Source organism: Roseomonas sp. CAU 1739 (genome assembly GCF_039839775.1).
In the GTDB taxonomy this organism is placed as follows: Bacteria; Pseudomonadota; Alphaproteobacteria; order Acetobacterales; family Acetobacteraceae; genus Neoroseomonas.
In genome coordinates, this window is sequence record NZ_JBDOQQ010000008.1 from 166,221 (window position 1) to 222,812 (window position 56,592).

Here is a 56,592-nt window from a genome sequence, read left to right on the forward strand (position 1 = left end):
CAACCACCGTCTTGCCGAGCCGCGCACCCAGCGCCTCGGCGAAGACCCGGCCGAACAGATCCGCCGGGCCGCCCGCGACGAAGGGGATGACCAGCCGCAGCGGCCGGTCCGGTTGCCAGGCCCGTGCCGGCCGCGCCATCGGCAGCGCCGCGGCGCTTGCCAGGATAGTTCGTCTGCGCATGGTGATCTCCTCCCCGGCGGCCGCCGTCATTGCGGAGGCCGTGTTGTCGTTGTGCTGGACGATCAGTCGGCCTCGTCGCGCAGGAACGTCCTTGCCTCCTGCGCCACCGTCGCGGCGTGTTCCCAGGTGACGCAGAAGCGTCCGTTCGGCACGACCTTGAGCGCAGCACCCGGCAGGTGCGCCATCATCGTGTCCCGGTACTGCAGGAAGTAGAAATGCTCGCCCATCAGCACGCGCACCGGGCGGCGCAGACGGTCGAGGCCGCCGGGCAGGTCGAAAGCGCGCAGCGCGTCCAGCGCCTGCCATCGGTTCCGCCCGGCTTCGATCTGCGCGCGGTTGATCCGGTCCATCCAGGATTGCGTCAGGTGCATCGGCGAATGCGCGGGATCGCGATCCAGCACGAATTCCATGGTGCGCGTCAGCGGGAAGCCGGATGGGTCGGTCGGCCGATGGTCCGACGTGACATCGCCCTTGGTCTGGTTCAGCGGCACGCCTGGCAGGTACGGGCAATTGACGAGCAGAACCCGTGACACGCGATCAGGGTGGCGGCCGGCAAGGTCGGTCGCCACCAGCGACCCAACCGCCTCGCCGATCAGATGGGCTCGGGCGATCCCGTTGGCATCCATCAGCCGCACGGCGATGTCGGCGTAGTCGCCGATGCTCGGCTGCCGCGCAACGTGGTCGGACATGCCGTGGCTCGGATAGTCCATGGCCAGCACGCGGAAATCCGGCGCCAGCGCCTCCATCAATTCCAGCATCATGGCCGAGGATTGCTGGTTGATGTGGAACAGCAGGATGGGATCGCCGCTGCCGGCGGCACGGTAGTGGATGGTGCCAAGGGCCGTCTTCAGCAGCCCGCGTTCGATCTCGATCATGTCCTGTGCCTTCTGTGCGGCAGCGTCCGGCGCGCGCCGCGGTGATGCCGCCTCGGCCGCCTGGACGTCATGGTGGGGGCCGGTGGAGGCGATGCTGTCGGCAGCGGTGCGGCGGGTCCTGATGACCACGCCATGGGCACGGCGTGCACGGCGCCGGCACGGCCGGCCGGAAACCCGGTTCGGGTCTTCATGGCGTTTTCTCCCTGCGCAGTGTTCCGCAGGCGACCCGACAGGACAAGCCTGGCGCCGCGAGGTTGGGCAGCGCGCCTGCCATGGGCGCCGCCGCATGTGCGCGACGGCAATGCAGGGGAATTGGAGGGGCCTTGCCCCTCCAAGCCACCCCACCAAAGGCCAGTGGGCCTTTGGAAACCGTCACTGGGCGCTTTGCATCGAGAGAGGAGGCGAGCGTCCACATGAAGCCTGGTGCCCGTCGTGAATGCTTCCTTCGGCGTTGACGATCACGCCCAGTACCAAGCCGAGGTCCCGAAGGCCCCAGCCCATTCACGCTGCACTTCCACGTGAATGGATAACTGTGGTTGGGGCGGTGGCGGAGGGGGCAAGGCCCCCTATTGCCGCGCCCGCTCCGCATGCTTGCCCATGGTCGCATAGGGCGCATAGGGCGGCACCGCGCCGATCGCGCGCATATCCACTTCAACCACCGCCGGCCCCTTCACCGCCAGCGCCTGCGCCACGACGTCGCCCACGCCATCCGCGCTGCTCACCTTGAAATAGGGCAGCCCCGCCAGCGCCGCGAGACCCTGCAATTCCGGCGTCAGCAGATCGTGCCCGAATTGCCGCCCATCGGCGACCGCATCCTGGATGTGGCGGATAACGCCGTAGCCGCCATCGTTCATCACCATCGTCACCAGATCGGGCTTTTCCTGCGCCACGGTGAACAGCTCGCACATGCCCAGCGAGAAGCCGCCATCGCCGCACATCGCGATGGTCTTGCGTCCTTGCGCCGCGATCGACGCGCCGATGCCGAGCGCGAGCCCCGGCCCGATCGCCGCACCCACCGGATAGACGGAATTGCACGGGTCATACAGCGGGAAGACGCGGTTGCCCCAGGTGGAATTGGCGATGGTGATGTCGCGCACCCAGACGCCGTCGCGCGGCAGGGCGGCGCGGATCGCCTCGGGGAAACCGGCATAGGGGCCGAGCGTCGCCAGGTATTCCGCCCGTGCGCGCGCCTTCATCGCGGCGAAATCCGCAGCGTAGCCGGGCTCGACGGAAGCGCGCCCGGCGAGGCGGTCGGCAATGCCCGCCATCACCAGGGCCGCATCGCCATGGACGAACAGGCTGTTGGGGTAGGTGCGCCCATTGGCGGTGGCGTCGCAATCCGCATGGATCAGCGTGGCGGGCAGCTTCATCGAGAAGTCGCCCGTCTCATGCCCGCGCAGCCGCGAGCCGACGACCAGCATTGCATCGACGCTGCCGTAGAACTCCTGCACGCGCGACGAACCGTTGCCGTGCAGACCGCCAAGGCTCATCGGATGATCCTCGGGGATGGTGCCGCGCCCGTTCCACGACGACACCGCGCCGAAGCCGAGTTCCATCAGCCGAAGCGCCTGCGTGCGCGCCTGCTTGGCACCATTGCCGAGCCACAGCATCGGCCGCTTCGCCGCCGCGAGGATCTCGGCGGCCGCGTCCAACTCGGCGGCGCTCGGCGGCAGCGGCGCGGCGATCGGCAGCACCAGCGCATCGAGCCCGGCAGGCCGCGCGATCGCCGCGCGCTGCAGGTCGATCGGGATCTCCACGGAAACCGGCCCGCGCGGCGCGGAGAGCGCCGTGGCCGCGGCGCGCACCAGCACGCCGAAGGCCTCGTTGGCGCTGCGCACGCGGAAGGCGGCCTTGCAGGCGGCGGCGAGCATCGCCGTCTGGCCCGGCACGTCGTGCACCGTGCCGACATCGCGGTCGACGTGCCTGGTCGCCGTCTGGCCGGTGATATGCAGCACGGGGGATCCGGCGAAGCGCGCCTCCACCAGGCCGGGGATGGCGTTGGCCATGCCCGGGCCAGTGCTGGTGAAGACAACGCCGAGATGCCCGCTCACCCGCGCATAGGCATCCGCCATGTGCGCCCCGCCCATCTCGCCGCGCGCCATGACGTAGCGCAGCGCATTGCGCTGGCCGATCGCGTCGAGCATCGGGATGTTGTGCACCGAGACGATGCCAAAGACAGTCGAGACGCCGATCTGCGGCAGGAAGTCGGCGACGAGATCGGCGACGGTGTACTGGCTGGCCATGTGGCGTTTCCCCTTGTGTGGGGGGAGTGTGCCACGTCGGGCCACGCTGCAAAGTCCCGGCCCGCGCGGGGGAGGGCGTCCTCCCCCGCAACGCAGCCTATCGTGCGCGCGCTTCCGCCAAGTGGTCGAAGCGGCGCGTATACGTCCCGAGCCCCATGGTCTGCGACCGCAGCTCGATGATCAGGTCGTGCAACTCGGCCTCGGGGACCAGCGCCTGCACCTCGTCCCAGCCCGGCCAATCCTCCTTCTCCGCGAAGCCGAGGATCTGCCCGCGTCGGCCGGTCAGCAGCCGCTGCGCCGCGGGCGTGCCGTCCTGGGGCACCAGGATCGTCACGTGATCCACCGGTTCCAGCATCACCGGTTCGGCCTTCGCCAGTGCTTCCTGCATCGCCATCCGCGTCGCGGTGGAGAAGGCCATGTCCGATGAATCGACCGAATGGAAGGCGCCATCCAGCAGGGCGACGGCGATGTCCACCACCGGGTTGCCGAGCGGACCACGGCGGGTTGCGTCCTCTGCCGCCTCGCCCACGGCGGGGATGAATTTGCGGGGTATGGCGCCGCCGACGATGCGGTCCTCGAATGCGAAACCCTCCCCACGGGCGCGCGGCGAAACTTCCAGCGTCACATCGGCGAACTGCCCGTGGCCGCCGGTCTGGCGCCGGTGCCGCGCATGGTGGCGGGCGGTCTGGCGGATGGTTTCGCGGAAGGCGATGCGCGGCCGGGCGGTCGTCACGCGCAGTCCATGCGCCTCCGCCAGCCTTGCGACGGCATGGCCGATATGGATGTCGCCCTGCCCGCCGAGCAGGATCTGCCCCGTCTCGGCATCCTGCAGCACGGTGATGGACGGATCCTCCTCCGCCAGCCGTTGCAGCGCGCCGGACAGGCGGACATCGTCCTTGCGGTCCTCATTCGCGATGGCCAGCGCATAGACCGGCGCGGCCGGGGCCGGGAAAGGCAAGGCTTCCGCGGTGCCGGACGCCGACAGCGTCGCCCCGGTCACCATGTTGTCGAGCCTGCCCAGGGCGACCACCTCGCCGAGGCCGGCTTCCGGCACCTTGGCGGGCTCGCCGGCCGGAAAGCGGGTGATGCCGCCGATCCGCCCGCCATTGACGGTGGCGCCATCCTTCAACGTGCCGCGCCAGATCCGCGCAAAGGATAGCCTTCCACCATGGCCCGCATGCAGCGTGCGGAACACCTGCGCGACAGGCTCGCCGTCCGCTTCAAGGCCATGGCGGGCGGCGGTGTCGACGGGGTCGGGGGCATCGTGGCGCAGCGCCTTCCACAGCCGCATCACGCCGTGGCGGCGTTCCGCGGCGCCGAACAGCACCGGATCCAGGCCGCCCGCGATGACGTCGGCATGCAGCGGGCGGTACAGGTCCTCCGGTGTGGGAATGGTCTCCTCGACCACCTTCTCGAGCAGGGCGTCGTCGTGGTCGGCCAGGGCCTCGGCCAGGGCGGCGCGGGCCTCCGCCTCCCGCGGCAGCATGCTGTCCGGGATGCGGATCAGTTCCGAGGGCTCGCCCCGGCGCCAGCGATAGGCCCGCTCGCTGACCAGGTCGACGTAGCCGGTGACCTCCCCTCCCTCGCGGATCGGCACCTGGCGCAGCACCAGCGGGCGCCGCGAATGGGCCTGCAGCGCGGCGATGGTGTCGCGCATGCGGCCGTCGCCGAGCGCATCGGCCTTGTTGATGAAAACCATCGCGGGCAGGCCGGCCTGTTCCAACGCATGGAAGGCGGGGGCAAGGGCGGCTGCGCGGGCGGGATCGGGTTCGCAGACCAGCACGGCGACGTCGGCGACTGCGAGGGCGGCGGCGACCTCCTGCCCGAATTCGACCGAGCCGGGACAGTCGAGCAGCGCCCAGACTTCGTTCATCAGCACGCAGTGGGCGAGCCGTGTCTCGGTGCCCATGGACCGGCTGCGAGCGTCCGCGCGGCGCGGTGGCGCACTCCCGGCGGCGGCCAGCAGCGCGTCGAACAGCGTGGATTTGCCGCTGCCCTGCGGACCGATCAGGGCAACGGCGCGGGGCCTGGCCCCGCCGGGCGGTCTCGACGCGGGGGCTGTTCCATTGGTCGTGGCGCTCATGGCGACGGTTTCCTTCCCTTGCCCGGCCGTGGACCGGCCGTGTGCGACGGCGGCCAGGCGGGAGGGCCGCCGCCGGACAGACTAGACCGGGCGCGACACGCAGTCGGTGAAAATCCTGACGTGACAGGGGCGAACCTGCTGGGGGCCGTGCACCGGGCCGGACACTCCGGGGCCACAGGGTGTGTCTCCGTCGCCACAGTGTTTCGGTGATGTTGGATCGGGGGCATGATCACCGCCGCGCGCCGCCGGGAGTTGTGGTTAAGTGCTGCATGAACCCCGGTAGCAGGGGGCGCCATGAGCACCGGCGGTGTCGGTGCGGGATCCGATGCGAGGAATGACGATGAGCTTCAAGAAGACGCTTCTTGCCGCGACGCTGCTGTCGCTGCCGATGGTCGCGACGGCAAACGCGCAGAGCTGGGACCCGCGGGTCCAGGGCATCTACATCGGTGCCGGCCTGGGGACCAACTTCCTCGACGACTCCGACTCCAACCGCGGCATCTCCATCTCCTTCGAGTGGGGCTGGGCCGGCGTTCTCTCGGTCGGCTACGGCTTCGGCAACGGTCTGCGCCTCGAAGTCGAGGGCAACTACCGCCAGAATGACGTCGACAGCATCTCCTCCAACTCCGGCAACCTGCCGCGCACGACCGGCACGGTCCGCAGCTACGGCCTGATGGCCAATGTGCTGTATGACTTCGTGCTCGGCCCGGTGATGCCGTATGTCGGCGTCGGCGCCGGCTACGTGTGGAACGACTACGACAGCGTCGGCTTCCAGGTCCGGAACGGCAACAACAACGCCTCGTTCAATGCCGGCGGCACCAACGGCGCCTTCGGATACCAGGCCATCCTGGGCGTCGCCTTCCCGATCGACTCCGTCCCGGGCCTGGCGCTGACCGCCGAAGGCCGCTTCATGGGCACGACCGGCGACGACATCGACGGTCGCTTCAACTCCAACGCGACGGTGAACGGCCAGACCCTCACCGCCCGCGACAACGTCAAGTTCAGCACCGACAACTACAACTGGTCGATCCTGTTCGGCGTTCGCTACAATTTCGGCCGCACCGCCGCCCCGGTGGCCCCGGTGGCCGCTGCTCCGGCGCCGGCGCGCACCTTCCTGGTGTTCTTCGACTGGAACCGCGACAACCTGACCGACCGCGCCCGCCAGATCATCGCGGAAGCGGCGCAGGCCCGTACCCGCCAGGCGGTCACCCGGATCGAGGTCAACGGCTACACCGACACCTCGGGCTCGGCCACCTACAACCAGGCCCTGTCGGTCCGCCGCGCGAACAACGTGGCTGCCGAGCTGGTCCGCCTGGGCGTGCCGCGCGGCGAGATCGTCGCCCGTGGCTTCGGCGAGACGAACCTGCTGGTTCCGACCCCGGACAACACCCGCGAGCCGCAGAACCGCCGCGTGGAAATCATCCTGCGCTGATCTTCGGATCATCGACGGATACGGGAAGGGCGCCGCAAGGCGCCCTTTCTGCGTTCAGGGTGCCGGCAGCAGAGCAAGCCCGGTGGCGCGCACGACCCCACCCAGGCGCAGCGCCGCGCCCAGGACGTGCCCCGCGGCGCGAAAGGCCTCCGCCCGCGCCAGCCCGGCGTCCAGAGCGCGCGCGATCTCTCCATCCGACAGCGTGCCGACATCGACCGTCACCAGCCGGTCGCCGAGGTCGCTATCCGGGTCCAGGTCTGACGCCGGCATTCTACGCACCGCCGGGCTATCAAAATCGACCTCATTGGCGATCAGCGTCGCCGCGGCATCGGCGGTGGCAGCATCGCGCGCCAGCACCGTCACCGCGTCGGCGATGCCGAGCGAAAAGGAACGGCCATGCCGTCCCGAGGTGGCGACACCACCGATCCCAGACCCGGCGGTGACCCGCAGCGCACCATCCAGCGCCAAATGGCGCGGATCGGCAGCCAGCCCGATGGCGAGGGATTCGCCGGGCGCGACATGGATTGCGATGTCGCCGCCATCATTCACATAGGCCTGCGCCAACGGTGCCGCGGCGCGCATGGCCGCCAGCAACGCATCGGCCACGGCACCGGCCACGGCGGCCATGGGGGTGATGAAGCTGGGCGCAAAGGGCGCGCAGGCCGCCAGCATGCGCCGCGCGACCGGATGCGCGACCTGCGGTGCCTCGGCCATCGGGCGGCGCAGCGCCGGCAACTCCGCGACCAGGCCAGGGAGAATGGTCGGGAACAGGGCAACGGCGGCGGCCGCGGCGGCCTGCACGGCCTCCGGCGCGCCCCAGGCGCGCAGTACGACATCGATGGGGCCGTGGGAGAGGTGCAGGCGGTCGCCGGTCAGGCGCTGGACGATCGGTGCGTCCATCGCGGGTCAGGCCGCGGCGTTGGGGGTTGCTCGCCCCTCGTGCCCGAAGACCGGAGGGGCGCCGCGCCATGAGCGCGAAGGTTGGAGGGGCGCTGCCCCTCCAAACCACCCCGCCAGGAGCCAACGGGCTCCTGGACCGCGGGATTTTGGCGCTTTGCATGGGGGACAGCGCGGGGCCGGAGGGGTGCCGGGGATGGCACCACGGCCCTCACACCGACCTACGGCGTTCAGTGCGAAAGTTGAGGTTTCCAAAGGCCTTAAGCCTTTGGTGGGGTGCGGTTCGGAGAGGGGCAAAGCCCCTCTCCGAGGCGCCACGACGCCCGAACTTCGCGCCAATGGGGCGCTGCCCCTCCATCCCATCCCACGAAAGACCCCAGGCCTTCGGAAACCGATACCGGGTACCGCGTGCTTCGGCCGGTCCATCGCATGCCAGCCGATGCCCCAACACCGCCAAGCCCCGCACCGCCCTCCGGCATCCGGAACCAGGTTTCCGCGGTCCAGGGGCCCGCTGGCCCCTGGAGGGGTGGTCTGGAGGGGCGGCGCCCCTCCGCTGCGTCCCGCACTCACCGCCCGAACGGCCAGGGGTTCGCCGGATGCCAGGTCTCCACCCGCAGATCCGCCCCGAGCCCGCGCAGCACCTCCTCCACCGGCACGATCTCCTCCATATGCCCGCCGAGGCGTTCGTAGAGCGCCCGCGGCAGGGTGAATTCGATCGGCGCGACGATGGCCGGCGTCGGCACGTGCCCGAAGGACAGCTTCGGCATGCGCAGCACATCCGCCATCACGGTGATCCCGCCCCCCGGCCACAGATAGACCGGTGCGCCGCCCATGGTGACGCGGGTTTGCCCGCTCGCGACGGATTGCGTCAGCAGCACGGGGTTCTGCGTCACCCCGGCCCGCAGCGACCCGCCGGCGCCGGCGAGGAACACCACGCTGCACAGGGATGGCTCGCAATTCTCCCCGATGCGGTCCACCACGATCCGCACGGCGGGCGGCATTTCCGCCGGTACCGGGGTCAGCGTGTCATCCAGCACGCAGAACAGCGCGTCCTCGCCGGTCGTGCTGGTCAGCAGCAGGCGCAGGCCGGGCCAGGCGAGCTTAGGGTCGATCTTCTCGATGATGGCGAGCGGATCGGTGATGTCGGTGCCGCCCCAGCCAAGCCCCGGCTGCGCCACCTGGAAATAACGTCCTGGCGTGGAACGACGGCCACGCACGCGGATGCCCGCCGCGCGCATGTTCAGGACCTTCCCGGCTTGGTGTTCGGTCAACACGCCGGTGATGTGGTCGTCCACTACGATCACCTCATCCACATGGCCGAGCCATTGCTGGGCGAAGATGCCCACGGTCGCGCTGCCGCAACCCACGCGCATGCGCCGTTCCGGCGTGCCGTCGACGATGGGCGCCGCGCCCGCCTGGACGATGACGCCGTGCCCGCCGTCGATCGTCATCTCGACCGGCTCGGCATCGCACAGCTTCAGCAGCGTCTCGCAGGTGACGACGCCTTCCTTCTTCGACCCGCCGGTCAAATGCCGCACGCCGCCGATCGACAGCATCTGCGATCCGTATTCCGCCGTAGTGACGTGCCCGACCTGTTCGCCATTCACCCGCACGGGGGCGGCTTCGGGCCCGAGATGGCGGTCGGTGTCGATCTTCACCTTCACGCCGCAGTAGCTGAACATCCCCTCGGTCACCACGGTCACGGTATCCACGCCATCATGCACGGACCCCACGATGAAGGGCGCGGGCTTGTAGTCGGGATAGGTGGTGCCGGCGCCGACGCCGGTGACGAAGGCGCGCGAGGGGTCGAGCATCTCGCCATCCCATTCGCCCTTGGCGAAGGCGACGACCGGGCGGTTGCCCTCGATCGCCTGGGCGAGCGTCAGCGCCGGGTCGGTGCGCACCAGCACGCCATCCTGGTTGGCATAGCGTGCGCAGGCGCCGGCCCGGCCGGGGCGGATGCGGCACAGCACCGGGCAGGCGTCGCAGCGGATGATGCCCTCGCCTTCCTGGGCGCCGAACTTGTCGCTGCGCGCGGCACGGAATGTCATGACGGGGCCTCCGGCGGAGAAATCCTCCCCACGCCGATTGTTTTACCGGACTGGCGGATGAGTGGGAGTGGCCATCGCGCATTCCGCGGTGCTGCGGCCTTACACGAGGCGAGAGCGGCTGGTGCGCGCACGGAATTGCTGGACAATGCCGCGACGGTCCGGGTCCAGGATTGAGTGCTTCCATGCGTACGATATGCCTCGTCGTGGTGCTTCTTGCCGTGTCTGCCTGCAGCGGGCGACGGCCGCCGGCCGAAGCGCTGCCGGCATCGCCGCTCGCGCGCGCGGCGATTGCCGAATGGGAAGCCTGGGGCCGCATCGTCATCATCGGCTGGCCCGATGAACCGCCTGCCGATTCCGCCGCCACGCCGGAGCGCTTCGCGCGGCTGCTCGACTATTGGGGCACGATCCCCGGCGGAGGGCGCGTGGCTACCCGCCTGCTCGGCCTGCGGTCCGGCGTGACCGCCATGGCCGATCGCATCACCGCGGAGATGCCGGGCGATGACGGCACGGACAGCCCGCGGCCCAATGCGCCGCGCCCCCCGGAAGACATCAGCCTGTACGACTATCCCGCCTGGTCGGCCGCCTTCATCTCCACCGTGGCGCGGCGCGCCGGCGTGCCGGAGAGCGACCTGCCATCCTCCTCACGGCATGCGCGCTACATCGACGCGGTGCTGCGGCGGGCGATCACCGACCCGGAGCACGCCGCCTTCAGCCCCCATGCGCCCGAGGAGCAGGCGCCGGTGCCGGGCGACCTGCTGTGTGCCGACCGTGCCTATGTTCCGCTTGACCATTGGACCAGGCGCCTCGCCGAGACGGGACGACCGCGGCCGATGCATTGCGACGTGGTGGTGCGCACGCGCCCCGGCGTGATCGAGGCGATCGGCGGCAACGTGCGGGGCACGGTGGCGCTGCGGCAGTTTCCGAGCGACGCAACCGGCCGGGTGCTGCCCGCACCCCCGGGACGGCCGAGCTTTGTCCTGTTGCTGGTGGCGCGGGAGGAGGGCGGGCGGCAGTGAGGACCGCCGTTGGTGGCGAGTGGAGGGCTTCCGCCGCGTTGGCGCTGGGATAGGCCGAAGGATGGAGGGGTTTCACCCCTCCAGACCACCCCACCAAAGGGCAGTGGCCCTTTGGAAACCATCTCCTGGTGCAGGGCATGGCGGTCAGGGTCGGTGCCCGAAATCCTTCTCGTGCCCGACGGGTCTTCCCGGTGACGGCGAACCCAGCTGCCCAGCGCCAAATCGAGATTTCCAAAGGCCTTAAGCCTTTGGTGGGGAGGGTCCGGGAGGGGCAAGGCCCCTCCCGGTTCCCCATGCCCGTCACCCACCGAACAGCTCCGGCCGGTACTCGAAATGCATCGTGTCGAAATGGTACCACTTGCCGCCCCAGATGAAGCGTTCGGCCTCGAAGGCCTCGACGATCTCGAGCGCGATGCGGTTTCGGTAGACTGCCTCGCCGCGCGACCGTGCCCAGACCCAGTAGTCCGATTGGCGGACCGCGATGTCGATCGCCGCCCCGGTGCCGTGCATGCTGGGCTGGCCGGTATCGGCCACGGCGCGGCAATTGTAGGACCCCGCCGCCGGCACGAGATACGCCTTGAGACGATCGGGCATCGCATCGAGCGTGCCGATCACCCGTTCGAGCCGCGTGGCGACGTCGTTGACGGTGGTGATCGGCAAGGCCTGCGGCCTGGTGCGCGGCATCCAGGTGACGGGGCGCAATTGCGGCGTGACCGTGCCCTGCCGGCAATCGCCATACATCTTCGCGAAGAAGCCGGCGTTGCGCAGGCGCCCTGGGCTGTGGTCGCGCGGCGGCGGCGCCAGCAGGGGGCCCGGCGCGTAGGCCTGCCGAAGCTGGTCGGCGATGCTCGCGGACCGCAGCATTTCCTCGAAAGGGCGCGCGGGCTGGGCTGCACCGATCGGCATGCGCGTGCCGTCCGTCCAGACCAGCGTATCGCCTTCGATGCGGGCGAGATGGTCCGGATAGCTGGCGACCAGGCGCGCGGCGCGCGCCGAGGACAACCCACCCCCGCCCAATTCCTCGGCGGCGTTGTCGCGCGCACCGGCGCCGCTGCATGCGGCAAGCGCGGGCATGGCGAGCAGGACCAGGCGCCTCTCAAGACCAGCCATGCGTGATCCTCCGCGCGACGGACTGACACCCCGCGGCCGCGCCAAGGACGGCATATGCGTCACGCTGCGGCCGCTGGCCCGCGCGCCCGTCAGATGGTGCGGTTCGCGCGGGCGACCACCGCTTCGAACAGCACCTGGCAGCCGGCCTCGGCTTCCTCCGGCATGATGCTCTCGGCTTCGTTGTGCGACAGGCCGTCCTTGCAGGGGGTGAAGATCATCGCCGTCGGCACCGAGCGCGCGACATAGACCGCGTCATGTCCCGCACCCGAGATGATCTCCCGCGAGGAGAAGCCGAGCCGCTGCGTCGCCTGGCGCACCAGGTCGACGCAGGACGGGTCGAAGGGCTGCGCGGGGATGCGGAACAATTCGGTCAGGTCGAGCCGGCACCCGGTCTCGGCGACCAGCCGCGCAGCCTCGGCCGGGAAGGTTTCGGCCAGGGTGGTGATCTGCGCGTCGTCGGGGTGGCGGAACTCGACGCTGAAGCGCACCTCGCCGGGCACGACGTTGCGCGAGGGCTGCGCGATCTGCAGGAAGCCGACCGTGCCGCGGCCGTCCTCACCGCGCGCGCGCATCAGTTGGTCCACCAGGGTGATCACGCGGGCGGCCGCGACCAGCGCATCCTTGCGCGCCGAGGGTGGCGTCGTGCCGGCGTGGCTGTCCTGGCCGATGATCACCGCGTCGTACCAGACCTGCGCCTGCGCGCCGGTGACGATGCCGACCTGCTTGCCCTCGCGCTCGAGGATCGGGCCCTGTTCGATATGCAGTTCGAAATAGGCATCGGCGGGGAAGGGCTTCGCCGCGTGCTCGCCCTTGTAGCCGATGGTGTCGAGCGCCTCGGAGACCGACACGCCGTCCACGTCCTTCAGGCCGTAGGTCTTGTCGAGCGAGTAGATGCCCGCCCAGGTGCCGGAACCCATCAGCGAATGGCCGAAGCGCGAGCCTTCCTCATCGGTCCAGTTCACCAGTTCGATCGGCGCGTCGGTGGCGATGTTGAGGTCGTTGAGCGAGCGCATCACCTCGAGCCCTGCGATCACGCCCAGCGCGCCGTCGAACTTGCCGCCCGTGGGTTGGCTGTCGAGATGGCTGCCGAGCAGCACCGGCAGGCGCTGCGGGTCACGCCCGGCGCGCCGGGCAAACATGTTGCCGATGGCGTCCACGCGCACGGTGAGGCCCAGCGCCTCGCACCAGCCCTTGAAACGGTCGCGGCCGGCCTTGTCGACATCGGACAGGGTCAGCCGCTTCACGCCGCCCTTGGGCGTGGCGCCGATCTCGGCCATGGCCATCAGGCTGTCCCAGAGCCGCTTGCCGTCGATGCGCTGGTTGGTGCCACTCATGATGCCGCCTCGCTCTTTGCCCACTGGCCAAGGCGCGGGATTACTGGACGGCGGCAGCGCGAACAAGTCGCGCGCGCGACCGGATGATCCCGCGACGGGGCAGTGGCGGGGGCGGAAATACTGTCGCAGGCATGGGTCCGTGCAGGGTCGGAGGATGCCATCGCGGACCGTTCCGCGGGCATGATTCCACCCTCGGCCGCTCACGAACGAATACAATATATTAACGAATGAATTCAATTTCGATCAGGTGAAGTCATAATAGAAGCGATTGCGCAATACTTAACGAATAAATCGGACGAGGGTCAGTCGGCGCGAGCGGTGATGAGTCCCGACAAGCACCCCGGCGAGGCAGGACTGTTGCCAGCCGCCAGGAATTGTTGCATGGCATGGCGGCAGCCATCACGCTGTCTGTCATATGGGTCACATTTTGCCTGCTGGAGACTCTCGCGTGCGTCGCCGGGCGCATCCCCCCAACGGCTCGTGCAGCCAGGACCACCAAGGAGATTCCCCCATGGGGTTCCCAAGCCACGCTTCCCAACCCTGTGACGGCCGCGACGCGCCCCCCCGCGTCACGACCGGCCCGCGGCGCAGGATGATCCGGACCACCGCGATGCGCGCGGCAGCCGGCTGTGCGGTGATCGGGTTGTCGGCGCTGACCATGGGCTGCGCGCAGTCGGCCGAGGGCGTTGCCCAGGCCACCGAGCCGACGCGAACCGCCGAGGTCGGCCGGGCGATCGGCGATCCCCAGGTCGGTTCCGCCTCCTACTACGCCCGCCACTTCACCGGCCGGCGGATGGCGAGCGGCGGGCGCTTCGACCCGTCCTCGGACACCATCGCCCACCGCACCCTGCCCTTCGGCACGGTCGTGCGGGTGACCAACCTGCAGAATGGCCTGACGACCACCGGCACCGTGCAGGATCGCGGCCCCTGGACCCGCGGGCGCATCGCCGACCTCAGCCCGCGCATCGCGCAGAATCTCGACATGATCCGCAGCGGCGTCGCCCGGGTCCAGATCGTGCCCGTCGAGCTGGCGGAAGCGCCGGAATAAACACCAACGGCCACGCATCGTGACCCTTGGTGGTCGGCATGTCCTGGCCCTGAGACGCCTGGCGCCAACCGCCGGTCTGCTTGGCTTCGCCGGACTACCGGCGCATCGCATTCGTGGCGTCGGCATGAGTGGGAACCTCATGCCGCCGGCATGACGCCCTCGCAGGGTGGGCGCGGGCGAATGGCCCGCGCCCGGCGGGCCGTCACCGCACCAGTGGACAGCCGCCTTCGGACAGCGGGCGAAATGCCTCGTTGCCCGGAATGGTCTGCACCACGTCCAGCAGGTCCCATTCCCCGCGCGCCTGGGATGGCTGCTTGGCGCGCATCAGATACATGTCGCGGATGACGCGGCCATCGGCGCGGATCGATCCGTTCGTCGTCATGAAATCGTTGATCGGCGTCTCGCGCATCTTCGCCATCACGGGCGCCGCGGCATCCGTGCCCGCCGCCTGCACCGCCTTGAGGTAGTGCGTGACCGCGCCCCACATGCTGGCCTGGAACATCGTCGGCGGGCGGCCATGGATGCGCGAGAACCGCTCGGAGAAGGCGCGCGTCCGATCGTTCTGGTCCCAGTAATACGCCTCGGTGAAGACCATGCCCTGCGCGGTGTCGAGCCCGATCGCCTTCACATTGGTCAGCAGGCACAGCAACGCGGCGGGCTGCATGCCGCGGCGCGTCAGGCCGAATTCGCCCATCTGCTTGACGATGTTGATGAAGTCGGTCCCGGCCGCGGCGATGCCCACGACATTCGCGCCCGACTGCGCCGCACGCACCAGATGCGACGAATAATCCGTCTCCCCGAGCGGTGCGCGGGCGGTGCCGGCCACCTCCCCGCCCAGCCCGCGGATGACGGCCGTCGCATTGGCTTCCAGCGAATGGCCGAAGGCGTAGTCGGAGGTGATGAAGAACCACTTCCGCCCACCACCGCCCATCACCGCGCCGACGGTGCCGCGCGCCAGGGCATAGTTGTCGTAGGTCCAGTGCACGCCGAAGGGCGAGCAATCCTTGCCGGTCAGGTCGGTGGTTCCGGCGGCGACGACCACATCGATCTTCTGCTTCTCCCGCGCGAGGTTCTGCACGGCGAGTGCCACCGCCGAGTTGCCCAGGCCAAAGATGGCATCGACGCGTTCCTGGTCGTACCAGCGGCGGGCGATCGACAGGCCGACATCGGGGCGGTTCTGCAGGTCGCCGAACACCACCTCGATGGGCATGCCATTCACCCGGCCACCGAAATCCTCGACCGCCATGCGGGCGGAGACGACGTCGCCCATGCCCTGCTGGTCGGCGAAGACGCCCGACATGTCATCGAGCACGCCGAGCTTCACCACGCCGTCGGAGATGCCGGACTGCGCACGGCCCGTGGCCGGGCGAATGGCCACGAGCGGCAGCGCCGTCACGCCGGCCAGGAGATGCCTGCGGTTCATGGAACGGTTCCTCACCCAATGGTTCTTGCCGCGCATCATGCCATGGGCGCAGGCCGCGGCCAGTGGGGCGTTACCCGGTCGCAAAACCGGCGGCGCGAAAGCGGGCCTGACCTTCCGGTGCAGTCAGCGCGGCCAGGAAGGCGAGCGCGCCGCCTCGGTCCGCCGCCCGGGTCGCGACCGCACCGACATAGGCGGTGACCAACTGCGCGGAATCCGGCAGCGGGCCAACCAGAACCGCGCCGGGCACGGCGATGATCTCGCTGATCTGGGAGATCGCCAGGCCGGCACGCCCATCGGCGACCGCCTGGACCGCGGTACCGCCGCCGGGGAACACCAGCGTGCGCGCCCGCATCGTCTCGGCCAGGTCCAGCCGTCCGATCAGCCGCGCCGCATGGGTGCCAGCGGTCGCCCCGGTGGACGGGTCCGAATGGGCGATCATCGGGGCGGCGAGGATCGCCGCGCGCAATGCCGCCTCGGTCGTGATGTCGGGCTTCGGCGCACCGTCGCGCACCGCCACGCCGATCAGCATGCGGCCCAGTTCCCGCACCGTCGTGCCGTCGAGCAACCCGTCCGCGGCCAGGCGCGCGACCTGGGTCGCGCTGTTGAGCATCAGGTCGATCGGCTCGCCATCGCGCAGCCGGCTTGCGGCGACCCCGGCATTGGCGTTGTCGAAGGCGATGGCGCGGCCGGTGCGGGCGGTAATGTCGCGCGCCACGTCACGGGCGGAGGCGGCGACCGCCCCGGTACCCAGCACGCGCAGTGGCGCGGAGGCTTGCGCATGGGCGATGGCGGGGCAGGCCAGGGCGGCAAGCAGCAGGCGGCGTTGCATGAGCGTCCTCCGTTTGGACGAAGCATGCACCGAACGAAGCGCCAGGTGGGGCGCGACCGTCCGGCGCCGCCCTCACCCGCCGCGATGGGCGTTGCGGCGGGTCAATCAGCGCTCGTTGGGCCAGATGCCGGGCGTGGCGAGTTCGGCCAGATGCCCATCCGGGTCGCGGAAATACAGGCTGGTGCCGCCGCGCGGCCACCGTGTCCGCCCTTCCTCCGCCACGCCGCGCTCACCGAGCCAGGCCGCCCAGGCGTCCAGATCCGCCGCGGCGATCGACAGCGCGAAATGGATCCGCCCGGCCCCGTCATGCGGCGGGATGGTGCCGCCCGGCAGGGGCATCGGCTGGTCGGAGGCGCCGCGCAGGAAGACCAGCAGCACCGACCGACCCACCGCATAGGCCGCCAGCCGCGCGTCGCCGAACATCGGCGTCAGCCCGAGCACGCTCTCGTAGAATTCCCGCGATCGCGCGAGGTCGGCGACATAGATCGCGGTTTCCAGCACGCCGGCGATCGGGGGTGCGGCCATGGGGCCATCTTGCTCCCGCAGCGCCGCTGGGGGAACCTCCGCGCGACACACCGGAGACGACCTTGCCATGGCCCATGCCCTGGGCGCGCCCGCTGCCCCCGCCATCCTGCGCAATGCCGAACTCGACGCCGATGCGGTGCGCCAGGCGCGGGTCGACCTGGCCGCCTGCTTCCGCATGGCCGCGCGGCTCGGCATGCATGAGGGCATCTGCAACCACTTTTCCTTCGTCGTGCCGGGGCGTGACGACCTGTTCCTGGTGAATCCCTATGGCTGGGCGTTCAGCGAGATCACCGCGTCGCGCCTGCTGGTCTGCGACTTCAACGGCAATGTCGTGGCGGGCGATGGCGTGCCGGAAGCCACCGCCTTCTTTATCCATGCCCGCGTGCACCTGAACAAGCCGCGTGCGAAGGCCGCCTTCCACACCCACATGCCGAATGCGACGGCGCTCGCCATGCTGGAAGGGCCGCCGCTGGTCTGGGCCGGGCAGACGGCGCTGAAATTCTATGGCCGTACCCTGATCGATGAGGACTATGCCGGCCTCGCGCTCGATGAGACGGAAGGCGACCGTATCGCCGCATCCATCGGCGATGCCGACATCGTCTTCATGAAGAACCACGGCGTGATGGTGGTAGGCGCCTCGGTCGCCGAGGCCTGGGACGATTTGTACTATCTGGAGCGCGCCGCCGAGGTGCAGCGCATGGCGATGGCGACCGGCCGCGCCCTGAAGCCGGTGCCGCCGGAGATGGCGGCCCGCACCTATGCCCAGATGCGCGAAGGCGACCGCGAAAGCGCACGGCTCCACCTGGACAGCATCAAGCGGATCCTGTCGCGCGAGGAACCGGATTTCATGCATTGACCCGGCACGCGCTGCGCTATCTTCCGGCGCTGCTCGGCATCGCCATGGCTTGGCCGGCGGCGGCCCAGGATGCCCCGGCGGCCGTCGCCGCGGGGAGCCCGCCCCCCGCCGCACCGGCGCCCGCCTCGCGCCAGGCCGATGAGCGGCCGAACGGCATCGCGGTCTTTGCCGGGCTCTATTCTTCCGACGTCTTCTCGGACATCGTCACCAGCCCGTGGGACACCAGGACGGAGAACATCTATCTCCTCACCCTGTCCTACAACCGGCGCATCACCACGGTGTTCCGCCACCTCGACATCGAGGTGGAAGCCGGCGCCGGCCGCCGCTTCGGCGACAACAACAGCTTCGAGGGCTATGCGGCGCTCGGCCTCCGCTGGACCTATTTCCCCTGGAACCGGTACCTGCGCACCAGTTTCGCGGTCTATCCGATCGGGCCGTCCTATGTGGCGGACCTCTCGCCTTCGGAAGTGGCGAAGGATGGACGCTCGGCGAACTGGCTGAACTATTTCTCGCTGGAACTGACCTTCGCGGCGCCGGAATTGCCGGAGCTCGAGGTGCTGTTCCGGCTGCATCACCGGTCCGGCGCCTTCGGGGCGATCAACGGGTCGACCAACGGCGCCGATTTCCTGAGCGTCGGAGCGCGCTACCGGTTTTGACGCCGACCCGCACGCCGCGGCCGGACGGGACCGGGCTGGCCCTTCTCCTAGTGACAACGATCGGCTGGGGCCTCAACTGGCCGGCGATGAAGCTGCTGCTGGCCGAATGGCCGGTGCTGACGACGCGCGCCTCGGCCGGCGTGGTCGGCCTGGCGGTGCTGCTCGCGGTGACGATGGCCCGGCGGGAAAGCCTGGCGGTGCCGTGGTCGCTGTGGCCGCGGCTGGTGCTGACGTCGCTGCTCAACGTCACGGCCTGGATGGGGCTCGCCTCCTTCTCGCTGCTGTGGCTGTCGGCGGCGGAGGCGACGATCGTCTGCTACACCATGCCGGTCTGGGCGGCGCTGATGGCCTGGGCGATCCTGGGCGAAAAGCCTGGGCCGGCGCGCATCGCCGGGCTGCTGCTGGCGCTGTCGGGCCTCGCGCTGCTGGTGCTCGGCCGCGGCGTCGCGGTGGGGTTGGAAAAGGCGCCGGGCGTCGCCTTCGGGCTGGGCTCGGCGATTCTGTTCTCGCTCGGCACGGTGGTCACCAAGCGCTGGCCGCTCGGCCTTCCGCCGACCTGCGCGACCGTGTGGCAGGTGGGGCTCGGCATCCTGCCGCTGGGGCTGCTGGCGGCGGCCTTTGACCATCCGGACATCGCCCGGCTGTCGATGCTGGACTGGGCCTTGCTGGCCTATGGCGGCGTCTTCGCGCTGGGGCTGTGCTACCTGTCCTGGTTCGCGGCGCTGCGGCGCCTGCCGGCCTCGCTGGCATCGCTGGGGACGTTGATCACGCCGATGGTGGGCGTGGCGAGTGCTGCGTTCTTCCTCGGCGAACCCTTCGGCTGGCGGGAGGCGACGGCGATGGGGCTGACGCTGTCGGGGGTTGGCCTGGCTTTGCGTGGATAACGGATCTCGCCGTGGCTTTTGCGGTTCGATGCGGGGCATCGGGCCGGCAGCGCGCGGTGCCACCTCAGCCGTTGCGGCCACCGCGCTGGCTCGACAGCGCTTGGCGCGACGGCAAGGCCGGCGAACCGGCTCCAACCCCGTTGCCGCGCAACGCGGTTGGAACACCCTGATGCCGGGCGCGGCGGTGCCGCGATCAGTGCTTTGCCTGGGTCATCCTGTCGACGTACGCGATGCCGATGGCCGACAGGATGAAGGCCATGTGGATGATGGTCTGCCACATCACCGATTCCGACGTGACCGTGGCATTCGGCTGGCCGATCCGGCTCGCCTCGATGAAGGTGCGCAGCAGGTGGATCGAGGAGATGCCGATGATCGCCATCGCCAGCTTCACCTTGAGGATGCCGGCATTCACATGGCTCAGCCATTCCGGCTGGTCCGGGTGGCCCTGCAGGCGCAGCCGCGACACGAAGGTCTCGTAGCCGCCGACGATGACCATCACCAGCAGGTTCGAGATCATCACCACGTCGATCAGCCCCAGCACGACCAGCATGATCTGCTGCTCGGTGAAATCGCCGGCATGGCTCACCAGGTGCCACAATTCCTTGACGAACAGGAATACGTAGACCGCCTGCGCGACGATCAGCCCGAGATAGAGCGGGAATTGCAGCCAGCGCGACCCGAAGATCAACTGGGCGATGGGGGTCAGCGGCACAGTCGCCGCAGCAGGGGTCTCACGCTGCATGAGGTCTGTCGTCTCCTGATGGGGTTCCCGGCGCCCTGCGACAGGCGGCGCGGGCGCATAGCATGGATTGCGCGCGCCGACGCAGCCCCCTCGCATCAGCCCACGGCGATGTTGTCCAGCAGGCGCACCGCGCCGAGCCGGGCCGCCGCCACCAGCCGCATCGGGCCTTCCGGGCGCCGCGCGGCCAGGGGCTTCAGCGTTTCGGCCTCGACCAAGGCCAGGTAGTCGGGCGCGAAGCCGTGGACGCGCAGCGTCTCCAGCCCCTCCTCCAGCGCGGTCGCGACCACGCCGCCCTCGGCGATCGCCGTCGCGGCCCGTGTCATCACGCGCAGCAGCACCGGCGCCGTCGCACGGTCCTGCGGCGACAGGAAGCGGTTGCGCGATGACATGGCCAGCCCGTCACCCTCCCGCACAGTCGCGACCGGCAGGATGCGGATGGGGATGTCGAGGTCGGCGGCCATACGCGTGACCACCTGCAATTGCTGCCAATCCTTCTCGCCGAAGACGGCGATCTGGGCCTCGCTTTGCAGGAAAAGCTTGCAGCAGACCGTCGCCACGCCGCGGAAATGGCCCGGGCGGGCATCGCCCTCCCACCCCGCGGACGGGCCGGCGACCTCGATCACCGTGGCGCTTCCGGGGGGGTACATCGCTTCGACCGGCGGCATCCACACGAGGTCGCAGCCCGCGCCGCGCAGCTTGGCGAGGTCGCCTTCCTCGTCGCGCGGATAGCGCGAGAGATCCTCGTTCGGACTGAACTGCAACGGATTGACGAAGATGGAGGTCGCGACCGCGTCGGTGGCCTGGCGCCCCGCGCCGACCAGCGCGAGATGCCCGTCATGCAGCGCCCCCATGGTGGGCACCAGGGCGAGACGTTTGCCGTCCGCGCGCAGGGCGGCGGTGGCGGCGCGAAGGGAAGGGAGGTCGCGGCAGATCAGCATCCGGGCGTTCTAGAGCAGATCGCGCCAGGCTGTAATCAAACCAACGGCACGAGGCGTTGACTCGTGCCGAGGCCGCGAATGCGGCCCGACGGTAGTCCGGCGTCATGCCGGAGGCGTGCCTATGGCACGACGCCAAGTAAACTGGAGGTTTGCGCCCGGCGTCTGAGGGCATGAAAATATGCATACCAACGGTCGAAGAATTCGGCCGTTGGTATCAGTCAGGCGCGTGAAGATGCCCGTGAAAACAACGGCCTGGATCGGCTGGCGCGAGCGTGGGTGCGCGAAAGCCGATCCCGCCAGATGCCGATCATCGAAATCTCATCCGCGACGGATGGACGCTTCCATCGCGCGGGGCGAGGCACCGGGGGACGGATCGAGGATGTCGTCCTCCCAGATATGCAGGATGCCGAGCGGCGGGCTCGAACGCTCCCGCAGCTTGGCATAAGCGGCGGCCTCGATGCGCGGACGGGCGGCAGCGAAGCGCGCCATCAGGTCCGTGGTCTTGAACGGCCCGCCCCCGGTAACGCCAAGCAGGGCAAGCCGGGAGATGGCGCAGCGAACCGCGATGCCATCATCCATGTTCAGTTCGAAGATCAGCCGCTGGCCGTCCCAGCGTGGCGCCTGCAGCGCTTCGGTGGCGGTCATGACGGCACCCGGCCATCGACGGCCAGCGCTGTCGCGAGTTCCGCCGGCGTGATCGTCAACGCCTGCACCAACCGCCCGGAGGCGAGGCCGTGCGGCGCGATCGTCATGCTGGTTCGCCGCCAGGCGGGAAAGGACAGGCCGGTCAGCATCTCCTCCTCCGTCTCGACCCGGTAGCGTCCCGCGGGCAGCGGGCCGGAACGGGTGGAAAGCCGGAACGGGTGTTGGAATTCCACCACCTCGGTCGTCGTGCGTGATTCCATCGTGGGTCACCGGGCCAGCCGATCGGCGCAGGCGCGGGCGACATCGGGATCGACGGTGGTGCCGCCGGGCGGGTTGGTCGTGAAGCGGCGGGCCAGGGTGTTGCGCGCGGACCAGTCCAGCCGCGCCGGATCAGGCGTGTCGACCCGTGCACGATCGGCGCAATAGACCGCCTGCTGTTCGACCACGCCATTGTGGGCGAGCGTCTGCGCCGTGCTGGTGCGCATCTGGAAGCCCATCATGCCGGAAATGATCGGCCCGGCGACAAGCCCGACGCCGAGTGCGAGGAGCAGCGGCTTCGCCTTCGTCCAGCGCGAGGAGAGATCAGCGGAGAAACGGGCAAAGGCGCTCGGTGTGACGGCGGACATTGTCGGTACTCCAGGCGGGCATGGCGTTCAGGCAAAGCCTGCATGTCCGGCGGAGGCGGGAAGAAATATCCCCGATCAATTCCACGGGCATGACCGCAACATTCAGATGGATATTATTTCCGGAAATACAATCGAGGATTCGGAAATATTTCGGTGCTGCCGCAGGCGGCGGCACGCCGATCTGGGCAACAGGCTTGCCCCTGCCGGCCGGAGGGATTAGGCGGCCTCATGTCCCTCGACCGCATGACCATCCGCCTGCAGGCCGGCCGCGACCGCCGCGTGAAGGCTGGCCACCCCTGGGCCTTTTCCAACGAGATCGCCATGACGCCGGCCGCGAAGGCGCTGCCGCCGGGCAGCGTCGTGCGGCTCGAAGGCGATGACGGGGTCAGGCATGGCGCCTTCCATTTCAACCCGCATTCGCTGATCGCCGCGCGGCGCCTGTCGGCCGACCCGGATGCCGCCTGCGATGCCGGCTGGTTCCGCGCCCGCCTGGCAGAGGCGCTGGCCCTGCGCGAGCGCCTGTTCGATGCACCGCACTATCGGCTGGTCCATGCCGAGGCCGATGGCCTGCCGGGGCTGGTGATCGACCGCTACGGCGATGTGCTGGCTTTGCAGGCGAATACGGCGGGCATGGAGGCGGCGACGCCGCTGATCGTCGAGGCGCTGGCGGAACTGATCGACCCGCGCGGCATTGTCGCCCGCAACGACAGCGCCGTGCGCGCGCTGGAAGGACTGCCCGAGGCCACCACGCTGCTGCACGGCGACGCCGCCGGCGCCGTGGTGGAGGAGAATGGCCGCCGCTTTCCCGTCGATCTGCTCGGCGGGCAGAAGACCGGCTGGTTCTTCGACCAGCGCGAACATCGCGCGCGGGTGTCGCGGCTGGCGCAGGGTGCCACCGTGCTCGACGCCTTTTGCCACACCGGCGGCTTCGGCATCGGCTGCGCGGTGGCAGGTGCTGCGCAGGTCACGCTGCTCGACCGCAGCGAACACGCGCTGGCGACGGCGCGCGAGTCCGCGGCGATGAACGGCGTCGCCGACCGCGTCACCGCGCAGCGCGGCGAGGCGATGGAGGCGCTGGAGCGCATGGTCGGCGCCGGGCAGCGCTTCGGCGTGGTCATCACCGACCCGCCGGCCTTCGCCAAGACGCGCAAGGACCAGCCGGCCGCCCTGCGCGCCTATGGCAAGCTGGCGCGGCTGGCGGCGGCGCTGACCGAGCGCGGCGGGTTCCTGTTCATCGCGTCCTGCAGCCATCACGTCAGCCCCGGCGAATTCGCCGATGCCGTCGCCTGGGGCGTGCACCGCGCACGCCGGGATGCGCGCATCCTGCACATGGGCGGCGCCGGGCCGGACCATCCGCTGCATCCGATGCTGCCGGAAAGCCAGTATCTGAAGGGCATGCTGCTGCACCTGCCGTGACGCTGCCCCACGCTCGGTTCCTGCATCCTGCGCCGTTGCCGGTGGCGCCCCGCCTGGCGCGGGGTTGGCGCGTGACGGTGTTCGAGGCCGCGGGGGCCGAGGTGCGGCTCGGGCGGCGTTCGGCCGCGGTGGATATGCTGCTGAAGGCGAGCGGCGCGCGGCAGGGCGCCTTCATCGGCGCATGGAACCCGATCAGCCGTGCGATGCCACGCGGCTGGAACGACCGTGCCCTGGCGCGACTGCGCCACTGCGCGCCGTTGCGGTTCGTCGACGGCACCGGCCATGCCGCGCGGCCGCCCTGGTGCGAGCATCACCTGCTGATGCTGGGCGATGTGCGCCGCATCGCGGTCCTGGCCTGCCGCTTCCGCCAGCACGCCATCCTGCGCGTGCGGCTGCGCGGAACGTCGCGGCTGCTGGTGTTGCGATGAAGGCGGCGGCGGTCTTCCTCGCGGCGGTGTTCACGCTGCGCGCCGCACTCGGCGTGCTGTTCCAGGCACCGGGGGCGGCCGGGCCGGTGCTGGTGCCGCAATTCGGCATGGACTGGACGCAGTTCGGCACGCTGGTCGGGCTGTTCTGGCTGCCGGGGCTGTTCCTTGCCGTGCCGATCGGGCTCGCCGCCCCGCGGCTGAGTGATCGGTGGATGGTGCTGGCCGGCTGCGCCCTGCTGGTCGCGGGCGGGGTGGTTTCGGCGGCGGCGGGTGGCGTGGCGCTGCTGTATGCCGGGCGGCTGCTGATGGGCACCGGGACGGTCATGGTCATCGTGCTGCTGACCAAGATGATGCAGGACCGCTTCAAGGGCGCGGACCTGTTCCCGGCCATGTCGATCTATGTGTTGGGCTGGCCGCTAGGCATCGCGGCGGCGCAGGCGGTGCTGCCGGGGCTGGCGGTGGGCCTCGGCTGGCAACTGCCCTTCCTGGTGGGCGCGGCGAGCATGGCGGTGGCGCTGCTGGCACTCGCCGCCGCATCGCGACCTGTGCCGGGGGCAGCGCGCCCGCCAGCAGCCGATGGCAGGCTGACGGGGCGCGAGATCCGCCTGATGTGCCTGGCCGGCGCCTGCTGGGCGATGGTGAACGGGACCTACATGATCCTGGTGACCTTCGCGCCGCCACTGCTGGTCGCGCGCGGCCTGTCGGTGGCCGAGGCCGGCTTCGCGACATCCCTGATGTCCTGGGTGAACCTGGTTGCGGTGCCGGCGGGGGCGATGCTTGCGCGGCGGCCGGCGTTGGTGCTGCCGATGGTGGTGGGCTGCGTCGCTGCCGCGGCGGGTCTGGCGGCGGTCTTGCCCTTCGCGGGGCTGGGCTGGGCGGCGGCGATCCTGGCGCTGCACGGGTTGCTGTATGCGCTGCCGATCACGGTGTTCTCCGCCCTGCCGGCGCTGGCGGTGCCGCCGGAACGCCGCGCGCAGGGGCTCGGCGTGTATTTCGTGTGGTTCTATGGCGGCTGCACCGGCTTCCCGCCGCTGGCGGGGTGGCTGGCGGACCGGACCGGCGGGGCGACGGTGCCGGTGATCTTCGCCGCCGCGCTGCTGATGGCGGCACTGGGGCTGTTCCTGGCGTTCAGGCGGGTGGTCGCGCGCGGGTAGCCGCCGTGGGCGCGCAGACGGCCCGGCGAGCCGGCGGATGCCGGAAGCCGCCTTGCCCCCGGCTGACCACACCCGCCAAAGGCCCAAGGCCTTGGAAGCCTCGACCCGGCGCCGGCCGCGAAGTTGTCGCTACAGCACGATGCGGAAGCGCAGGGCCTGGGCGGCGCCATAGGCCGCGTCCTTGCGGAAGCAACCCAGCAGCAGCCCGCCATTCGCCGTGATCACCCGCTGCGACGCGACATTCTCCGGGTCCGTCGTCAGTTCGACATGGCGCAACCCGAGCGCCCGAGCCTCCGGCAGAAGCAGCGCCAGCGCCCGCGTGGCGTGCCCCTGCCCGCGCTTGCCTGGCACCACCGCATAGCCGATGTGCCCGAGCACATGCGCGGGCAACGCGTCAGTTCCCGTCTGCCAGCGCAGATGAATCGCGCCGCAGAATTCGCCATCCCAGATCCAGCGCGTGAAGGCCGGCAGGCGCGGAACGCTGGTCCCATCCGGCAGGCTGATCGGCGCCCCGCGCGCCTGGGGATCATGCAGGCTGTCAAGGAAGGCATCCGCATCGCGCTCGATGGCCGCGAGATGCGCGCGCACCACCGCATCCCCCGCGACATTCGCCGGCGACCAGCCCCCGCGCAGCGCGGCGACGTAGCCCGCCAAGGCCGCCCGTCCCGGCCGGATCAGTGTGGTCACGGCGCCAGGACGCGCCGCGCCGTCCACCCCGCCACGCCGCAGCCCGCGATCACCAGCGCCATCGGCACCGCCGTGCCATCCTGCAACGCGCCGAGCAGCGCCCCGACGCCAGCCCCGATGCCGAATTGCAGCGTTCCCATCAGCGCGGAGGCACTGCCCGCCACCGCCCCATGCGGCCCCATGCCGAGGGCCACCGTCAGCGGCATCACCGCCCCGATCATCGCGATGTAGCAGAACAGCGCGACCAGCAGCGCGACGAAGCCGCCAACGCCCGTGGCCGACACGAACAGCAGCGCGAGCCCCGCGAGGAAGGGCACCCAGATCACCACCGGCAGCAGCCGCGCCGGCGCGATGCGCTGCGCCAGCCGCCCCACCGCCTGCCCCATCACCATGATGCCCAGCGCATTGGCGCCGAAATAGAAGCCGAAATGCTCGGCCCGCACGCCGTGCAACTCCATGAACACGAAGGGCGAGCCGCTGATATAGGCGAACATCCCGCCGATGATGAACCCGCCCGTCAGCGCAAATCCCAGGAAGCGCCGGTCCCCCAGCAGTCCCAGCCACACGCGCAGCACGCCCAGCACGCCGTCCCGCCGGCGCCGCGCCGGTTCCAGCGATTCCGGCAGGAACAGCGCGAGCACGACGAGCATCGTCGCGCCATAGAACGCAAGCAGCCAGAAAATGCCGCGCCAGCCGAAGGCCGGCAGCAGCGCGCCGCCGATCACGGGTGCCACGATCGGTGCCACGCCCATCACCAGCATCAACTGCGCCATCAGGCGCACCGCGCCGCGTTCATCCGTCACGTCGCGCACCACGGCCCGCGCGATCACCATCCCCGCGCAGCCGCCCAGCGCCTGCACCAGCCGTGCGGCGGTCAGCACCTGGATGTCGGGGGCGAGCGCGCAGACCACAGCCGCCACCGTGTACAGCCCCAGCCCGACGAACAGCGGCGCCCGCCGCCCATGTCGGTCCGACAACGGCCCATACAACACCTGCCCGACGGCCAGGCCCAGGAAGTAGATGGCAAGTGTGCCCTGCACCGCCCCGGCCGTCGCGCCCAGGGACGTCCCGATCGCCGGCAGCGCCGGCAGGTACATGTCGATGGAGAACGGCCCGATGCCGGCCAGCGCGCCGAGGATCAGGGCCAGCCTCCGATGGCTGGGCGCGCTCACGCCGCGGGTGCTGCCGCCAGGGCCTCGGCGGCCAGCGCCAGCGCCTGTTCCACCGCCGCGCGCCCTTCCACCGAAAGCGGTGCCTGCGGCGGCACCGGGTCGCCCACGGCGAAGCCCTGGATCTGCAACGCCCCCTTGATGCAGGCGGCGAGCGAATGCGCGGCGAACAATTCGTTCACGCGCCACAGTGCGCGCTGCAGCGTCATCGCCGCATCCCATTTCCCGGCGCGGCACAATTCATACAACCGCACGGATTCACGCGGGATGGCGCAGGCCGGCCCGGCCATCCAGCCCTTGCCGCCGATCATCATCACCGCCGCCGGGATATGGGCCGAGGCGGCGAAGACATCCATCCGCCCCTGGGTGCGGTTGAGGATCGACAACAGCCGCCCGGTATTGGTCGAGGCATCCTTGATCAGCCCGATGCGCGGATGCCGCGACAGCGTGTCGATCGCCGACAGCGAGAGGTCCGAGCGCTGGAAATTCGGGTTGGTGTAGAGCACCACCGGCAGGTCGGTCGCATCCGCGATGGCGGTGAAATAGGCGACGACCCCAGCCTCGGAGAGCGGGAAATAGGCTTCGAGGATGGCAAGGATGCCATTCGCGCCGATCGCGGCGTAGTCCTGCGCCTGGCGCACCGCATCGGCCGTGGTGGTCGCGGCGACGCCCGCCACCACCGGCACGCGGCCGCGCGCCTGGTCGACCACGATCTCGACGATGCGCCGCCGCTGGGCCGCATCCAGATAGGCGAATTCCCCGGTGCTGCCGAGCGGCGTCAGGCCATGCACACCCGCATCGACCAGATGATCCACCAGCCGGCGCAACTGGGCTTCCAACACGGCCCCATCCGGCGCGACGGGGGAGACAAGATAGGGGAAGACCCCGTGAAACGCGCTCATGCCGATCCTTCATCCAGTTCTCGCAGCACGGCGAGCAGGTCCTGCCGCGCGGGCTCGGGCAGCCCATGCACGGTCGCGGCGACACGACGCAAGGCGCGTCGCATGCCATGGATCTGGTCGAGCAGACCGAGAGCGACCGCGACACCTTCGTCATTCACGCCCATCGCCTCCCGCAGGTCGCGGATCAGGCAGGCGCGGGCGAGGTCGGTCTCGCTGTAGCCCGAAGGCTGCGGCGCGATCCAGCCGGCGGAGACCCACTGCCGCATCGTCGTCACCTCGATGCGCAGGCTGCGCAGCGCGTCGGCATCCTCGGCCATGTCAGCTCTCCATCCCTTCGCGCGGGTTCTGCGCGCGGCCGGCCTTCCATCCTTCGACGAAGGCTTCGAGTTCGGCATCGGGCGCGTCCGGCAGCACGATGCGCAGCGTGGCGAAAGCGTCGCCGCGCGTGCCGTCGCGCCGCTTCACGCCGCGGCCTTTCAGCCGCAGCACAGTGCCGGTGTTCGACCCCTTAGGCACCGTGACCATCACCGCGCCGGCGGGCGTCGGCACTTCGATTTTGCCGCCCAGCACCGCCTCGGTCAGCGTCACCGGCAGGTCGAGCAGGATGTCGTCGTCGCGCCGCGTGTAGTGGCGGTGCTCGCCGATGCCGATCTCCACCAGCAGGTCGCCCGCCGGCCCGCCGCCGATGCCGGGCGAGCCCTTGCCGCGCAGCCGCAGCACCTGGCCTTCGCGCGTGCCGGGCGGGATGGTCACGTCCACCGTGCTGCCATCGGGCAGCGTCACCCGCCTGGTTCCGCCATTCACCGCATCGAGGAATTCAATGTCGAGCCGTGCGTGGATGTCGCCGCCCTGCATGCGGAACTGCGCCCCACCGCGGCTACGCCGCGCGCCGCGGCCGAACAGCGCGCCGAGCAGCTCGTCCTCGTCCATCATGTCGGCGAAACCGGCATCGGAAGCGTAGGCCCCACCGGCGTGATCTCGATAATATTGCTGCTGCGGCGGGCGCTCATTGCCAGCGGCGTCGATCTCGCCGCGGTCGAAGCGCGCGCGCTTGTCGGCATCGCCGAGGATGTCGTTCGCGGCGGACACCGCCTTGAACTTCTCCTCCGCCGCCTTGTCGCCGGGGTTGAGGTCCGGGTGCAGCTTGCGGGCGAGCTTGCGGTAGGCCTTGCGGATATCCTCCGCCGAGGCATCGCGCTTCACGCCCAGGACGTCGTACGGGTCCTCGTTCACGATGCCTCCTGCGGCGCTCAGGCTTCGGCCAGCGCGGCGAGCAGCCGGATATGGCTGTCGATGCCGCGCTCGAAGCAGACGAGGTCGAATTTTTCGTTCGGGCTGTGCACCTGGTCGTCATCCAGGCCGAAGCCGACCAGCAGGCAGTCGAGGCCGATGATCTCCTTGATCTGGCCGACCACCGGCAGCGACCCGCCGCCGCCCTGCAGCACGGCGGGCTTGCCGAACTCGGCGGTCAGCGCGACCTGCGCGGCGCGGACAAAGGGGCTGTCGGCAGGGATCTGCAGGCCCTCGCCCAGGCTGAAGACCTGGATCTTCACCTGCGCGTCATCCGGCAGACGCGCGACGATGAAGTCGCGGAAGCCGGCGAGAACCTTCGTCGCGCTCTGCCCGGCGACCAGGCGGAAGGACACCTTCGCATGCGCCGTCGAGGGGATGACGGTCTTCGCCCCTTCCCCGGTGTAGCCGCCCCAGATGCCGTTCACATCGACCGTCGGGCGCGCCCACAGCCGTTCGAGCGGCGCGCGGGTGATCTCGCCGGAAGGCACCGACAGGCCGACGCCACCGAGGAAGGCACCCTCGTCGAATTGCAGCGCATCCCACTGCGCACGCTGCGCGGCCGAAAGCTCGGGCACATCGTCGTAGAAGCCGCGGATCAGGATCTCGCCGGTGTCGTCCTTCAGGTCGCCCAGGATGCGCGTGATCAGGTTGATCGGGTTCAGCGCCGACCCGCCATACAGGCCGGAATGCAGATCCTTGTTCGCCGCCGTGATGTCGAGCTGCGTGTAGAGCAGCCCGCGCACGCTGGTGACGATCGAGGGCGTATCGAGGTTCCACATGTTGCTGTCGCTGATGACGACGACATCGGCGTCGCGCAACGCATCGGCGTGGGCGTCGAGGAAGTCCGGCAGGTTCTTCGACCCCGTCTCCTCCTCCCCTTCCACCATCACGGTGACGCGGCAGGGCGGGCCACCTTGCGTGTCGTGCCAGAAGCGCAGCGCCTCCAGCCAGGTCATCACCTGGCCCTTGTCGTCCACCGCGCCGCGCGCCACCGCGCGCTGGCCGTGCGGGCCATCGACCAGCACGGGCTCGAAGGGCGGGCTGGTCCAGAGTTCCAGCGGCTCGGCAGGCTGCACGTCGTAATGGCCGTAGAACAGCAGGTGCCGCCCGCCGCCGGTCGGCCCGGGATGATGACCGAGCACGACCGGGTGCCCCGCCGTGTCCTTCAGTTCCGCGGTGAAGCCGATGGCGCGAAGCTGTTCCGCCATCCATTCGGCCGCGCGCCGGCAATCCGGCGCGTGCTGCGGCTGTGCGGAAACCGAGGGAATGCGCAGCCACTCGAACCAGCGCGCGCGTGATGCATCCCGACGCGCGGCGGCATGGGCGAGAATGGTATCGACTGTGGTCATGCGTCTTTCGCCTGGCTGCGGAGAACGTGCTTCTGGATCTTGCCGGTGGAGGTCTTCGGCAATTCGGCGAAGACGATGTGGCGCGGCACCTTGAACCCCGCCAGATGCTGCTTGCTGAAGGCGATCAGTTCCTCGGCGGTCGCGGCCGCACCGGGCTTCAGCTCGACGAAGGCGCAGGGTGTTTCGCCCCATTTCTCGTCCGGTCGCGCCACCACCGCCACCACCGAGACGGACGGGTGCTTGTACAGCGCATCCTCGACCTCGATGGAGGAGATGTTCTCCCCGCCCGAGATGATGATGTCCTTCGAGCGGTCCTTCAACTGGACATAGCCATCCGGGTATTTCACCGCGAGGTCGCCGGTGTGGAACCAGCCGCCCTTGAAGGCCGCCGCCGTCGCCGCCTCGTCCTTCAGGTAGCCCTTCATCACGACGTTGCCGCGCATCATCACCTCGCCGAGCGTCGCGCCATCAGCGGGAACCGGGATCATCGTCTCCGGGTCCATCACATCGAGGCCCTCGAGCGCCAGATACCGCACGCCCTGCCGGGCCATCAGCGCCGCCTGCTCGGGGGCCGGCCTCGCATTCCAGCCGGCATGCCATTCGTTGACCACGGCGGGGCCGTAGACCTCGGTCAGGCCATAGACGTGACAGACGGCGAAGCCCGCGGCCTTCATCGCGGCAAGCACCGCCTCGGGCGGCGGCGCGCCGGCAACGATGAACTTCACCTGGCCGGGCAGCGTGCGCTTGTCGGCCTCGGGTGTGTTCAGCAGCGTCGCCATGATGATCGGCGCGCCGCACATGTTGGTGACGCCCTCATCGGCCATCAGCCGCCACATGTCGGGCCCGCGCACGGCGCGCAGGCAGACATGCACGCCGGCCTGCGCCGTGATGGTCCAGGGGAAGCACCAGCCGTTGCAGTGGAACATCGGCAGCGTCCACAGGTAGACCGGATGCTTGCCCATCTCCGCCGACAGCACGTTGCCCACCGCCAGCAGCTGCGCGCCGCGATGGTGATACACCACTCCCTTCGGCTTGCCCGTGGTGCCCGAGGTATAGTTCAGCGTGATCGCATCCCATTCGTCATCGGGCAGCGGCCAGGCGAAGCCGGCGTCACCCGTGGCGAGCAGCGCATCATAGGTCACGCCGCCCAGCGTCTCGGCACGCGAGGCCTCGGGTGCGAGCGGGTCGTCCACCTCGATGATCAACGGCTTCACCTTCGCCTGCACCAGCGCGAGGCGCACCGCCGGGATGAATTCGCGATCCACGATCAGCGCCTTCGCCTCGCCATGGTCGAGGATATAGGCGATGGTCGCGGCATCGAGCCGCGTGTTGATCGTGTTCAGCACGGCGCCGGCCATCGGCACGCCGTAATGGCATTCCAGCATTTCCGGAATGTTCGGCAGCACCGCGGCCACCGTGTCGCCACGCCCGATGCCGCGCCTGGCCAGCGCATCGGCCAGTTTCACGCAGCGGTCGCGCAGTTCGCGATAGTTCCGCCGCACCGCGCCATGCACCACGGCCAGCGTGTCGGGAAAGACCTGCGCCGAGCGTTCCAGGAACAGCAGCGGCGTCAGCGGCTGGTGGTTCGCGGCATCACGCGACAACCCTGTCTCGTACATGGTCATGTCGGTCCCTAACGATCCTGCCAGGTGGGCCGGCGCTTCGCGAGGAAGGCGCCGATCCCCTCGACGGCGTCATGCGCCATCAGATTGTCCGCCATGACGCAGGCGGCTTCGCGATAGGCATCGGCGAGCGGCAAATCCACCTGGCGATAGAAGCCGCGCTTGCCCATCCGCACCGTCAGCGCCGAACGCGCCGCGATGCGCCCGGCAAGTTCCAGCGCCACCGTCATCAGCTGGTCGGGTGCGACGACGCGGTTCACCAGCCCGATGCGCAGCGCCTCCTCGGCGCCGACCATGTCGCCGAGCATCAGCATCTCCATCGCCACCTTGCGCGGCACGGCCCGTGCGAGCGCCACCGCCGGCGTCGAGCAGAACAGCCCGATATCCACCCCCGGCGTGCAGAAGCGCGCCTGGTCGCTGGCCACCGCGAGGTCGCAAGTGGCGACCAACTGGCAGCCCGCCGCCGTCGCCACGCCCTGCACCGCGGCCACCACCGGCTGCGGCAATGCGGTGATCGCCTGCATCACGCGCGCACAGGTTTCCATCGCCCGGTCATAGAAGCCGCGACCGTGGTCCAGGTCGGCGCGATGCGCGTTGATCTCGCGCAGATCATGGCCGGCGCTGAACACCGGTCCGGCGGCGGCAAGGACAACGCAGCGCACCGAGGCATCCTCGGCGATGGCTGCCAGGGCGTTCTCCAGCGTCTCCAGCATCTGCAAGGACAGGCTGTTGCGCGAGGCTGGCCGGTTCAGCGTCAGCACCGTGACGCCGTTGGCATGGTCATCACGCAGCAGCATCGGTGCCGCCGCGCCCGCTTCGGTTGTTGCGCTCATCATCGCCCCCTACGCCGTGCCCGGGCATTCTAGAAGGTTTTCCGACCCAGCGGTATCGGCCGCCCCCTTGCCGCCTCGGCCGGACCGGGCCAGCCTTCGGGACGCCTTGGAGGGAACGATCATGGCCTGGACCGCACACACCATCATCCAGAACGGCAAGGCGATTCCCTTCCAGGAAGCACGCATCCATCCGCTGGCCGTCGGCCTCGCCTATGGCGCCTCGGTGTTCGAGGGCATCCGCGCCTACATGAATCCGGCGACCGGGCGCCTGTCGATCTTCCGGCTGGAGGAACACCTGGTGCGGCTCGACCAGGGCATGAAGTTCATGCGCTTCGACGATCCGCCCTCGCGCGACGCGCTGCGACAGGGCGTTCTCGATTCCGTGCGCGCCAATGCGCCGGATGACGACTGCTACATCCGCCTGCAGGTGCATATCGAAAGCCTCGGCAACCAGTCCACCACCGGGACGGTCGGCTGGGTCTGCGCGGCGATCCCGCGCGAACGCTCACCCAAGCGCGAAAGCGGGTTGTCGCTCGGCGTCTCCTCCTGGACGCGCATCGCCGACAACACCATGCCGGCACGCATCAAGGCGACCGCGAACTACCACGCCGGGCGCATCGCGACATTGCAGTCCAAGGCCGATGGCTACGACGCGCCGATCCTGCTGACGCGCGACGGCAAGGTCAGCGAATCCGCCGGCGCCTGCCTGTTCATGGTGCGCGACGGCGTGGTCATCACGCCCGCACGCGACAGCGACATCCTGGAAAGCGTGACGCGCGATACGGTGCTGCAACTGGCCGCCGAGCTCGGCCTGCCGACCACCGAACGCCGTGCCGACCGCACCGAACTGTATGTGGCGGATGAGGTGTTCCTCTGCGGCACGGGCCAGGAACTGGTGCCAGCCGCGATGATCGACCGCCTGCCGGTCGGTGACGGCAAGCCCGGACCGATCACGATGCAGTTGCAGGCCGCCTATGAATCCGTGGTGCGCGGCACGACGGATGCGCATGCTGAATGGCGTACGCCGGTGTGAAACAAGACAGGTCGGGGAAGAGCACTCCCCCGAAACGGTCACCCATCGACGTTGCTTCGCAACGCCACTGGGGCCCCAAGCCCTTCCTCCTTTGGCCTGTTGGCGCCAACCGCCAAAGCCAGTCTCCAACAGACAGAAAAAGCAGGGGGTTTGGGGGGGGAGTTCTCTCCCCCAACCTTCAATAGAATGGCGCACGCCGGTCCAATGACCGACGTGCGCCAGTGGGGAGCGGACCGCCTCGGGGGTAGTTAAGGCGGTGGTTCCGCTCCGCTCGGCATCCCCGGCAGGCCGAGGGGATTAGTAAGCCTGCCGCGCGCCGTTTCCTTACGCCGCGCGCAGCGGCAGGGCGATGAAGCGGCGGGCGCCGTCGCGTTCCACCTGCAGGGCGATGGACGGACGACCCGCCTCACGCGCCGTCCTCACCGCATCGACCACATCCTGCGGATTGGCGGCGTCGCGCTCACCGGCCCGCAGCACCACGTCACCCTGGCGAAGGCCACGCTCGGCCGCCACGGAGCCCGGCTCGACCCGGGTGATCTCCACGCCACCCTCGCGGCGCGGCGCAAGGCCGATGCCGAGCGAAGGCTGCGTCGCCGCGTCGGGCTTGCCGGCCGCAACCCGATTGGCAGGGTTGTTACCGATCTCGACGCGCTGCTCCATCGCCGTGCCATCGCGCAGGACGGCCAGCGTCGCGCTGCGGCCCGGTGCGACATCCGCCACGCCGGCGGCGAGGTCACGCGGCGTGTTGATGGCGCGACCGTCGATCGCGGTGATCACGTCACCCGCCCGCAGGCCCGCCTTGGCCGCCGGGCTGTCCGGCTCCACCGCGGAGACCAGCGCGCCCTTGGCATCGGCCGCACGCATCGCGGTCGCCAGGTCCTGGTCCATCGGCTGCAGGGACACGCCCAGCCAACCGCGCTGCACCGAGCCATGGTCGCGCAGCTGCGCCACGATGTGCTGCACCATCTTCGACGGCACCGCGAAGCCGATGCCGATGTTGCCGCCGGACGGCGAGAAGATCGCCGTGTTCATGCCGACCACGTCGCCCGCCGCGTTGAACAGCGGCCCGCCGGAATTGCCCGGGTTGATCGACGCATCCGTCTGGATGAAGTCGTCATAAGGGCCCTGGCCGATCTGGCGGCCGCGCGCCGAGACGATGCCCGCCGTGACGGTGCCGCCAAGGCCGAAGGGGTTGCCCATCGCCATCACCCATTCGCCGACGCGGGTGGTGTCGCTGTTGCCATAGGCCAGCGCAGGCAGCGGCGCGCCGGCCTCGACCTTGATCAGCGCCACGTCCGTCGCGGTGTCGCGGCCGATGACGCGGGCCGGCATCTCACGCCCATCGGCGAGTTCGACCTTCACCTCGGTGTTCTCGCCCACCACATGGGCGTTGGTCACGATGTAGCCGGCGGCGTCGACGATGAAGCCGGAACCCTGGCCGCCACGGCGTTCACCCTGCTGCGGTTGCTGGGGACCCTGGCCGCCACGGCGACGCAGCATCTCCTCCAGCGGGTTGCCGCGCATGTCGGGGGCGCCTTCGGCGCGGGCCTGGGTGACGCGCTCGGTCGTCATCACGCGCACCACGGAGGGGCCGACGCGGGCGGCGACATCGGCGAAGTCCGGCCCGGCCAGGCGCGGCAGCGCCACGCCGGCGACCGGGGCGGCAGCCTGCTGGGCGATGCCCGGAATGGCGGTCAGCGCCGTGGTGCCGAGGGCGAGCGCGAGGACGCCGGCGACGATGGCGGGACGGCGGAGGTTGAAGCGAGGCATCGAAGTCTCCCTGACGAGATCGGGTGGCCAGGCCGCTATGGCTCGGCGTCCCGCACAGAAAGCGCCCCGGCGCATCCACGCCCCCTGTCGCGTCCCTTACCGATCCGTATGCTGGTCGCCGCAGGACCGCATCGTCGCGCGCCTTACCTCTCCACCCTTGATGGATGGGAGGCGGGCCGATGCCGGATGCCCTGACACGATTGCCGAGGGACGGAAGCGCAGTGAGGATCCTGGTCGTCGAGGATGATGCCGACACCGCCGCCTATGTCGCGCGCGGGCTGGAGGAGGCGGGGCATGTCGTGGACCGCGCCGCGGATGGCCAGGACGGTCTGTTCCTGGCGACCGGCGGCGGGCATGACGTGATGGTGGTGGATCGCATGCTGCCCAAGCTGGACGGGCTGTCGATGGTGCGCGCCGTGCGCGCCGCCGGGATCGCGACGCCGGTCATTTTCCTGACCGCGCGCGCCGGCCTCGGCGACCGCATCGAGGGCCTGGAGGCCGGTGGCGACGACTATCTTGCCAAGCCCTTCGCCTTCGCCGAGCTGCTCGCGCGCATCAACGCGCTGGCCCGCCGCCCGCCGCTGCAGCAGGAAATCACCGTGCTGCGCGTCGGCGACCTGGAAATGGACCTGATCCGCCGCAGCGTGACCCGCGCCGGCAAGCGGATCGACCTGCAACCGCGCGAGTTCCGCCTGCTTGAATTCCTGATGCGGCGGGAAGGCCAGGTGGTGACGCGCACCATGCTGCTGGAAGGTGTGTGGGACTTCCACTTCGACCCCAAGACCAGCGTGGTCGAAACCCATATCAGCCGGCTGCGCGGCAAGGTCGACAAGGGCTTCGGACAGGACCTGCTGCACACTGTCCGCGGCGCGGGCTACGTGGTCCGTGCCGATGCCTGACACCGCGCCGCGCTGGGCCTTCGCCCGCACCACGGCGTTCCGGGTGACGCTGCTGCACCTGCTGCTGACGCTGACCGGCACCGCGCTGGTCGGCGGCGTGGCGTGGTGGGTGACGGCGGGCTTCGCGGCGCGCCAGGCCGCCACCGAGATCGAGCGCGGCATGGGCGTGTTGCTGCAATCGGGCGCGCTGTCCGGGGCGCGCGGCGTCGCGCTGTCGATCGAGGCGCGCCTCGCCGCCGATCGCAGCGGGCAGGAATTCTACCTCCTCGCCGCGCCCGATGGGCAGCGTCTGGCCGGCAACCTGTCCGGCGTGTCGAGCGAACGCGGGTGGCGCGAGGGGACCATCCGCCAGCCCGACGGGACCAACGCACCGGTGCTGATGTACGCCCAGCCGTTGCCCGGCGGCGGCGCGCTGGTGGTCGGGCGCGACCTGACCGCGGCGCGTGAACTGGAACAGCGCCTGCTCACCAGCGCCGGCTGGGTCGGCGCGGCGGTGCTGCTGCTCGGGCTGGGCGGCGGCCTGCTGATCGGGCGGTCGGTCGCGCGGCGGGCGGCGGCGATGGACATTGCCCTGGCCGCGGTGCAGGGCGGCGACCTGGATCGCCGGCTGGCGGTGCGTGCCGGAGGGGATGAGTTCGACCGCCTGGCCAACCGCATCAACGCCACGCTCGACCGGCTGCAAGCCCTGATGGCTGCCTTGCGGGAGGTCACCGACGACATCGCCCACGACCTGCGCACGCCGCTGACCCGGCTGCGCCAACGCCTGGACGATGCCGCCCGCGCGCCGACCGCCGAAGCGATCGAGGCGGCGCAGGGCGAGGCCGATCGCCTGCTCGAGATCTTCGCCGCGCTGCTGCGCATCGCGCAGGTCGAATCCGGCACGCAACGGGCCGGCTTCACCACCGTGGACCTGTCCGCCATCGCGGAGTCCGTCGCCGAGGTCTATGCACCGGCCGCCGAGGACCGCGGCCAGGCGCTGGCGACCGAGATCGCCCCGGGTGTCACGATCACCGGCGATCCGGCGCTGCTGACGCAGATGCTGGCGAACCTTGTGGAGAACGCGGTCCGCCACGGCCGCGCCGGCGGGCGGATCGGTCTTTGCATCGCCGGCGATGGCATCACAGTGACCGATGACGGCCCCGGCATCCCGGAAGCGGAGCGCGAGAAGGTGTTCCACCGATTCCATCGGCTGGACGCGTCGCGCTCGACACTCGGCAGCGGACTCGGTCTTGCGCTCGTGCGCGCAGTGGCCGATTTGCACGGAATCGAGGTCGCGCTGGAGGATGCCGCACCCGGGCTGCGCGTGCGGCTGTCCCTGCCGCGGGCCGGGTGACGCCACGATCGACGCGGCATGGGTTGAGAGGGAGCAGGATGGGGCGACGCCCCTCCAGTTCCATCAGAACCCGGTCACGATCCCCGACGTCCCGCTCGCCCGCTCCAGATCCGCCAGCGCCACCAGATAGGCCCGCCGCGCCTCATTGGCCGCCAGCCGCGTCTGGTTCAGCGTGCGCAGCGAATCCAGCACATCCAGCAGCGAACGCCCGCCGGCCAGATAGGCGCGTTCGGTGATCGTATAGGCCTCCTCCGCCTGCCGTAGTGCCGTGCCGTTGTAGACGGCGAGCAGGCGCTGCGCCTGCTCATAGCTGGCCCAGCTCGTCGCGAAATCGGCCCGCGCCTGGGCCAGGACGGTGCCGGCATTCGCCTCGGCCTGGCGTTGCTGCGCGGCGGCCACGCCGATATTCCCCTCGACGATGCGATGGGTGAACAGCGGCACCGAGAGCGAAATGCCGATCTGCGTGCTGGCGGAGGCATCGTTCGGCAGATCCTGCTGCAGCCGCGACCGCGACACCGTGCCGCCCACGGTGATGTCGCGCCAGCGCCCGGCCTCGGCCAATTCCCGATTCGCCGTGGCTGCCGCCGTGCCGCGCGTGGCGGCAATCACGTCCGCGCGGCGCGGCACCGCATCGGCCAGTTCCGCGCGGGTAAGGCCGAGCGGCGGCGAACGGTCGATCCGTCCGCGCACCTCATAGGCAGCACCGCCACCGGCCGGCAGCGCATCGCCATCGATCAGCGCGGCCATCGCCGCCACCTGCGCGGCCAACGCCTGGCGTGCCGCGGCCACATCCGCCTCGAAGGGCGGACGGCTGGCGCGGAAGCGGATGACATCACCCTCCGGGCTCTGGCCGAGTTCCGCCTGGCGGCGCAGCAGCCCTTCGGTGCGTTCGAAGGAGGCGAGGGTTGCGCGCGCGACATCAAGGTTGGCGCGCGCCACCAACGCCCCGAAGAAGGCCTGGCGCAGGGCGAAGACCTGGCCGCGCATGGTGTCGAGTACCAGCGCCTCCGCCGCGCCGATCTGCTCCTCGGCGGTGCGCACGCGCAGGCTGCGCTTGCCGCCGAGCTCGATCACTGCGGTCAGCCCGACTGCGAGGTTGTTCGCCGGGCTATAGGCCCGCACGCCGTTGACCGTGCCGCTGTACTCGTTGAACTGGCCCGCGGTGCTGCCGACGGTGAACTGCATCGGCTGGATGGAACTGCCCACCAGGCGCTGCGCGCGCGCGGCATCGACGCCGTACCGCGCGCCGGCGACGGCGAGGTTGCGTTCGACCAGCAGGCGCTCAGCCTCGGCAAGCGTCAGGCCGGGCGCCGCCGGAGCGGTGGCGGCGGGGCGTGTCCCGTTGCGCGGCGGCGTCTGCGCCATCGCCGGCAGCGCGCAGGCGGCCATCAGGGCGATCAGGCGGATTGACGGTACGGCCATCTCAGCCCCTCCCATGCACGGCGTCGGGCGCGGCGTCGGTGATCAGCCCTTCCTCGCGCTCCTCTCGCTCGGCGGCCTTGCGGCCGAGCAGATCGGTCATCACCGGCAGCACCAGCAGCACGAAGACCGGCACCAGGCCGATGCCACCCACCACCACGATCGCCAGAGGCTTCTGCACATCCGCCCCGATGCCCGAGGCCAGCGCCATCGGCAGCAATCCGCAGAAGGAGGCGAAGCAGGTCATCATCACCGGGCGCAGGCGGTCGCGCCCCGCGCGTTCCAGCGCGGCGCGCCACGGCAGACCTTCCTCCCGCACCTGGGAGAAGTAGGAGAGGAAGATGATCGCTTCCATCACCGTGATGCCGAACAGGGCGAGGAAGCCGATCGCCGCGGGGACGGAGAAGTTCAGCCCCGACAGCCACAACGCGGAGACGCCGCCGGTGATCGACAGCGGCAGCAGGGAGAGCACCATCAACGTCTCCTTCAACCGCCCGAAGGAGATGTAGAGCAGCACCGCGATCAGCCCGAGCGCGATCGGCACCACCGTCGTCAGCCGACGGATCGCGTCCTGCAGGTTGCGGAATTCGCCGACCCATTCAAGGCGATAGCCGGGCGGCAGGGTCACGGCGCGCGCGACGCGTTCCTGCGCCTCACTCACCGCGCTGGCCGGATCGCGCCCGCGCACCGCGAAGCGCACCGGGATGTAGCGGGAGGATTCTTCGCGGTAGATGTAGGACGGGCCGGTGATCAGTTCGATCTCGGCGACGTCGCGCAGCGTGGCGCCGTCCGGCGTGCCGATCGGCATGCGACGGATAGCATCGATGCTGTCGCGGAATTCGGGGGCGAGGCGGACGATGACCGGGAAGTTGCGGTCCGCCCCGGGCTCATACAGCCGTCCGGCCTCCTGCCCGCCCACCGCCGCGGCGATCTGCGCCGTGACGTCGGACACCGAAAGGCCGTAGCGCGCCGCCCGCGCGCGATCGACGCGGATCGACAGGGTCGGCTGGCCGAGGCTCTGCAGCACCGCCAGGTCCTCGACGCCGCGCACCTGCGCGACCTCGCGGCGCACCTGCTCGGCGATGCGGGTCAGCACTGCGAGGTCGGGGCCGCTGATCTTGATCGCATTGGCGCCCTTCACGCCGGACGCCGCCTCCTGGACGTTGTCCGAGATAGTCTGGGAGAAGGAGAATTCGATGCCGAGGAATTCCCGCTGAAGGCGCCGCTGCACGGCATCAACCAGCCCGTCCCGGTCATGCGCGGTGGTCCATTGCGCCTGCGGGCGCAGCGGCACGAAGAATTCGGCATTGAAGAAGCCGGCGCTGTCGGTGCCGTCATCCGGGCGGCCATGCTGGCTGGTGACGGTGATGACCTCGGGGAATTCCATCATCACGCGGCGGATGCGGTTGACGGTCGGCTGCGCTTCCTCGAGTGAGATGGTCGCCGGCATGGTCGCGCGCAGCCAGATGCTGCCTTCCTCGAGCGTCGGCAGGAATTCGGCGCCGAGACGGGTGAAGATGCCGATCGTCGTGCAGAAGGCCAGCACGGCGAAGCCCATGGTCACCGCACGCCGGTTGATCGCCGCGGCATAGGCGCGGTGATAGGCCCAGCGCAGTCCGCGCACGAGGAAGGTGTCGCGTTCCTCGGTCTTTTCGCTGAACAGGGTGGCCGACAGCACCGGTGTAATGGTGAAGGTCGCGATCAGCGCGCCGATGATGGCGTAAGCATAGGTCTTGGACATCGGGCCGAAGATGCGACCCTCGATGCCGCCCAGCGTGAACAGCGGGATGAAGGCCGCGATGATGATCAGGGCGGAGAAGAAGATCGCCTTGTCCACCTCGCCCGCCGCGCGCAGCACGATGCGGCTCATGCCGGTGCCGCGGTCATGGGCGTAGATGCCTTCGCGGTGCCGGGCCAGGTGGATGTGTCGGAAGATGTTCTCGACCATGATGACGGTCGCATCGACCAGCAGCCCGAAGTCGAGCGCGCCGAGGGAGAGCAGGTTGGCGCTCTCGCCGCGCGCCATCATCATCAATATGGCGAAGAAGAAGGCGAAGGGGATGGTCGCCGCGATCACCAGCGCGCCCTTGAAGTCACCCAGGAACAGCCACTGGATGATCAGGATCAGTGCCACGCCTTCCAGGATGTTGTGCACCACGGTGCGCGTGGTGACCGTCACCAGCTCCTCGCGGTCATACAGGGGCACCACGCGCACGCCCGGCGGCAGCACGCCGCCGGCATTGATGCGCTCGACCTCCCGCTGCACGCCGTGGATGGTCGGCAGGGTCTGCTCGCCGCGCCGCATCAGCACCACGCCGAGCACCGCGTCGTCGTCATTCTCGTGGCCTGCGACACCCAGGCGCGGCAGGGTGCCGATCTCGACGGTCGCGACGTCCTCGAGCAGCACCGGCGCGCCGTTGTTCGACCCGAGCACGGTCTTGCGGATGTCCTCGAGGTCCCGCATCAGCCCGATGCCCTGCACCACCGCCGATTGCGGGCCGAGCCGGATGGTGCCGGCGCCGACATTGGTGCTGCCGTTGCGCACCGCCTCGATCACCCGCGACAGCGGCAGCCCATGCGCCGCCAGCCGTTCGAGATCGACCTGCACGTTGTACGCCTTGGTCGACCCGCCGAAGGTCGTCACGTCGATCACGCCGGGCACGCGCTTGAAGCGGCGATCCAGCACCCAGTCGTTCAGCGTCTTGAGTTCGGTCGTGGTCCAGCCTGGTGGGCCGACCAGGCGGTAGCGCATGATCTCGCCGATCGGCGAGCTGGGCGAAATGGAAGGCTGCGCGCCGTCCGGCAGCCCCGAGAGCTGGCCGAGCCGGTTCAGCACCTGCTGCAGCGCTTCTTCATAGGTATAGGCGAAGGTGAACTGCACCCGCACGTCCGACAGGCCGAACAGCGAGGTCGAGCGCACCGTCGTTACGTTCGGCAGGCCGGACATCGCCACCTCGACCGGGATGGTGATGTAGCGCTCGATCTCCTCGGCGCTCTGGCCCTGGTTCTGGGTGATGATCACCACGGTGGGCGGCACCGGGTCGGGATAGGCCTCGATGTTCAGGCTGCGGAAGCTGACCACCCCGACAACGAGGAACACGCCGAACAGCAGCAGGATGAGCGGCCGGCGTTCAAGGACGAAGGCGACGAGATGGCGCATGGTTCACCGGCATGCGCGCCCGCGGGACCAGGCGGGCCCGGCGGTACGCAATCTTGATTGTTCGTTGGAAGCGTTGAGGCGGTCGCACCGCCCCGGCGGTCAGTCGGCGGCGGCGGCGCGGTCGATGAACAGGGCGCCGGCGGTGACGATGCGCGCGCCGGGTTCCAGCCCGTCCCGCACCTCGAACATATTACCCGCGCGACGGCCGAGCGCGACCTTGCGCAGCGCGAAGCGGTTGCCGTCGAGCGCGGCCCAGACGCTGGTCTCCGCACCACGATGGATCACCGCATCCGCCGGCACGCCGAGCGCATTGCCGTCGCCGCCCACGGCGATGCGGAAATTCGCGAACATCTCGGGCTTCAGGACGCCGTCGGGGTCCTGCACCTCGGCGCGCACCGGCAGGCGCCGGCTGGTTGCGTCGAGCGAGGAACCGATCGCCGAGACCCGTGCCTGGAACACGCGGCCCGGCAGGGCATTGACGCGAACCTCGACCGGCTGGCCGACATGCATGTCGGGCGCGTCCATCTCGCGCACCGCCGCCACCAGCCAGACGGTGGACAGGTCGGCGATGGTCGCCACCGGGTCGGTCGCCCCGGCATTGACCCACTGGCCGGCGCCCGCGCGGCGCTGCACCACCGTGCCGCCGATCGGCGCTGCGACCGCGATCACCGCATCGACATGGCGCGTGCGCTCCACCTCGGTGATCTGGTCCGGGGTGCGGCCCAGCACCCGCATGCGGTCACGCGCCGCGGCATGCGCGGTCTCGGCGACGCGCAGGTCGGCGGCGGCATTGGCGGCGTCGGCCTCGGCCTGTTCCAGGTCGCGGCGGGCGGCGGCGCGGATCTGCACCAGTTCGCGCTGACGCGCCTCATTGCGCCGCGCCAGTTCCAGCGTCGTGCGCGCCTTGCCTTCATTGTCCACCGCGGCGAGCAGGTCATTGGTCGCCTGCACCAGGTCGGTCGTCTCGATCTCGAACAGCGGCTGGCCGGCGGCGACCACGTCGCCCTGGCGGACCATCACGCGCAGGATGCGGCCGGTGTAGGGGGAGAAGACCGGCGTCGAACGGTCCTCATCATAGGAGATGCGGCCCTCGGCCAAGCGCTCGGTGCGGAAGTCGCGCAGCAGGACGGGTTCGATTCGCAGCGACCGCATTTCATTGTCGGCCAGGCGGAAGGATCCGTCGGCGGGCTGCGCCGCGGATGCCGAAGGGCGCGCCGGCGCTTCGGCATGCTCGGACTTCTCAATGGTCAGGTACGCGAAGCCCGCAACGGCCAGCGCCGCCACGCCCGCCGCGATCGCCGCCCGTCGGCGCCAGGAGGGGGGGGATGCCGGCGCCGCGTCGATGGCCGAGGAGGAAGCCACGTCGGAGACGGGAGCGCCGGCATGCGGGCCAACGGGCGGCGGGTTGGTCATGACGTTCATGCGGTGACCTCAAAGCGAGAGCCTGCGCACCGGACCGGCGGAGGCTTCGGCTGCTGTATGGCAGCCGCGCCTTTCATCGACCTTACGTCGCGTCAGATTCCTGCGAGCGGCGGCAGGTCGATGGCGAACACCGCTCCGCCACCCGGCTGATCCCGCACCGTGACGGTTCCGCCGTGCCGGGCGGTGATCTCCGAGACCAGGGACAGGCCGATGCCCGACCCCTGCCGCTTGGTGCGGTCGGCACGCCAGAACCGCTCGAACACCCGGGCGCGCTGCGCCATGGGCACGCCGGGGCCGCGATCGGCCACTTCCACCGTGGCCGGTGCCAGCGCCCGCACCAGCACCGCGGTGCCTTCCGGCGTGTGGGTCAGCGCATTGTCCACCAGGTTGCGGATGGCGCGGCGCAATTCGCCCTCATCGCCGCGCACCCACAGCGGACCGGGCGGGCGGTCCAGGGCGATGCTGCGGCCCGACCGCTGCGCGGCCGCGGACAGGCGTTCGACCACCTCGTCGCACAGTGCCACGAGGTCCACCTCCTCCTCGGGCGAGGCCGGGCGCGATTCGGCATTCTCCAGCAACTGGTCGACGATCTCGGCCAGGTGGTCGACATCGCGCCGCAGCCGGCGCATCGCCGTGCCGTCCGGCATCAGGTCGAGCTCGGTTGTCAGGATGGCGAGCGGCGTGCGCAGCTCATGCGCCACATCGTGGCTGAAGCGGCGCTGGCGCCCCAGCGCCTCATCCAGCCGGTCGAGCGCGCCGTTGACCGCACGGATCAGCGGCAGCACCTCGGCAGGCATATCCGCCGCCTCGATGCGCCGGGAACTGGCGGGACCGATCGCCGCGGCCTGCGCGGCAGCGACATTGAGCGGCCGAAGCAGCATCCGCGTCAGCCCCAGATTGGCCATCAGGAGGACCATGGCACCGCCGCCCAGCAGCGTCAGGATCGGCGTGAAGGTCGCACCCGGTATGTCGTCCAGCAGCACGAAGGGGCTGGTCATGTCCTGCCCGACCTGCAGCGAGACGGGTCCTTCCGGCGTCTCGACCTGGCGCGCAATGCCCCAGAAGCGGCTGCCCGGTTCCTCGATACGGAAGAAGTCGTCTTCCTCCCCCTCGCCGAGGCCGGGACGCGGCAGCCAGCGCCGGGCGCGGGGAGAAGCCACCAGCAACCGGCCCTGCGGATCCGTCACGACGTAGCTGACCGATCCGCCGACGGCATCGAGCCGCGCGGTGATCTGCGCCGGCAGCGGATCCTGCAGGCTGCGGGTGCCGGCGAATCTCAGCCGCTCCGTTAACGGATCGAGCACCGCCTGCATGTAGACCTCATGCATGGCATCGACAGCACGCCGTACCTGGCGCAACACCATGGCGGCGCCCATCGCGGTGACCGCCACCGAGATCACCGCGAAGGTGATGGTAAGCCGCCCCAGCAGCGAGCGGGGGGTGACATGCATGGTCGCGAATCCTCGCCGCGCCCCGCGGCGGGGCGCCGCGCCAAGCATAGGGCGCGCAGGCCCCGTGCCGTCCAGCCCGGTTGACAAGACTTGCTCCCGTGCGCGTCATGAGCCGGCAATGCGGCTCCTGCTCGTGGAGGACAATCGACGGCTCGGCGAGCTGCTCTCCGAGGGTCTCGGACGGGCGGGCTGGACCGTGGACATCGTCGAGACCTTCGAGGATGCCGCCGCCGCCTGCCGCAGCAGCCGCTTCGACGCCATCCTGCTCGACCGCGGCTTGCCGGATGGCGAGGGTCTCGACCTGCTGGGCCAGCTGCGCGGCGGCGATGCGACGCCGGCCGTGCTCGTGCTGACCGCGCGTGGCGGCCTGCAGGATCGCGTCGAGGGGCTGAACCGCGGCGCCGACGACTACATTGTGAAGCCGGTGGCACTCGAGGAACTGGTCGCGCGCATCAATGCCGCCGTGCGGCGCACCGGGTCGGTGCGGCCGAATGCGGTGACCTGCGGGCGGCTGTCCTACGACCCGCTGACGCGCGCCATCACCATCGATGGCCGGCCCTTCGACCCGCCACGGCGCGAACGCGTGGTGCTGGAGGCGCTGCTCAACGCCCTGCCCCGTGCGGTGGCGAAGGACCTGCTGGAGGAACGCCTGGTCAGCTTCGAGCGCCAGGTCGGACCGAATGCTCTCGAGGTGTACGTTCATCGGCTGCGTCGCCGGCTCGCGGACAGTGCCGCGGGCGCGGCGATCGAGACGGTGCGCGGGCTGGGATACCGGCTGGTGGCGCAGGACGGACGAACGGCCTGACCCGGCGGTCCGCGGGTATCGAGTGCCGTGGCTGTCACAGCGTGTCGCCGAGTGTCGTCGCACCTCGTCGCCGGCCTGATCGCCCTGGTCCTGCTGCTGCTGCTGCCCGGCACGGCGCGGGCGCAGGGCGCGCCCGATGGCTGCGACGGCACGGCCCTTCTGCGGGGGCTGTGCCTCAGCAACACCGAGACCTTCGACGCCATCGCCAATCTGCGCGGGGGCGTGCGCCGCGGCATCGCGGGCATGAGCCAGACCGAGACCCAGCTCACCGCCGACCTCGGCGTGCTGGCAGGGCTCGACGGCTGGACGGCGCAGATCTCCACCTTCCTGCTGCTGGGGCAGCAGGTATCCATCGATCGTATCGGCGGCATGGCACCGGCCAGCAATATCGAGGCGCTGGCCACCTTCCGCCTGAACGAAATGTGGATCGAACGGCAATTCGGTGCCTGGGGTTCGTTGCGGATCGGCCAGCTCGCGGCTGATTCGGAATTCGCGGTGGCGGAAGGGGCGATCAACCTGGTGAGCGGCACCTTCGGCTGGCCGGTCGCCTTCGGGTCCAACCTGCCGGGTACCGGCCATGGCTACCCGCTGCCGGGGCCGGGGGCGCGGCTCACGCTCGGCAAGCCGGATGCAGGGACCGGGCTGCGGCTGGCGATCTTCGCGGGCAATCCGGCCGGCCGCTATGCACCCGACACCGACCCGCAGCGGCATGACCGCTACGGCACCGTCATCAGCTTTTCGGGCGGTGCGCTGATGATCGCCGAGGCCACCACCGGCGGTACCCGGCCCGATGACGAGAGCCCACGGCCCTGGGTCGCGAAGCTCGGCTTCTGGTACCACAATGGCGGCTTCAACTCGCAACGCACCGACAACAATGGGCTGCCGCTGGCAAGTCCGCTGTCCGATGGGCAGCCCTGGCGCTACGGCAACAACCATGGCGTCTACACGGTGCTGGAAAGCGAGCTGGCGCGTCACGGCCAGGGCGCGGTGATGACCTATCTGCGCGCCCTGGCCCAGCTGCCCGACCGCAGCCTGGTCTCGCTGCAGGTCGATGGCGGCCTGGTCTGGCGCAACCCCTTCGGACGGTCGGGGGATGCGGCGGCGCTCGGCGTGTCCTGGGCACGGATCGGGCGTGGGGCCCGTGGCTACGACCTCGACAGCATCGCTTTCGGCAACCCGACGCCGGTGCGCAGCCAGGAGACGCTGGTCGAGCTGAACTACGCCTTCACCGTGCTGCCCGACCGGCTGTGGATCCAGCCGCTGACTCAGCTGATCCTGAACCCGGCGGCCGGCGCGCCGGATGAGCGGCGCAGCCCAACGCAGTCCCTGCCCAATGCCGTGACCGTGGGGCTTCGCGCGGTGGCGCGGTTCTGAAGGGGCTTTGAACCCCCGGAGCGGATTCCGACCAGTCGAAATTGGCTGATCGGGAGAAGATGCTCGCGAGAGCAATGCGCTGGAGACAGTGCCGTGAGCCGGTGCGAACGGAAATGTCCTTGGACGGCGGGCGGGCCGCGTCCGCGGCCCTTGCGTTGGTGCCGCGAACTGTCGCGCGCGGGGAAAGGCAGGTGTCCCGGCGCGGTCGCGCTTCGCACTCGCGGATCGCAGCCAGGGCTGCGGTCCGATGGAGCGCCTCACGGAGCGGTCCCGGACCGCAAAGGGGAGGCTGGCGGTCAAGGCACGCTCGCGGCATCCGGGCGGCGGGATCCGTTGGACTGCCGTCACCGAACCGTCTCTTGCCGCGCCGGCGACAAAGCGGGACGGCACCGGCCAACCGCCCCTATAGTCAGGTCAGCATGCGATTTCGCTCCCTTCTCCCCTGCCTGATCGCCTGCGCCCTTCCATTGGCCGGCACGGCGCATGCCGAGGAAGCGGACGACCACTGCAACGGCACCGCCCTGCATGACGGTATCTGCTTCAGCAACGAAGAAACGCTGGACGCCATCGCCAACCTGCGTGGCGGCGTGCGGCGCGGCGCGGCTGCCATCAGCAAGACGCAGTCGACCCTGGCCGTGGACCTCGATGCGCTGGCGGGCCTCGAAGGCTGGCGATTCCAGGCTTCGACCTTCCTGATCCTCGGCCAACAGGTCACCGCCCACCGCATCGGCGGCTTCGCCGCCGCCAGCAGCATCGAGGCGCTGACGACGTTCCGCCTCAACGAACTCTGGATCGAACGAGCCTTCGGCGACTGGGGATCCCTGCGCATCGGCCAGCTCGCCGCCGATGCCGAGTTCGCCGTGGCCGAAGGGGCGGTGAACCTGGTCAGCGGCACCTTCGGCTGGCCGGTCGCCTTCGCCAACAACCTGCCGGGCAACGGGCCGGGCTATCCGCTGCCCTCCCCCGCCGTCAGGCTTTCGCTCGGCGCGCCGGATGAAGGCACCGGGCTTCGCATGGCGGTCTTCTCGGGCAATCCGGGCGGGCGCTATGGGGTCGATACGACATCCCAGCAGCACAACCGCTACGGCATCACCTTCAGCACCGCCGGCGGTGCGCTGATGATCGCCGAGGCCACCACCGGCGGCACCAGGCCGGATGCCCACAGCCCGCGGCCCTGGGTCGCGAAGCTCGGCTTCTGGTACCACAATGGCGGCTTCAATTCGCCGCGCTACGACGATCGCGGCCAGTCCCTGGCCAGTCCGCAATCGACCGGCATTCCCTGGCGGTACGGGCATGATCGCGGCCTCTACACGGTGCTGGAGACCGTGCTGGCCCGCGACGGGGGCAGTGCCGTCATGGCCTATATCCGCGCCCTGGCGCAGCCTTCGGACCGCAACCTCGTGTCGTTGCAGGTCGATGGCGGGTTGGTCTGGCGCAACTCCTTCGGGCGGCACGGGGATGCCGCCGCGCTGGGCGTGTCCTCGGCGCAGGTCGGCAGCGCGGCGCGCGGCTTCGACCGCGACAGCACCAGTTTCGGCAACCCGCTTCCCGTGCGCAATCGGGAGACGCTGATCGAGGTGAACTACGCCTTCGCCGTGCTGCCGGACCGGCTGTGGCTCCAGCCCTTGGCGCAGCTGGTGGTGAACCCGGCGGCACGCACCCCCGACGACCGGCGCAGCGCGACGGAACCGCTGCCGAACGCGGCCTTGATCGGGGTGCGGGCGGTCGCGCGGTTCTGATACCAATGGCACGAGTCGTTGACCCGTGCCGAGGCCGCGAAGGCGGCCCGCCGGTCGTCTGGCGAAAGCCAGGCAAACCGAAGGTTTGCGCGTCACGCCATGGGCGTGCCTTCGGCACGACGCGTCCGAGGGCAGGCCGAAGCCGATGCCAAGGGGCGAAGAATTCGGCCGCTGGTATGACGCGTGGCGCCGGAACCCGGCATTCCAAAGACCCGTTGGCCGTTGGCGAGAGGGGTGCTCGAAGGGGGCCAGACCCCCTTCGACTGCCGCTCACCGCGGCCCGGCCGCATCCGGCCAGAAGCGCACGCCCTCCCGCGCCAGCCCACCGCCGACGCCGATCGCCGTCCCGTCCGCCCGCCAGCAGGCGGCCCCTTCCAGCACGCCGTCATCGTGGAAGCGGATGGCGCACATCCCGCCCCCCACATGCGGCATGCGCGCTATGTCGTGGCCGCGCGCAGCAAGGTCGGCACGCACCGCTTCGCCGAAGGCGGGCTCCAGTTCCAGCGCATCGCCCTGCGTCCAAAGCCGCGGCGCTTCCACCGCCTCCTGCAGCGCCATGCCGTGGTCGACCAGGTTGAGCATGCCCTGCATGACCGACCCGAAGATCCGCAACCCACCCGGCATGCCCAGCGCATAGGCCGGCTTGCCGCCGCGCAGCACGATCATTGGCGCCATCGAGGTCGTCACCCGCTTGCCCGGCGCGATCGACAGCGCCTTCCCGGGACGGGGATCGAAAGTCGCCAGGTAGTTGTTCGGGATCATCCCGGTGCCGTGGACGATGAAGCGCGCCCCGAATGTGGAATTGATCGTCTGGGTGAAGCAGCAGACGCGCCCTTCCCCGTCGGCCACCGTCAGATGCGTGGTGTTCGGGCTTTCCGGTGCGACACCCGGCCCCCAGGCCTGGGCGCGAGCCATGTCGATCAGCGCGCGGCGTTCGGCGGCATAGGCGGGCGAGGTGAGTTTCTCCACCGGCACCTGGACGAAGGCCGGGTCGCCGGAGGCCGCGGCGCGGTCCGCGAAGGCGATCTTCAGGCATTCGGCGACCAGGTGCACCGTATCCGCCGTGCCGAAACCCATCGCCCGCAGGTCCCAGCCCGACAGCATGTTCAGCATCTGCAGCACATGCACGCCGGAGGAGGCCGGCGGTGGCGGCAGCACGATCTCGACATCGCGATACGGCCCGCGCAGGGGCGCGCGCTCGATGGTGCGGTAGCCCCGGATGTCATCGGCGGTGACGATGCCGCCGGCCCGCGCGATGCCATCGGCCGCCGCCTGCCCCAGCGCGCCGTCCAGCGCCGCGATGCCTTCCTTCGCGATCGTCTTCAGCGTGTCGGCATAGTCGGACTGCACGACGCGGTGGCCCGGCTTCAGCGCCATGCCGTCCGGCACGTACAGCGCGGCGATGGCGGGGTCCTTCACCATGTCCGGCGCCGCTTCCTTGGCGCATTCGACAAGGTAGGGCGTGGCACGGTAGCCGCGTTCGGCATGGCGGATCGCCGGCGCCATCACATCGGCAAGTGGGACGGAGCCGAAGCGCGCGAGCATCTCGCACCAGGCCTTGAGGTTGCCCGGCACCGCCACCGAGAGCCCACCCACGGTATTCGTGCGGCCCACCGATTCCAGGTTGCGCGGATTGTCCGGCTGCGCCGGCGCGAACATGTCGGGGCGCGAGGCGGCGGCGCAGGAGGCCATGCCGTCGATGATGGTGTGCGTGCCATCTGCCAGCCGCAGATGCGCCGTCCCGCCGCCGAGCAGGCCGACCATCATCGGTTCGACCACGGTCAGCGTGAACAACGCGGCGATCGCCGCATCCACCGCGTTGCCGCCGGCCGCCAGCATCTCCGCCCCCGCGGCGGAGGCGAGCGGATGGTTGGTCACCACCATCCCCTTCGTGCCCGTGGCGGGCCGCTTTTCGGTGGTGAAGCGCGTACCCGCGCGCGCGGTCCAGTCCTGGGTCATGGCGACGAAGCGTCCTTCAGGGGGATGGCGAGGTGAGGCGCAGCACGCGCTGCGCCTGGCAGAGATCTTCCCGCGCGCGCTCCTCGGCGCGCCCGTCCAGCCAGCGGATGCGCAGGTCGTTCAGGCAGCTGGAGCCGTTCGGTGGCGTGACATGCAAGGCATTGCCCGGCGGCAATTCGACGCGGCCGATCAGCGAAGGCCCGAAGCGCGCCTGCCCCGCCGGCGAGAGCTCCAGCGCGACGATCGTCCCGGGCCCGAGATTCATCAGCATGAAGGTGCGCGGCCGTGGGTCCTGCTGCGCCGCCAGCGGCGTGGCGAGCAATATCAGCGCGACGATACCGCGCCAGCGCCCTTGCCCCCCTCGAAACGCAGTTCCGGCGCCGCGCAAAGATCAACCCCCGGACGATCCTCGGTCCTGCCGCCAACATAGACAGCGCGGATGTTGAAGACGCAACCCTGCCCGTCCGGAGCGCGGATCTGCACGGCGTTGCCGGGCGTGATCTGGGCATTGCCGAGCCAATCCTCACGCCCCACGCCCGCGCCGGCAGGCGCCACGAAAAGCCTGGAGATCGTGTCGCGTGCGACATTCATCACCCGCGTCGCGGATGCCGGCGGCGGTGGCGCGAGGTCGGGCGCGCGTGCTGCTCCGGGTGTCGGGACGGGCGGCGCCTGGGTGAAGCGCGGCACCGGCGGCGGAGCGGCGGCCTGGGGCAGCGCGATGGTCCCGCCAAGCCCGGCCAGGGAGGAGTTCGGCGCCAGGGCGCGCGCACCGCTGCCATCATCCGTCCGCGCCGGCGCTGGCGGCGCCGGCAGCACCAGGCGAGCGGCCAGATGGGGTGGCAATTCGGCAAGGGCCGGCGGTTCCCCTGCCGCGGCGGCTGATGCCGGTGCCGAATCGGCGATGGCGACCGGCGCATCGGCCGCCGCGCCCAGCAGCCTACGCAGGCGGGGCTCCAGCAACCAGGCCGAGATGCCGAGCGCCACCAGCAGCGCGGCTGCACCGACACCAATCGCAACGCCCATCCCGATTCGCCTGCGTGGCACGCCTGGGTCCGCCGCCGCCTTGGCCACCGGCGGTGACGCAGCCTGCACCGGCGCGGACGCATTGCGCGCAGCAGGCGGCGGGGAGGGCCGCGCCATGGCGGCGGCCGGAGGCGGCGCCACCGGGCGCCCTTGCGCGGCCGCATGAGACGCCCGCGCCGCTGCCACCAGCGCCGCGGCCTGGGCCCGTGGGATCTCAATGGTCGCATCCGCCGCGAGCGCCAGGCGCACGCCCGCGGCCAGCACATCCGCGTGCTGGTCCACCGGCGCGGGGAAGGCGTTCACCCAATGGGATCCGGCCAGGTGCAGTCGGAGAGCGCCGCCGGGCTGGCAATCCTCGACCCGCACCGGCACCAGGGCCAGGGATTGCGAGACCGCGGTCACGACTTCGTTCCTGACATGGACCGAGCCCGCGGTGCTGCGCGACAGCACCAGCACCATGGCGTGGGCTCGGCCGATGGCGGTCAGGATCGCCTCGCCCCAATCCGCACCGGCGGGGACGTCGCGCGGCGCCACCCAGCAACGGATGCCGCGCGCCTCCAGCGCCGCGCAGATCGCCTCGGCGGCGGCGCGGTCAGGTGACGCATAGCTCAGGAAGACGTCATGCGGCATGGGCGGCGTCCGGAACGACCGGGTTCTGGCACAGCCAGGGCGGACGCGCCATGCACCAACCGTCACACGACGCGCCGGCACGACCATCCCGCGCACCCTGCACGACCATCCCGCGCGCGCCGCGCGACCATCCCGCGCGCCCCACGCGACCGCCCCCGCAACCTTGCACAACCGTCACAGATTGCCCGGCGCGGCGCCTGCCTTCTAGGATCAGGCCATCCGCGCGGCAGGAACCGATGTCCGACTCCCTTGCGGAGGTCCTTGCCCTGGAGGCTGAGGGCCTCCTCCTATCGGCCCATGACAGGGCCATGGCTGCCTTGTCCGACCATCCGGACGACCCGGCGCTGCGCTACCGCGCCACGCTCACGATTGCGCGTGCCGGGGCCACCGGCCGGGCGCTCGACCTGTTCCACCAGTTGCGCCTCGATGCTGAATCGGATCCGGAGATCGCCGCCCTCGGCGCCCGGCTGATCAAGGACCGCGCCTTCGAACAGCCGGCGGCCGCGCGCGGCCCGCTGCTGGCCGAAGCGGCGCAGCGCTACGAAGGCCTGTGGCGCCGCGGCTGGGAGGGCTGGCACGGCGTCAACGCCGCCGCCCTGCATTTGATGGCCGGTGATCGCACCCGCGCGGCCGCCATTGCCGAGGCGGTCCTGCGCAACCATCGCGATTCCGGCGACTACTGGTCGGCCGCGACCGAAGCCGAGGCCCTGCTGCTCGCCGGACGGGAACTCGGCGCCCGCCGCGCGCTCGAGGAAGCGGAGGCGCGCGCCGCATCCGACCTGTCCGCCCGCGCCACGACCCGGCGCCAGCTGCGGCGGGAAGCCTTGGCGCTCGGCGTGTCGCCAGCCATCGTCGATGCGCTGCGCATCCCGGCGGTGCTGCACTACACCGGCCACATGCCGAAGCCCGGCCAGGACGACCTGGCGATCGAGGGGCTGATCGCCGCGACGCTCGATGCGACGATCGCCGCCCAGCATGTCGGCATGGCCTTTGGCGGGCTGGCGGCGGGGCTCGACATCCTGGCGGCGGAGGCGCTGCTGCGCGCCGGCATCACGCCGACCGTGGTGCTGCCCTGCGACGCCGATACCTATGAGGCCGCGTCCGTGCTGCCGGCCGGGGAACGCTGGGTGCCGCGCTATCGTGCCCTGCTGGCGCGGGTGCGCATCCAGCTGCTGGATGAACGGCCCTTCCCCGGCGACGACCTGCATCTGGCAATGGCGGCGCGGCGCGCCATGGGCCTCGCAAGGCTGCATGCCCGCCACCGCGACGGGGACGCGCTGCAGGTCGCCGCCTGGGACCGCGTGCCGTCACGCGGGGCGGCCGGCACCGGCGCGGATGTCACGGCCTGGACGACGGCCGGCGGGCGATCGCTGTTCCTCGGCTGGCCCTGGCCGCGCAACGGCAGCCCGGAGCCGCCGGACGAGCCCCGCCGCCGGGCGATGGCGGTGCTGTTCGGCGACCTGCCGCGCTTCAGCGCATTGGACGATGAGGGTCTCGCGCGCTTCTACGACGGCCCGTTGGTGGCGATGGGTGAGGCGCTCGACCGCCACCCCGCCACCTATCGCAACGCCTGGGGCGACGCCGTGCAGATCACCTTCGAGCAGGTGACCGACGCCGCCGCCTGCGCCTTCGACATGCGCGCCGCGCTGGAAGTCCAGGAGCCGCCGATCCATCCGCGCTTCGCGCTGGATTTCGGCCCGATGCTGCCGGTGCACGACGCCGTGCAGCGGGCCGACAAGTATTCCGGCCGGGCGATGACGCGTGCCGCGCGCATCGAACCGGTGACGCCGCCGGGGCGCATCTTCGCCACGGAAGCCTTCGCCTGCGAGGTCGCCTTGCTGCCGCGCGGCACCGGCCTCGCCTGCGAATATGCCGGCCGCATCCCGACGGCCAAGGGTTTCGGGTCCCTGCCACTGTATGCGCTGCGGCGCTCGGGCTTCGAGGAGGACATGGCATGAGCGACGCGCGCCTCGCCGAGGAACTTGGCCACATGACGCTGTTGCGCACCCTGCCGCCGGCCGCGCTCGCGCGCCTGGCCGAGGGCGCGCGTCGCGTCTCGCCCGCCGATGGCGCGCCGCTGTTCACCCAGGGCGACCCACCCGACGCAGTCTATGCCGTGCTGGAGGGGCGCGGGCGCGTGCGCGTCGGGGTGCCCGACAGCGCGGCCAAGCGCCTGATGGTCGAGGTCTTCCGCACTGGCGACATCTTCGGCGAGATTGGTGTGCTGGACGGGTCCCCGCGCAGCGCCGACGCGCTGGTGCAGGGGGATGTGAAGCTCGCCCGCATCCCCGCCGCCGCCTTCCTGGAGGTCGCCGAGAGTGAGCCCGCACTTGGGCTCGCCCTGGCAAGGGTGCTGTCGGCCCGACTCCGGCGGACCTTCGGGCTGCTGCAGGATGCGACCTTCGCGCCGCTGGAAGTGCGGCTGGCGCGGCAGGTGGTCTATCTGCTCAAGACCGACAGCGTGAAGACGGATCGCGGCGTGCGGCTCGCCGCACGGTTCCGCCAGGGCGACCTCGCGGACCTGCTGGGGGCGACGACGCGCAGCATCATCTCCATCTTGAATGCGTGGCGGGCGTCGAACCTGGTGTCCTACGACACCGAGAAGGCGTTCCTGTTCGTGTTGGATGAGGCGGGGCTCGCCGCCGTTGCCGCCGGGCCGCGGGACGGGGCGTGACACCACCGCCTGCGGTCGCCCATCGGATGGCGATGTCCCTGCGGGGGCTGTCAGGGCCTATTGCGGCCGCGCTGCTCCTCCTCGCGCCGCCTGCCCTGGCCGAGGGACCGAGCGCGAAGCCGCAGCCGCTCGGCGGCATCCCGCAGGTCCGGCCCTATGCGGCCGGGCCCGTGTCCTCGGTGGCAGCGCTCGCCGAAGTCCCTGGCCCCGTCTGCACCATCCAGCACATCCCGGTGTTCAACGCGGCCATGGTCGAGGCGCGCACGCGCCTCGCGGCGGCTGTGCGCCTGGTCCGCGACACACCGGACCATCCCCATATCCGGCAGTGGTTCGGCAATGCCCCGCACCAACTGGTCCTTGGCACGCTGCAAAGGTCGGCGACACGGCTCGCAAACACGGCGGGGTTCGACATCCACTGCAACGATCCTGGCCGCTGCCGCCCGGAGGTCGGCGCCTATGTCCAGGTCCTGTCGCACGTCCTGCGGGATGCGCAGGGCCGGCCGGCCGTCACCTACCGCGTCGATGAGGGCCAGGTGATCGGGGTCTGCCCACCCTTCTTCCGCGCGCGGATGGACGGCACCGGGACGCGCTGGGGGATGCTGGTCCACGAGGCGACCCATTTCGCCGCCGAGACCCGCGACCATGTCTATGGCCGGA

At 70.4% G+C, this 56,592-nt stretch carries 50 protein-coding genes (2 of these 50 running past the window's edge); 18 read left to right on the top strand and 32 right to left on the bottom strand.

Annotated elements, in window-relative coordinates:
- From AAFN86_RS15040 to AAFN86_RS15055, 4 genes are all read right to left on the bottom strand, one after another.
- On the bottom strand, positions 1 to 181 hold the 5' end (the start) of the coding sequence (locus AAFN86_RS15040; RefSeq protein ID WP_347544168.1) for a tripartite tricarboxylate transporter substrate-binding protein. Its footprint begins 785 nt before the window's first position; only the first 181 of its 966 coding nucleotides appear in the window; it begins with the start codon at positions 179 to 181; its stop codon lies beyond the left edge, outside the window.
- 62 nt (positions 182 to 243) lie between these two features.
- A complete protein-coding gene (locus tag AAFN86_RS15045; protein WP_347544169.1) occupies positions 244 to 1,185 on the bottom strand; it encodes an alpha/beta fold hydrolase in 942 nt (313 codons plus the stop codon).
- A gap of 437 nt (positions 1,186 to 1,622) precedes the next feature.
- On the bottom strand, positions 1,623 to 3,299 hold the full coding sequence (locus AAFN86_RS15050; protein ID WP_347544170.1) for a thiamine pyrophosphate-binding protein: 1,677 nt from the start codon (positions 3,297 to 3,299) through the stop codon (positions 1,623 to 1,625).
- Positions 3,300 to 3,396: 97 nt separating this feature from the next.
- Entirely contained in the window at positions 3,397 to 5,382 is a 1,986-nt protein-coding gene (locus AAFN86_RS15055; protein ID WP_347544171.1) for an elongation factor G, read from the bottom strand.
- 340 nt (positions 5,383 to 5,722) lie between these two features.
- Between AAFN86_RS15055 and AAFN86_RS15060 the strand changes: the two genes are divergently transcribed.
- Positions 5,723 to 6,811: an OmpA family protein gene (locus tag AAFN86_RS15060; RefSeq protein ID WP_347544172.1), complete on the top strand. Its 1,089-nt coding sequence runs from the start codon at positions 5,723 to 5,725 to the stop codon at positions 6,809 to 6,811.
- Positions 6,812 to 6,865: 54 nt separating this feature from the next.
- Here the strand turns inward: AAFN86_RS15060 and AAFN86_RS15065 are convergent, their stop codons facing one another.
- The gene (locus tag AAFN86_RS15065) at positions 6,866 to 7,711 is read right to left on the bottom strand and encodes a UPF0280 family protein (RefSeq protein ID WP_347544173.1); all 846 of its coding nucleotides are present in this window, start codon (positions 7,709 to 7,711) and stop codon (positions 6,866 to 6,868) included.
- Between the two features lie 563 nt (positions 7,712 to 8,274).
- Positions 8,275 to 9,759: a 6-hydroxynicotinate reductase gene (locus AAFN86_RS15070; RefSeq protein ID WP_347544174.1), complete on the bottom strand. Its 1,485-nt coding sequence runs from the start codon at positions 9,757 to 9,759 to the stop codon at positions 8,275 to 8,277.
- Between the two features lie 182 nt (positions 9,760 to 9,941).
- Between AAFN86_RS15070 and AAFN86_RS15075 the strand changes: the two genes are divergently transcribed.
- Complete coding sequence (locus AAFN86_RS15075) at positions 9,942 to 10,775, top strand: DUF2272 domain-containing protein (protein ID WP_347544175.1); 834 nt, start codon at positions 9,942 to 9,944, stop codon at positions 10,773 to 10,775.
- Positions 10,776 to 11,075: 300 nt separating this feature from the next.
- Here the strand turns inward: AAFN86_RS15075 and AAFN86_RS15080 are convergent, their stop codons facing one another.
- A complete protein-coding gene (locus tag AAFN86_RS15080; RefSeq protein WP_347544176.1) occupies positions 11,076 to 11,885 on the bottom strand; it encodes a M15 family metallopeptidase in 810 nt (269 codons plus the stop codon).
- Positions 11,886 to 11,974: 89 nt separating this feature from the next.
- A complete protein-coding gene (locus AAFN86_RS15085) occupies positions 11,975 to 13,219 on the bottom strand; it encodes a Zn-dependent hydrolase (RefSeq protein WP_347544177.1) in 1,245 nt (414 codons plus the stop codon).
- Between the two features lie 592 nt (positions 13,220 to 13,811).
- On the opposite strand from AAFN86_RS15085, the gene AAFN86_RS15090 reads away from it, so the two are divergent.
- Positions 13,812 to 14,267 (top strand): septal ring lytic transglycosylase RlpA family protein, encoded by a 456-nt coding sequence (locus AAFN86_RS15090; protein WP_347544178.1) that lies wholly within the window; start codon positions 13,812 to 13,814, stop codon positions 14,265 to 14,267.
- A 202-nt stretch (positions 14,268 to 14,469) separates the two neighbouring features.
- Here AAFN86_RS15090 and AAFN86_RS15095 read toward each other — a convergent pair whose 3' ends face one another.
- The 3 genes from AAFN86_RS15095 to AAFN86_RS15105 form a co-directional block, all read right to left on the bottom strand.
- Entirely contained in the window at positions 14,470 to 15,690 is a 1,221-nt protein-coding gene (locus tag AAFN86_RS15095) for an ABC transporter substrate-binding protein (protein ID WP_347544179.1), read from the bottom strand.
- A 70-nt stretch (positions 15,691 to 15,760) separates the two neighbouring features.
- On the bottom strand, positions 15,761 to 16,519 hold the full coding sequence (locus AAFN86_RS15100) for a substrate-binding domain-containing protein (RefSeq protein ID WP_347544180.1): 759 nt from the start codon (positions 16,517 to 16,519) through the stop codon (positions 15,761 to 15,763).
- A 105-nt stretch (positions 16,520 to 16,624) separates the two neighbouring features.
- Positions 16,625 to 17,044: a VOC family protein gene (locus AAFN86_RS15105; RefSeq protein WP_347544181.1), complete on the bottom strand. Its 420-nt coding sequence runs from the start codon at positions 17,042 to 17,044 to the stop codon at positions 16,625 to 16,627.
- A 67-nt stretch (positions 17,045 to 17,111) separates the two neighbouring features.
- Here AAFN86_RS15105 and AAFN86_RS15110 point away from each other — a divergent pair, with 67 nt between their 5' ends.
- The 3 genes from AAFN86_RS15110 to AAFN86_RS15120 are packed head-to-tail and all read left to right on the top strand — an operon-like array spanning position 17,112 to position 19,440.
- Positions 17,112 to 17,900: an aldolase gene (locus AAFN86_RS15110; protein ID WP_347544182.1), complete on the top strand. Its 789-nt coding sequence runs from the start codon at positions 17,112 to 17,114 to the stop codon at positions 17,898 to 17,900.
- Positions 17,897 to 18,556: a hypothetical protein gene (locus AAFN86_RS15115; RefSeq protein WP_347544183.1), complete on the top strand. Its 660-nt coding sequence runs from the start codon at positions 17,897 to 17,899 to the stop codon at positions 18,554 to 18,556. The genes AAFN86_RS15110 and AAFN86_RS15115 overlap by 4 nt, the downstream gene beginning before the upstream one ends.
- Complete coding sequence (locus tag AAFN86_RS15120) at positions 18,553 to 19,440, top strand: DMT family transporter (RefSeq protein WP_347544184.1); 888 nt, start codon at positions 18,553 to 18,555, stop codon at positions 19,438 to 19,440. Before AAFN86_RS15115 ends, AAFN86_RS15120 begins: the two co-directional genes overlap by 4 nt.
- A 193-nt stretch (positions 19,441 to 19,633) precedes the next feature.
- Here the strand turns inward: AAFN86_RS15120 and AAFN86_RS15125 are convergent, their stop codons facing one another.
- From AAFN86_RS15125 to AAFN86_RS15145, 5 genes are all read right to left on the bottom strand, one after another.
- Positions 19,634 to 20,182 carry a TIGR00645 family protein gene (locus AAFN86_RS15125; protein ID WP_347544185.1) on the bottom strand — a complete coding sequence of 183 codons (549 nt, stop codon included), beginning with the start codon at positions 20,180 to 20,182 and terminating at the stop codon, positions 19,634 to 19,636.
- 95 nt (positions 20,183 to 20,277) lie between these two features.
- A complete protein-coding gene (panC, locus tag AAFN86_RS15130; protein ID WP_347544186.1) occupies positions 20,278 to 21,120 on the bottom strand; it encodes a pantoate--beta-alanine ligase in 843 nt (280 codons plus the stop codon).
- Between the two features lie 318 nt (positions 21,121 to 21,438).
- Positions 21,439 to 21,765: a DUF1488 family protein gene (locus AAFN86_RS15135; RefSeq protein ID WP_347544187.1), complete on the bottom strand. Its 327-nt coding sequence runs from the start codon at positions 21,763 to 21,765 to the stop codon at positions 21,439 to 21,441.
- Positions 21,762 to 22,025: a hypothetical protein gene (locus AAFN86_RS15140; RefSeq protein WP_347544188.1), complete on the bottom strand. Its 264-nt coding sequence runs from the start codon at positions 22,023 to 22,025 to the stop codon at positions 21,762 to 21,764. Before AAFN86_RS15140 ends, AAFN86_RS15135 begins: the two co-directional genes overlap by 4 nt.
- A gap of 6 nt (positions 22,026 to 22,031) precedes the next feature.
- Positions 22,032 to 22,391 (bottom strand): hypothetical protein, encoded by a 360-nt coding sequence (locus tag AAFN86_RS15145; RefSeq protein ID WP_347544189.1) that lies wholly within the window; start codon positions 22,389 to 22,391, stop codon positions 22,032 to 22,034.
- Positions 22,392 to 22,619: 228 nt separating this feature from the next.
- Here AAFN86_RS15145 and AAFN86_RS15150 point away from each other — a divergent pair, with 228 nt between their 5' ends.
- The 3 genes from AAFN86_RS15150 to AAFN86_RS15160 are packed head-to-tail and all read left to right on the top strand — an operon-like array spanning position 22,620 to position 25,389.
- A complete protein-coding gene (locus AAFN86_RS15150) occupies positions 22,620 to 23,807 on the top strand; it encodes a class I SAM-dependent rRNA methyltransferase (RefSeq protein ID WP_347544190.1) in 1,188 nt (395 codons plus the stop codon).
- Complete coding sequence (locus AAFN86_RS15155) at positions 23,804 to 24,235, top strand: DUF3293 domain-containing protein (protein ID WP_347544191.1); 432 nt, start codon at positions 23,804 to 23,806, stop codon at positions 24,233 to 24,235. The genes AAFN86_RS15150 and AAFN86_RS15155 overlap by 4 nt, the downstream gene beginning before the upstream one ends.
- Positions 24,232 to 25,389, top strand: coding sequence for an MFS transporter (locus tag AAFN86_RS15160; protein WP_347544192.1), 1,158 nt, complete (start codon positions 24,232 to 24,234; stop codon positions 25,387 to 25,389). The genes AAFN86_RS15155 and AAFN86_RS15160 overlap by 4 nt, the downstream gene beginning before the upstream one ends.
- Positions 25,390 to 25,518: 129 nt before the next feature.
- Here the strand turns inward: AAFN86_RS15160 and AAFN86_RS15165 are convergent, their stop codons facing one another.
- From AAFN86_RS15165 to AAFN86_RS15200, 8 genes are read right to left on the bottom strand one after another with little or no spacing between them, the layout of a single operon-like run.
- Complete coding sequence (locus tag AAFN86_RS15165; protein WP_347544193.1) at positions 25,519 to 26,076, bottom strand: GNAT family N-acetyltransferase; 558 nt, start codon at positions 26,074 to 26,076, stop codon at positions 25,519 to 25,521.
- Complete coding sequence (locus tag AAFN86_RS15170; protein WP_347544194.1) at positions 26,073 to 27,248, bottom strand: Bcr/CflA family multidrug efflux MFS transporter; 1,176 nt, start codon at positions 27,246 to 27,248, stop codon at positions 26,073 to 26,075. The genes AAFN86_RS15165 and AAFN86_RS15170 overlap by 4 nt, the downstream gene beginning before the upstream one ends.
- Positions 27,245 to 28,147: a dihydrodipicolinate synthase family protein gene (locus AAFN86_RS15175; protein ID WP_347544195.1), complete on the bottom strand. Its 903-nt coding sequence runs from the start codon at positions 28,145 to 28,147 to the stop codon at positions 27,245 to 27,247. Before AAFN86_RS15175 ends, AAFN86_RS15170 begins: the two co-directional genes overlap by 4 nt.
- The gene (locus AAFN86_RS15180; protein ID WP_347544196.1) at positions 28,144 to 28,464 is read right to left on the bottom strand and encodes a hypothetical protein; all 321 of its coding nucleotides are present in this window, start codon (positions 28,462 to 28,464) and stop codon (positions 28,144 to 28,146) included. Before AAFN86_RS15180 ends, AAFN86_RS15175 begins: the two co-directional genes overlap by 4 nt.
- A gap of 1 nt (position 28,465) precedes the next feature.
- Positions 28,466 to 29,383: a DnaJ C-terminal domain-containing protein gene (locus tag AAFN86_RS15185; protein WP_347544249.1), complete on the bottom strand. Its 918-nt coding sequence runs from the start codon at positions 29,381 to 29,383 to the stop codon at positions 28,466 to 28,468.
- Positions 29,384 to 29,397: 14 nt separating this feature from the next.
- Complete coding sequence (locus tag AAFN86_RS15190) at positions 29,398 to 30,789, bottom strand: M20/M25/M40 family metallo-hydrolase (protein WP_347544197.1); 1,392 nt, start codon at positions 30,787 to 30,789, stop codon at positions 29,398 to 29,400.
- Positions 30,786 to 32,414, bottom strand: coding sequence for an acyl-CoA synthetase (locus tag AAFN86_RS15195; protein ID WP_347544198.1), 1,629 nt, complete (start codon positions 32,412 to 32,414; stop codon positions 30,786 to 30,788). The genes AAFN86_RS15190 and AAFN86_RS15195 overlap by 4 nt, the downstream gene beginning before the upstream one ends.
- A gap of 8 nt (positions 32,415 to 32,422) precedes the next feature.
- The gene (locus AAFN86_RS15200) at positions 32,423 to 33,244 is read right to left on the bottom strand and encodes an enoyl-CoA hydratase (protein WP_347544199.1); all 822 of its coding nucleotides are present in this window, start codon (positions 33,242 to 33,244) and stop codon (positions 32,423 to 32,425) included.
- Between the two features lie 121 nt (positions 33,245 to 33,365).
- On the opposite strand from AAFN86_RS15200, the gene ilvE reads away from it, so the two are divergent.
- Positions 33,366 to 34,277, top strand: coding sequence for a branched-chain-amino-acid transaminase (gene ilvE, locus AAFN86_RS15205; protein WP_347544200.1), 912 nt, complete (start codon positions 33,366 to 33,368; stop codon positions 34,275 to 34,277).
- A gap of 324 nt (positions 34,278 to 34,601) precedes the next feature.
- Here the strand turns inward: ilvE and AAFN86_RS15210 are convergent, their stop codons facing one another.
- The gene (locus tag AAFN86_RS15210) at positions 34,602 to 36,047 is read right to left on the bottom strand and encodes a Do family serine endopeptidase (protein WP_347544201.1); all 1,446 of its coding nucleotides are present in this window, start codon (positions 36,045 to 36,047) and stop codon (positions 34,602 to 34,604) included.
- A 221-nt stretch (positions 36,048 to 36,268) separates the two neighbouring features.
- Between AAFN86_RS15210 and AAFN86_RS15215 the strand changes: the two genes are divergently transcribed.
- Positions 36,269 to 36,946: a response regulator transcription factor gene (locus tag AAFN86_RS15215; RefSeq protein WP_347544202.1), complete on the top strand. Its 678-nt coding sequence runs from the start codon at positions 36,269 to 36,271 to the stop codon at positions 36,944 to 36,946.
- Positions 36,939 to 38,279: a HAMP domain-containing sensor histidine kinase gene (locus tag AAFN86_RS15220; protein ID WP_347544250.1), complete on the top strand. Its 1,341-nt coding sequence runs from the start codon at positions 36,939 to 36,941 to the stop codon at positions 38,277 to 38,279. The genes AAFN86_RS15215 and AAFN86_RS15220 overlap by 8 nt, the downstream gene beginning before the upstream one ends.
- Positions 38,280 to 38,342: 63 nt before the next feature.
- Here AAFN86_RS15220 and AAFN86_RS15225 read toward each other — a convergent pair whose 3' ends face one another.
- The 4 genes from AAFN86_RS15225 to AAFN86_RS15240 form a co-directional block, all read right to left on the bottom strand.
- Complete coding sequence (locus AAFN86_RS15225; RefSeq protein ID WP_347544203.1) at positions 38,343 to 39,701, bottom strand: TolC family protein; 1,359 nt, start codon at positions 39,699 to 39,701, stop codon at positions 38,343 to 38,345.
- 1 nt (position 39,702) lies between these two features.
- Positions 39,703 to 42,858, bottom strand: a complete 3,156-nt coding sequence (locus tag AAFN86_RS15230; RefSeq protein WP_347544204.1) for a CusA/CzcA family heavy metal efflux RND transporter — start codon at positions 42,856 to 42,858, stop codon at positions 39,703 to 39,705.
- Between the two features lie 99 nt (positions 42,859 to 42,957).
- Positions 42,958 to 44,280, bottom strand: a complete 1,323-nt coding sequence (locus AAFN86_RS15235; RefSeq protein WP_347544205.1) for an efflux RND transporter periplasmic adaptor subunit — start codon at positions 44,278 to 44,280, stop codon at positions 42,958 to 42,960.
- Between the two features lie 92 nt (positions 44,281 to 44,372).
- Positions 44,373 to 45,731, bottom strand: a complete 1,359-nt coding sequence (locus AAFN86_RS15240; protein WP_347544206.1) for a HAMP domain-containing sensor histidine kinase — start codon at positions 45,729 to 45,731, stop codon at positions 44,373 to 44,375.
- Positions 45,732 to 45,849: 118 nt separating this feature from the next.
- Here AAFN86_RS15240 and AAFN86_RS15245 point away from each other — a divergent pair, with 118 nt between their 5' ends.
- The 3 genes from AAFN86_RS15245 (at position 45,850) to AAFN86_RS15255 (ending at position 49,649) form a co-directional block, all read left to right on the top strand.
- Positions 45,850 to 46,536: a response regulator transcription factor gene (locus AAFN86_RS15245; RefSeq protein WP_347544207.1), complete on the top strand. Its 687-nt coding sequence runs from the start codon at positions 45,850 to 45,852 to the stop codon at positions 46,534 to 46,536.
- Between the two features lie 51 nt (positions 46,537 to 46,587).
- Positions 46,588 to 47,910, top strand: coding sequence for a carbohydrate porin (locus AAFN86_RS15250; RefSeq protein WP_347544208.1), 1,323 nt, complete (start codon positions 46,588 to 46,590; stop codon positions 47,908 to 47,910).
- A 419-nt stretch (positions 47,911 to 48,329) separates the two neighbouring features.
- Positions 48,330 to 49,649, top strand: coding sequence for a carbohydrate porin (locus AAFN86_RS15255; protein WP_347544209.1), 1,320 nt, complete (start codon positions 48,330 to 48,332; stop codon positions 49,647 to 49,649).
- Between the two features lie 270 nt (positions 49,650 to 49,919).
- Here the strand turns inward: AAFN86_RS15255 and ggt are convergent, their stop codons facing one another.
- From ggt to AAFN86_RS15270, 3 genes are read right to left on the bottom strand one after another with little or no spacing between them, the layout of a single operon-like run.
- Positions 49,920 to 51,608 carry a gamma-glutamyltransferase gene (ggt, locus tag AAFN86_RS15260; RefSeq protein WP_347544210.1) on the bottom strand — a complete coding sequence of 563 codons (1,689 nt, stop codon included), beginning with the start codon at positions 51,606 to 51,608 and terminating at the stop codon, positions 49,920 to 49,922.
- 16 nt (positions 51,609 to 51,624) lie between these two features.
- On the bottom strand, positions 51,625 to 51,930 hold the full coding sequence (locus AAFN86_RS15265) for a hypothetical protein (RefSeq protein ID WP_347544211.1): 306 nt from the start codon (positions 51,928 to 51,930) through the stop codon (positions 51,625 to 51,627).
- A 2-nt stretch (positions 51,931 to 51,932) separates the two neighbouring features.
- Positions 51,933 to 53,261: a toll/interleukin-1 receptor domain-containing protein gene (locus AAFN86_RS15270; protein ID WP_347544212.1), complete on the bottom strand. Its 1,329-nt coding sequence runs from the start codon at positions 53,259 to 53,261 to the stop codon at positions 51,933 to 51,935.
- A gap of 308 nt (positions 53,262 to 53,569) precedes the next feature.
- On the opposite strand from AAFN86_RS15270, the gene AAFN86_RS15275 reads away from it, so the two are divergent.
- The 3 genes in view from AAFN86_RS15275 to AAFN86_RS15285 are tightly spaced (each overlapping or abutting the next) and all read left to right on the top strand, a layout consistent with a single transcriptional unit that may run on beyond the window.
- Positions 53,570 to 55,219, top strand: coding sequence for a tetratricopeptide repeat-containing protein (locus AAFN86_RS15275; protein WP_347544213.1), 1,650 nt, complete (start codon positions 53,570 to 53,572; stop codon positions 55,217 to 55,219).
- The gene (locus AAFN86_RS15280) at positions 55,216 to 55,935 is read left to right on the top strand and encodes a Crp/Fnr family transcriptional regulator (protein ID WP_347544214.1); all 720 of its coding nucleotides are present in this window, start codon (positions 55,216 to 55,218) and stop codon (positions 55,933 to 55,935) included. The genes AAFN86_RS15275 and AAFN86_RS15280 overlap by 4 nt, the downstream gene beginning before the upstream one ends.
- Positions 55,932 to 56,592, top strand: the 5' portion of a protein-coding gene (locus AAFN86_RS15285) for a M35 family metallo-endopeptidase (RefSeq protein WP_347544215.1). It continues 95 nt past the right edge of the window; 661 of the gene's 756 nt are visible here — the first part of the coding sequence; it begins with the start codon at positions 55,932 to 55,934; its stop codon lies beyond the right edge, outside the window. Before AAFN86_RS15280 ends, AAFN86_RS15285 begins: the two co-directional genes overlap by 4 nt.

Bases quoted from the DNA above. Each gene is read 5' to 3' on its own strand.
- AAFN86_RS15050 (WP_347544170.1), bottom strand. From the start codon at position 3,299: ATGGCCAGCCAGTACACCGTCGCCGATCTCGTCGCCGACTTCCTGCCG.
- AAFN86_RS15055 (WP_347544171.1), bottom strand. From the start codon at position 5,382: ATGAGCGCCACGACCAATGGAACAGCCCCCGCGTCGAGACCGCCCGGC.
- AAFN86_RS15060 (WP_347544172.1), top strand. From the start codon at position 5,723: ATGAGCTTCAAGAAGACGCTTCTTGCCGCGACGCTGCTGTCGCTGCCG.
- AAFN86_RS15065 (WP_347544173.1), bottom strand. From the start codon at position 7,711: ATGGACGCACCGATCGTCCAGCGCCTGACCGGCGACCGCCTGCACCTC.
- AAFN86_RS15070 (WP_347544174.1), bottom strand. From the start codon at position 9,759: ATGACATTCCGTGCCGCGCGCAGCGACAAGTTCGGCGCCCAGGAAGGC.
- AAFN86_RS15075 (WP_347544175.1), top strand. From the start codon at position 9,942: ATGCGTACGATATGCCTCGTCGTGGTGCTTCTTGCCGTGTCTGCCTGC.
- AAFN86_RS15080 (WP_347544176.1), bottom strand. From the start codon at position 11,885: ATGGCTGGTCTTGAGAGGCGCCTGGTCCTGCTCGCCATGCCCGCGCTT.
- AAFN86_RS15085 (WP_347544177.1), bottom strand. From the start codon at position 13,219: ATGAGTGGCACCAACCAGCGCATCGACGGCAAGCGGCTCTGGGACAGC.
- AAFN86_RS15090 (WP_347544178.1), top strand. From the start codon at position 13,812: ATGATCCGGACCACCGCGATGCGCGCGGCAGCCGGCTGTGCGGTGATC.
- AAFN86_RS15095 (WP_347544179.1), bottom strand. From the start codon at position 15,690: ATGAACCGCAGGCATCTCCTGGCCGGCGTGACGGCGCTGCCGCTCGTG.
- AAFN86_RS15100 (WP_347544180.1), bottom strand. From the start codon at position 16,519: ATGCAACGCCGCCTGCTGCTTGCCGCCCTGGCCTGCCCCGCCATCGCC.
- AAFN86_RS15105 (WP_347544181.1), bottom strand. From the start codon at position 17,044: ATGGCCGCACCCCCGATCGCCGGCGTGCTGGAAACCGCGATCTATGTC.
- AAFN86_RS15110 (WP_347544182.1), top strand. From the start codon at position 17,112: ATGGCCCATGCCCTGGGCGCGCCCGCTGCCCCCGCCATCCTGCGCAAT.
- AAFN86_RS15125 (WP_347544185.1), bottom strand. From the start codon at position 20,182: ATGCAGCGTGAGACCCCTGCTGCGGCGACTGTGCCGCTGACCCCCATC.
- panC (WP_347544186.1), bottom strand. From the start codon at position 21,120: ATGCTGATCTGCCGCGACCTCCCTTCCCTTCGCGCCGCCACCGCCGCC.
- AAFN86_RS15135 (WP_347544187.1), bottom strand. From the start codon at position 21,765: ATGACCGCCACCGAAGCGCTGCAGGCGCCACGCTGGGACGGCCAGCGG.
- AAFN86_RS15140 (WP_347544188.1), bottom strand. From the start codon at position 22,025: ATGGAATCACGCACGACGACCGAGGTGGTGGAATTCCAACACCCGTTC.
- AAFN86_RS15145 (WP_347544189.1), bottom strand. From the start codon at position 22,391: ATGTCCGCCGTCACACCGAGCGCCTTTGCCCGTTTCTCCGCTGATCTC.
- AAFN86_RS15150 (WP_347544190.1), top strand. From the start codon at position 22,620: ATGTCCCTCGACCGCATGACCATCCGCCTGCAGGCCGGCCGCGACCGC.
- AAFN86_RS15160 (WP_347544192.1), top strand. From the start codon at position 24,232: ATGAAGGCGGCGGCGGTCTTCCTCGCGGCGGTGTTCACGCTGCGCGCC.
- AAFN86_RS15175 (WP_347544195.1), bottom strand. From the start codon at position 28,147: ATGAGCGCGTTTCACGGGGTCTTCCCCTATCTTGTCTCCCCCGTCGCG.
- AAFN86_RS15180 (WP_347544196.1), bottom strand. From the start codon at position 28,464: ATGGCCGAGGATGCCGACGCGCTGCGCAGCCTGCGCATCGAGGTGACG.
- AAFN86_RS15190 (WP_347544197.1), bottom strand. From the start codon at position 30,789: ATGACCACAGTCGATACCATTCTCGCCCATGCCGCCGCGCGTCGGGAT.
- AAFN86_RS15195 (WP_347544198.1), bottom strand. From the start codon at position 32,414: ATGACCATGTACGAGACAGGGTTGTCGCGTGATGCCGCGAACCACCAG.
- AAFN86_RS15200 (WP_347544199.1), bottom strand. From the start codon at position 33,244: ATGAGCGCAACAACCGAAGCGGGCGCGGCGGCACCGATGCTGCTGCGT.
- ilvE (WP_347544200.1), top strand. From the start codon at position 33,366: ATGGCCTGGACCGCACACACCATCATCCAGAACGGCAAGGCGATTCCC.
- AAFN86_RS15210 (WP_347544201.1), bottom strand. From the start codon at position 36,047: ATGCCTCGCTTCAACCTCCGCCGTCCCGCCATCGTCGCCGGCGTCCTC.
- AAFN86_RS15220 (WP_347544250.1), top strand. From the start codon at position 36,939: ATGCCTGACACCGCGCCGCGCTGGGCCTTCGCCCGCACCACGGCGTTC.
- AAFN86_RS15225 (WP_347544203.1), bottom strand. From the start codon at position 39,701: ATGGCCGTACCGTCAATCCGCCTGATCGCCCTGATGGCCGCCTGCGCG.
- AAFN86_RS15230 (WP_347544204.1), bottom strand. From the start codon at position 42,858: ATGCGCCATCTCGTCGCCTTCGTCCTTGAACGCCGGCCGCTCATCCTG.
- AAFN86_RS15235 (WP_347544205.1), bottom strand. From the start codon at position 44,280: ATGAACGTCATGACCAACCCGCCGCCCGTTGGCCCGCATGCCGGCGCT.
- AAFN86_RS15240 (WP_347544206.1), bottom strand. From the start codon at position 45,731: ATGCATGTCACCCCCCGCTCGCTGCTGGGGCGGCTTACCATCACCTTC.
- AAFN86_RS15245 (WP_347544207.1), top strand. From the start codon at position 45,850: ATGCGGCTCCTGCTCGTGGAGGACAATCGACGGCTCGGCGAGCTGCTC.
- AAFN86_RS15255 (WP_347544209.1), top strand. From the start codon at position 48,330: ATGCGATTTCGCTCCCTTCTCCCCTGCCTGATCGCCTGCGCCCTTCCA.
- ggt (WP_347544210.1), bottom strand. From the start codon at position 51,608: ATGACCCAGGACTGGACCGCGCGCGCGGGTACGCGCTTCACCACCGAA.
- AAFN86_RS15270 (WP_347544212.1), bottom strand. From the start codon at position 53,261: ATGCCGCATGACGTCTTCCTGAGCTATGCGTCACCTGACCGCGCCGCC.
- AAFN86_RS15275 (WP_347544213.1), top strand. From the start codon at position 53,570: ATGGCTGCCTTGTCCGACCATCCGGACGACCCGGCGCTGCGCTACCGC.
- AAFN86_RS15280 (WP_347544214.1), top strand. From the start codon at position 55,216: ATGAGCGACGCGCGCCTCGCCGAGGAACTTGGCCACATGACGCTGTTG.